Source organism: Burkholderia cenocepacia (genome assembly GCF_900446215.1).
Lineage (GTDB): Bacteria > Pseudomonadota > Gammaproteobacteria > Burkholderiales > Burkholderiaceae > Burkholderia > Burkholderia cenocepacia.
The window spans coordinates 1-57671 of record NZ_UAQZ01000016.1 but is presented as its reverse complement, the minus strand read 5'-3'; the positions used below and the strand labels follow the sequence as shown (position 1 = coordinate 57671).

Below are 57671 nucleotides of genomic sequence, written 5' to 3'. Positions count from 1 at the left end.
AGGGTATCTAATCCTGTTTGCTCCCCACGCTTTCGTGCATGAGCGTCAGTATTGGCCCAGGGGGCTGCCTTCGCCATCGGTATTCCTCCACATCTCTACGCATTTCACTGCTACACGTGGAATTCTACCCCCCTCTGCCATACTCTAGCCTGCCAGTCACCAATGCAGTTCCCAGGTTGAGCCCGGGGATTTCACATCGGTCTTAGCAAACCGCCTGCGCACGCTTTACGCCCAGTAATTCCGATTAACGCTTGCACCCTACGTATTACCGCGGCTGCTGGCACGTAGTTAGCCGGTGCTTATTCTTCCGGTACCGTCATCCCCCGACTGTATTAGAGCCAAGGATTTCTTTCCGGACAAAAGTGCTTTACAACCCGAAGGCCTTCTTCACACACGCGGCATTGCTGGATCAGGCTTTCGCCCATTGTCCAAAATTCCCCACTGCTGCCTCCCGTAGGAGTCTGGGCCGTGTCTCAGTCCCAGTGTGGCTGGTCGTCCTCTCAGACCAGCTACTGATCGTCGCCTTGGTAGGCCTTTACCCCACCAACTAGCTAATCAGCCATCGGCCAACCCTATAGCGCGAGGCCCGAAGGTCCCCCGCTTTCATCCGTGGATCGTATGCGGTATTAATCCGGCTTTCGCCGGGCTATCCCCCACTACAGGACATGTTCCGATGTATTACTCACCCGTTCGCCACTCGCCACCAGGTGCAAGCACCCGTGCTGCCGTTCGACTTGCATGTGTAAGGCATGCCGCCAGCGTTCAATCTGAGCCAGGATCAAACTCTTCAGTTCAAACCTGTTACTGTTTTCGGTTCTTTCGAACCGGTCGCTCACTCAAAGCTGACAGGAATATGAATCACTTCATAAACCTGACTTACTTTAGTGTGAGACTCTTGATACTTTTGCTATCTGATCCGAGGATCAGCTCGCTGCCATCAAGCGCCCACACTTATCGGCTGTTAATTTTTAAAGAGCATGTCTGCGAGGGATCTTGAACCCCTCAGCAGCGCTGCGTTTTCAGCAGCAGAGAAGTGAGATTATGAACCGTGTTTCGCAGCTCGTCAACAACTTTCTGAACGACTTCGTTGCGACTGCGGGGCTCAACTTCCGTACCGCCGAGGCTCGCTACCTCCGAACCCAACGGCACTGCCTCCCTTCCTCCCGCGCCGCGTTTCCGTTGGCGCGAAAGAGGCGTGATTCTAAGCACCTGCCCCCATCCATGCAAGCGGTTTGTGAAGAAAGTTTGAAAAAGCCTCCGTGCGCTCACGCGCACGGAGGCTTTAGGCTCGACGGGCCGGGAAGCGCAACGCGCGCCGCCGTCCAAAGATATGACGAACACGTCTCTTTCCCCCTATATGAGGGGGCGCGGAACGGCCAAGGAACCCGGCGCGGTCGAGTATCATGCCGCGACCGAACCACGCACTCATATTGACGATGGACAGCACGACTCAACCCGGCGACACCGACCTTCGCGACGAATATGCGGCACTGCGCGAGCGCGCGATCCTGCTGGAACAAGAGGTCCCGCCGCTTCTGCAACGCATCTCGGACATGCTGCCGCGCATCAGCGGCGAATCCGAACTCGCGGATACGCATCGCGAGCGACTCGTGGGTGCGCGCAACGCGGCGCTGGTCTCGATCGAAAACTATCAGCAGGCGATTCCATTCCTGCAGACCGCCGACTCGATCATCGAGCAGCTGGACAAGACGCCCGAGCGCGACGAAGACATCGAGTGGCGGGAATCGCTGCTGCAACGGCTGGACGAGTTGATCGATGTCGCGGTCGTGATGATCGACGATGCGGACAGCTACTTCGCGCATGCCCAAGCATGCGACCTGTCCAGCGTGCCGACATCCATCCTCGAGGATTGAACAGGCTCGCCCGGCATCGCGCGGTGCACCGGCCTCACGTCGTGCCCGCCGACAGCCGCTAGCCGCCCGCTGCATCGCCGGGCCTGCGGCATTCTTCCCGCACGAAGCGTTCGCCCTCCGACCGCCATCCCGCGCGGAGCCGCACGTCGCCGCTACGGCGAATCGAGCACGATCGTCTCGCTCATCACCGGCACGCGGATGTACCCGCCCGCCGCATCGCCATACGCATGCGCGTTCCCGTCGATCACGTACTGCGCCGTCAACGCGCACAAGGTGGCGTCTCGCGCATCGACGGTGCGCAGCGTCGATACGTCGATTCCCAGCCGCTCCAGCAATTGCTGCCGCTGATTGCGCTTCTGCTTCGCCGACGCCACGGCCTTGCCCAGCATCGCGCAGGTAATCGCATAAGGATAGGTTTCGAAGCTCGCACGGCCGCCCGCGTAGCGCGCATCCGTCAGCAACGGATAGGCGTCCGAAAGCGCGCGGTAGACGCGCTCTCCCATGAACATCCAGTCGAAGAAGCCCGACGTGCTCGCAATGGCCTGCTCGCGCGACGGCGTCGGGAAGCACGAGATCCGTTCGCGCGCGAGCGCCTGCTCGGCCGCGCGGCGGCCGCTCCCTGTCCACCACAGGCTCGGCGCGTCGACGCCGACGGCCACGACGTCATGGGCGAGACACAGTGCGGGCAACGACTCGGGCGCGATTCGCGCTTCCCGACAGACGACCGTCGAGCCACGCAGGATCACGAGATCGCACAGCTTCCTGTCGCCGCCGACGTCGACACCCGCGACTGCAGCCGGTCGTGGTGCGGCGGATCGGGCCGATCGCATGCGTGCGTCAGTCCGCCGGCCGTGCCGCGTACGCGGTGTCGAAGATCGCCTCGAGACCGGGATGGACGCCGCGCATCGGGTCGACGACCGACTTCGCCCAGTCGAAGTACGCCTGCTTGCGTTCGAGCGGCCAGTCCGCGGGCGGATGCCGGGCGATGTCGCGCAGGTTGCAGATCTTGTCGGCCAGCTTCACCAGCTTCGCGCGCCGGCTGATGGTGGCCGCGTGCTCGACCTGCAGACGCTTGCGCTCCTCCTTCGGCAGCGACTTGTCGTCGGTGACTTCCATCACGATGTCCGCCACATCCTTGCCGAACAGCCGCAGCAACTCCTGCTCGGTCGTCTCCGTATCCTCGACCGTGTCGTGCAACACCGCCGCGACGATCACGCGCTCGTCCTCGACGCCGGCCTCGTTGGCCAGTACGTCGGCGAGCGCGATCGGATGATTGATGTACGGCGACGCTTCTTCGTCCTTGCGCCGTTGATTGCGATGCTTGTCCGCCGCGAACGCAATCGCGGCTACCAGCTTCTTCATATTCACCCCTCGTGTGGCCAGACCGCGGCCGTTGAACCGGCCGCGTGCATTTCGGAACCGCTCATACTACCTGTACGCGATGACCCTTCCCGTGCGCCGGCTTCCCGGCGTGCCCGCATCACGCGCCGACCGGCGCGCGCTGCAACTCGACCACGTTGACCCGCGCGCCGAATACGTCCCTCACGAGCGGCAGCAGGTGGTCGTGGTGCGTCAGGAACAGCACCTGGGTACGCGTCGACAGATCGCGCAGCGCATCGAGCCCCGCCTTCGCACGCGCGTCGTCGAAATTGATGAACAGGTCGTCGGCGACGAACGGCAGCGCCGTGCGGCTGCCGAGCTGCAACTCGAGCGCCGCGATCCGCAGCGCGAGGAACAGCTGATCGCGCGTCCCTTCGCTCAACCCGGCGACCTCGACCGACGTCCCCTTCGTACGCCGTGCATACAGCGCGGGCGGCGTCCGTTCGGTATCGACGGTCAGCTTCGCGAATTCGCCCAGCGTGAGCCCGGCGAAGATCTCGCCCGCGCGCCGCAGCATCGGCCCCTGCTTCTGGTCACGGTAGCGATCCGTCGCCCACTTCAGCAAGCGGCTCGCCGTGGCCGCTTCCAGATACTGTTCGGCCGCGTCGCCCATTGCCGCGAGCGCCTCCTGCCGCTTCGACTCGGCGACCGCCGCGTTCGCCTGGCCGTCGATCGCGCCGAACGCCTGATCGGCCACGACCTGCTGCTGCGACAACGCGTTCAGCCGTTTGCCGACATCGTCCAGCGACTGCTTCACCGCTTCCAGATGCGCCGGCACGTCGGCAATGTCCTGTTCCGCCACCTCGGCCTCGACGGCGGACCGGGACAGCCCGTCGCCGTCGCGCACCAGCGCCTCGTGCGCGGCATCGACCGCCTGACGAAGCTGGCGCTGGCGATCCGAACGCTCGGCCAGCGGCAGCGCCGCATCGATCGACGCGACGCCGGCCCGTTGCAGCAGCGGCTGGATGCGCGCGTCGGCGCCGGCCACCGCGGCCGCCGCGTCCGCGACCTTGCCGTCGGCCTGCCGCACGGCCTCGTCGGCACGATCGATCGCACGCGCGATTTCCCGGGCGGCCGCGAGGCGCATCGTCAGCCGCCGCGCGACGTCCGGCCAGTCGCCGCTCGCCAGCCATTCCGGCGCGAGCGCTTCGGCAAGCCGCCGCGCGCCGGCCTCGAGCGCGTTCAACTTCGCGCGGATCGCGGCGATCCGGTTGCGCGGCGCGTCGGCATCGGCCAGTTCGGCCGTCACCGTATTCGCGAGCCCGAGCGCGCCTTCCGCCGCGGCCAGCGTCGTCGCGCTCGCGGACAGTTTCGCGTCGGCCAGCGCGTCGCGCCATTGCGCTTGCCACGCGTCGTAAGCCGTTTGCGCATGATCGGCCCGCAACTGCGCGGTCGCGCAGCCGCGTTCGGCTTCCCGCGCACGATCGTCGAGGCTGTCCTTCTGCGCGGCCGCTTTCTCGGCCGACTGCACGAACGTCTCGGCGACGGCGACGAGCGCGGCCAATCCGTCCGCCTCGCCGCCCCGCGATACCGGCAGCAGCGCCGCGCGCAGCGCGGCTTCCGCGCTGGCACGGGCAGCACGCATCGCGTCGAATTCGCGACGCTGACGATCGAGCTCGGCCTGCGCGGCGAACACCGCGTCGCGCTTCGCGAGCCAGTCGCCCATCGCCGCCAGCGGCATGCCGGGCACCGCGGCCGTCGTCGCGAGCGCGGCCCAGGCGTCGCGATGTGCGGCGAGCTCGCGCTCGCGTTCGTCCAGCGCGGCTTGCCGGCGCGTCACGCCTGCACGGGCGGATTCGACCTGCTGACGCAGCGATTGCAGCGTCGCCGCGGCCTGGGTCGCGCCGAGCTGCGCATCGACGAGTTCGTCGGCGAGGCGAATCGCGGCGTCGACCGCCGGTGCGCCCGTTGCGAGATCGACGGCCCCGCTGCGGATCTCGCCCCACGCGCCGTCGCGCCGCGCACGCGCCGCCAGCACGTCGGCGGTCGTGACGACCTTGTGGTTCTCCGCGAAATGCTTCTCCTGCAGCACAAGCCGTTCGAGTTCCTCGAGCGCGCCATCCCGCGCGTCGCGCGCGGCAGCGGCCGCGCTGGCGCGTTCGCTGTCTTCCTTGAGCAACGCGCCGAGCCGCGGGGCCGACGGCACGTCGAGCGCGCGCAGCGCGTCGACCGGCATCCGCCATGGGCCGAGCGCATCGAGCGCGCCGGTCAGCGTGCGTTCGGCAGCCGCGATGTCATGCGCCAGCGCCTGCTCGCGCGGGCCGCTGTTGCGAAAACCCTGTGCATCGGCCAGCGCCGCGCGCAATGCTTGCGGCACGTCGACGGTCGACAGGCGCGCCTGTTGTTCGCGGACCTGCGCCAGCTCGCGCGTGCGTTCGTCGAGCGATTCGCGCGCGCCGGCGAGCGCCTGGCGCAACGCGCCATGCTCGCGCAGCAGGTTCGCGACGGTCTGCAGCGACAGCGCCGTCGGCAACGCGGCGCGCAGCGACGCTTCGTCCGTCGGCCAGCCGAGTTGCGCGGCCGCCGACAGCGCGGCGGACAGGTGCCGCTCGACGTCCGCGCCGAGCAGCAGCAGATCCTGCGCGTGATTCATGCATGCGCCGCGCAGCCGGTCGAGCGCCTCGATATCCGCTTCGAGCGCCAGCGTGTCGGCGTCCGCGGCGATCGCATCGCGCGCCTGCCGCTTCGCGAGCAGGTCGGCGCGCCGTTCCTCGAGCACCTTCTGCTCGGCCGCGAGATCGCCTTGCGCCTTCAGCAGATCCGCATACGCGGTCGGCGGCAACTCGACGACCGCGCCGAGTTCCGCCAGCGCCGCGTCCTTGACCGTCAGTTCCTTCAAGTACGGCGCGAGCCGCCGCACGCGTTCGAGCTTCGAGCGCAGCGCTTCGAGCCGGCGCTGTTCCGCGCGCACCTGCTCGATCTGCTGCTCGACCGCTTCGCGCGCGTCCTTGCGATCGACCCAGTCGCGCGTGCGCACCTGGACCGTCTTCAGTTCGGCGACGGCTTCGTTGAACGCCGTTTCGGCCAGCGCAAACGCGCTGCCGCTGCGACGCGGCGCCCACAATTCGAGCGCGCGCGCGTCGAGTTCCTCGCGCACCGGCCCGAGGCTGCCGACGCCGGCCGCCGATTCGAACAGCACCTGGCCGAGCTTGTCCGATGCGTCGAGAATGCTGCGGCCGCCATCGACCAGCCGCCCGTGATCGAGCCCGAACATCTGCTCGAAGAATTCGCGCGTCGCACCGTCGAGGATCGCGGCCAGATAGTCGTCGGGCAGCTTGTCGTCGGCGGGCGTGCGCAACGAACTGCGGCCACGCGCCCGGTGGAACGCGAGTTCACCGGCGCCGCTCTCCAGCACGCCGCCGATTCGCAACTCGGGTGTGCTGTGCAGGAAATCGAGCGGCGTCTGCAGCTTCATCCCGAACAGCAACTCGGACACGGCCGTGCGGATCGTCGACTTGCCCGCCTCGTTCGGCCCGACGATCACGTGAAAATCCTCGCTGGCCGACGGAAAACGCAGCGTCTCGTCGGTGAACTTGCCGTACTTGATCAGATCGAGCTGGCGGATGCGCATCGCTTACTCCCCCCTCGCGAGCCGCGCGAGCAACGCGGGCCCGACCTGCTCGACCAGCGCGGTCAGCTCGCCCGCGCGCACCATCGTCAGCAACGGCACCTCCTCCTTCACGTCGCTGCGGACCTTGCCGACGAACGGCTTCAGGTCGCGTTCGAGCAGCGCGAGGAAATCCGGATCATGCGCGGCGTCGGCCAGGATCTGCTTCAGGTCCTCCAGCGCCTCGAGCGGTTCGCTTTCGCCCGGCTGCCGATCGGCAGCGGACGTCGCGAGCCGGACCTTCTCCAGCCACAGCCGCTCGTTGCCGATGATGCCGATCTGGTTCAGCACTTCCGCACGCAACTGCGGCGCGCGGCCGAAAAAGAGGCCATGCGCGGGCGTGCGCCCGGTGACGGTGACGCGCACCGCGCGCGGCACGTGGCCGTCGACGGTCAACAGCGCCTCCAGCGACTGGCCGATCTTTCGCGACAGATCGGCCACCGACAGGCAATCGGACGCATCGACCGACACGGCTTCCCAGCGCAGCACGTCGAGATACAGTCGCTCGACCTGCGTGTTGCCTTGCTCGACCGTCACGAGCACCGCGCCGCGCCGGCCGGTTTCGCGGATATGGCGCCCTTGCAGGTTGCCGGGAAACACGACGGTGGACGGGCCCGTCCATTGCTGGAATTCGTGCACGTGGCCGAGCGCCCAGTAGTCGTAGCCTTTCGCGTGCAGTTCGGCCAGCGTGCACGGCGCGTAGTTCGCGTGCGCCGCATACCCTTCGAGCGCCGTGTGCAGCACGCCGATGTTGTAGTACCCGGGCACCGGGTCCGGATAGCCGACCGCGAGATTGTCGACGACAGCCTTGTCCTTGAAGCTCTGCCCGTGCAGCGCGACGTCGAATTCCGGCAGCCTGAAGGTTTCCGGCTTGCGATGGCCGAACACCGTGACGTTGTCGGGCAGCGTCAGCTTCTTCGTCATCTCGCTTTCGGCATCGTGGTTGCCGCCGAGGACGAACGCACGGATCCCGGCCTTGCGCAGGCGGCCCATCTGCTGGCCGAAGAAGATGCCCGTGTTGTGATCCTTCCAGTCGCCGTCGTACAGGTCGCCCGCGATCACGAGGAACGCGACTTCCTCCTCGATCGCCCGATCCACGAGTTGCCGCAGCGCCTCGCGCGACGCGTTGCGCAACTGCGCGGCCGGCGCGTCGGGGTACGCGCTCAGGCCGTGCAACGGGCTGTCAAGGTGAATGTCTGCCGCGTGGATGAACTTCACGAAGGTTCCTCTGTTTCATGGCGAAGGGGCGACGCCGCTCGCACGGGCCCGTGCCGTCAGGCGTCACCCTGGTAGCCGCCAGGCCTGCCGCCGCACATGCGACACGCGCCGAGCCGGATCGCGCTGCCCGTTGCAAGCGGGTCGCGATGGTACCTGAAAGCGGGTAACGACATGCGTTCTCCGTCGGTCCGGACGGCGGGGAAGCACGCGATACCGATGCGAACCGCCATTGTGCCGCAGCACGATCGCGTGACAGCGAAACGACGCCGGGAAAGCGTCGAACGGGGAGCAGGAACACACGCGGGATCGCCCCGCGTGCGTCGCGACGCACGCGCCCGGCTACCTGCGCTCACTCGCCGCGCGGAACGGGCGGCGGCGCATAGCCGTTGTCGTTGCCGGGGAATGGATTCGCGTTGCGGCGAAGCGCATCCTCGTCGCTCTCCTTCTGTGCGAACAGCGCCACACCGATCACGCCGACGTTCGCGGCATCGCCGTACCTTGAATTCGCGACATAGCTGTCGGGCACGGCCGCGAAGCGGAACGCGGCGACTTCGTCGCGGCTCTTGCGGAAACCCTCGATCGTCAGCGTGCGGCCCGGATACAGCACGTAGCCGCCGTTCGTATAGCTGCCCGGCCGCCCCGACCGCACGTCGAGTCCATCGACCGTCGACACGACCTCGAACGCGCGGCGCCCCTGGTTACGCAACACGATCATGTAGCGCGAGCCTTCGACGCCGGCCATGTGCCAGCGGCCGTTGCTGCGCGCGAGACGCAGCGGCGCCCCCTTCTCGTCGGTAAACGACAGCGCGATGTCGCCGTTCGCGAGCGCGATGCGGGTCGGCAGCCGGCGCACCTGCGACGGGGGAAGATGGCCGGGCAGCACGTCGTTGTAGTAGACCGACGCGAGGTCCGTCGGCTTCGCCGGATCCGCGCGTTCGAATTCGACCTGCCGGGTTTCGGATCGCACCGACTCGCCCCACGCGGTACCGAGCCCGCGGCGTTCGCTGGCGTCCGGCGCGGCGCTGGGCGCGGCGGTACTGGCGGACGGCGGGGGCGGCGCCGCGCAGGCAGCCAGCCAGAGCGCGCAGGCGAGCGCGAGAAGGCGGAACAGGAGGGTCATGACGTGATGCCTCGGAATGTTATCGGACCGCGCCGGGCTCGCCGGAACGGTGTTTTTGTATCGTCTGTCGTCACGGTGTCGATCGGACATGCTGGCCCATGCCGGCCGGTACGACCATCGCGGCGACCGGCTGTCGGGAGCCCTGCTATTTAAGCATGGCGCGACGGCAATGGGCAGGGGCCGCGCGCCGATAAAAAAACGGCCCGGCCCGCATCGAAGCGGACCGGGCCGTGGCGGGATGCGTGCTGTTTATTACAGCGCGCCGCCTTGCGCCGACGCCGAACCCTTCACGCCGACCGACGCGCCGCCCTGCACCGCGTTCGTCGCGCCTTCGAGCGCCTCGCCGGCCTTCGCCTTCGCGCCGCCCGCGACATCGCCCGCGGTCGACACCGCGCCTTGCGCATGGCTCTTCGTCGAACCTGCGACGTGCTTCACGTGCGACTTCGTCGCATGCACAGCCGATGCCGCCGCATCCTTCGTCGCGCCCGCCGCCGAACCGACCGCCTGCGTCGCGCCGCCCACTGCCGTGCCGGCTGCCGAGCCCACGCCGCCGACCGTCTTGCCGACACCGTTCAGCGCGCCGCCGACGACGTTGCCCGCGCCCGAACCCGAGCCTGCCGCATTCGCGCCGGCGCCCGCCTGCACGCCCACGCCGCCGCCGAGCAGCGGCGTCTGGACCTGGGCGCCGACACCTGCGGAACCCTGGGCGCCGGTCTGGGCGGTCTGTGCAAATGCAGCCGAAGTCGCCATCGCCGTCAGAGCGGCACCCAGCAGAATCGTACGAATCTTGTTCATGGTCATTCTCCCCAAAGACGTTGTTGCTGCGGGCCGCCTTCGTGCGGCTTGTCGCATGCCTCGCCGCGACATGCGGCAGGTGGAGCTAATGTAGCGGCGCCGACGCGCAAAACGATTGAATTGCGGGGACTGTTACTTCCGTTGCAAATGCTGACGATTGACTCACACTGTTTGACAATCGGGAGCTTGCGGCGGGTGAACGCCGTATTTGACGACTGGCGGGTGTGAACCGCGAACCGGGACGACCGGCTGCGTCACGGCAACGACCTGCCCGATCGCCAGGTATCGGGAAAGCCGATCCATGCAACGGCCGGCTGACGAGCCGGCCGCTTTTATCTGCATCCCGAAGGACGGGTGGCGCCCGGTCGTCGATGCGGCCTTGTCATGATGCACGGCCCCGGCCGCCGACAAGCGGACCGGGGCCGTGCGCATCCCACGCGGTTACGGCCGGAACGTATCGCCGAGCACGACGCCTTCGCGACGCGGATCGGTGCCGCCCTGCAACGCCGGCGACTGGCCGACCGTCACGCGCATCACCGTGTTGACGCCGCTCGCCTGCGCGGACGTCGACACCTTGTGCCCGAGCGCGAGCAGCCCCGTGATCAGCGGATCGTTCGCGCCGTTGTTCGCCGCGTTGACGTTCGGATGTTCGCCGCCGACCGTGGTCGTCGGGCTGTTGCTCGCGCCGAAGTCGACGAGGCCCGCCGACTGCTGCGCATCGAGCCCCCAGTCGAGCGCGCCGACCAGCGTCTTGACCACGTATTGCGGAATCGTGCCGCCGCCCGGCGAACCGGTCGCCATCACGAAGTCGCCGCGCGAGCCGTCCGCGGCCTGCCCGAACACGATCGTCGGCGCCATCGAGCTGCGCGGCCGCTTGCCCGGCTGCAGACGGTTGGCCACCGGATTGCCGGACGTGTCGAGCGGGTTCGCGGAGAAATCGGTCAACTGGTTGTTCAGCAGGAAGCCGTTGGTCATGTGGAACGAGCCCATGCTCGACTCGACCGTCGTCGTCGCGCTCAGCACGTTGCCGTCGCCGTCCACGATCGTGAACTGGTTCGTGCCGTGCTCGATCAGCGTCGTGTCGACGCCGAGCGGCACCGCACCGAGCTTGCCGGGCTGCGCGGTGCCCATGCTCTTGGTCGTGTCGATCAGCGCCGCACGCGATTTCAGGTACGGCTTGTTCAGCAGCGTGTCCCACGTGCCGCCCGGCAGCGGCACGAAGTCGGTATCGGCCACGTACTTGTCGCGGTCCGCATAGGCGAGCCGTTCGGCCTCGGTGACGAGGTGGACGCCCGCGACGGTCGGCTTGCCGCCTTCGAGATCGATCGCCGTCGGCTTCAGCGACTTCAGGTCGAAGTTCTCGAGAATGCCGAGCGCCGACGCGACCGCGATGCCGCCCGACGACGGCGGCGGCATCCCGCACACCCAGTAGCTGCGATAGGTCGTGCACACCGGGTCGCGGCGCTTCGCCTGATAGGCGGCGAGATCCGCGACGGTCGTCTTGCCCGGCGTGAGCGTCGAGCCGTCCGCGCCCTTCGTCACCGCGATCTTCGCGACGATGTCCTGCGCGATCTGCCCCGTGTACAGCGCATTCGCGCCCGACTGCGCCATCAGCGACAGCGTGCGCGCATACGCGGGGTTCTTCAGTACGGTGCCGAGCGTCTTCGGCGACCCGTCGGCGTTCAGGAAATACGCGGCGGCTTCGGGATCGCGCTTCAGGTTCGCGGCGTTCGCCGCGATCGCGTCGGCCAGCCGGCCGCCGATCGGGAAACCGTTGGTCGCGAGCGTGATCGCGTCGCCGAACAGGCTCTGCCACGGCAGGCGGCCATGATCCTGTTGCAGCGCCTCGATGAGCCGCGGCACGCCGATCGTGCCGATCGAGCGGCCGCTCGCGCGCGCGTTCGGCAGCGGCGCCGAATGATCGGTGGCGTCGTCGACGTAGCGCAGGTAGTTCTCGGTCGCGGCGGCCGGCGCGGTTTCGCGGCCGTCGTACGCCTGCAGCGTCTTGCCGCGCGCATCGTAGTAGAGCAATACGCCGCCCGAACCGAGGCCCGTCGCCTCGGGCACCGTCAGGCCGAGCACGGCCTGCACGGCGACCGCCGCGTCGGCGGCCGTGCCGCCCTTCTTCAGCACCGCGCAACCGGCCGCGCTCGCGTACGCGTTCGACGTGGCGACCAGGTACGTTTTCGAATGGACGGGCTTCATCCCGGTGCGATAGCCCGACGACGCTTCCGGCAGCGACGGGTCGCCCGGCTGGTTCGAGCCCACCACGACCGTCGCGCCGCTGTTGTCGACCGCGAGGCAGCTCGCATCGGTGGAAGGTGCGGTCGTGCGGCCCGCCTCGTTCTCGACGTCGCCGCCGCAGGCGGTCAACAGGGCGGCCGCGAGCAACGCGGACGCATACGGAAAAATCGCTGTTCTGTTCATTGTCTGCCGATGTTCTCGTCGATCGTTGCGATGGACATCCTGTTGCCTGCAACCCCCTCGGTGCACGGGCAACGCGTTCGATGGTCCCATGAACAAAATTTTTTCCGCAATAAGGAAATGGCGTAGTGCAACCGGACGTTGTGTGCGCAACGTCACCGAACCGGCATGCGGGTTGACCTGTTGCACTGCATCGCGTTTCGATACGCCGATGCGGCTCGCCGCGTGACGTCGCTATCTTTTCGCCCGGCGACGCGTGCCGCTCGACGGGCCGCCGCGCGCGAAGCCGTGCTCCATCGCGTCGATCGCCTCGGAAAAGAACTCGAGAAACATCGTCATCGCGACGGTCGCGCTCATGTCCGCCCGCTGGTAGATGCAACTGAACGAGCGCGCGCCCGCATCGGCCAGCGGCGTCCAGGCGAGCCGGCCGGCGGCCACGTCGTCCGCGACGTTTTCCGCGATCAGGAAGCCGACGCCGGCGCCTTCGGCCGCGAGACGCCGCACCATCGACACCGACCCGGTTTCGACCAGCGGCCGTACGTTGCGCGGCTGCCGCGCATCGATCTGGTCGAACATCGCGCGCAGCTCCGTGTCGGGCGTCATCAGGATCAGCGGATGCGCGAAGCAGTCGCGCATCCGCACCTTGCCACCCGTCGACGCCAGTGGATGACCGGGCGCCGTGACGACACCCAGCGGCTGCGCAAACGCGCGCACCTCGACGACGCCCGGCGCGGTACGCCGGCGCAGCGCATAACCGATGTCGACCTCGCCCGTCTCGACCCAGCGCACGATGCTCTCGCCGTTTCCGGAGCGCACGCTGTACGTGACGCCCGGGTAACGCTGCATCGCGGCAAGGATCGCGTCGGGCACGAGCTTTTCCGCGGTCGACGCGGGCACCGCGAGATTCACGTGGCCGCGCCGCAACGCGCGCAGGTCCTCGACCTGCGTCAGCGCGTTGTCGAAATCGCGCTGGCCGCGCCGCACGGCCGCGATCACGATCTCGCCGGCGAGCGTCAGCTGCATGCCGCGCGGCAGCCGGTCGAACAGCGGCACGCCGACCTGCTCCTCGAGATTGCGGATCTGCTGGTGTACCGCCGCGGCGGTCAGGTGCAGCGCATCGGCTGCCTTGCGAAGCGAGCCGCGCCGCGCGACTTCGTCGAAACAGCGGAATGTCTGCGATATCGAACGCATGTGGAGTCCGTTAGATTTTTCCGAACAGGCCGTCAAGAATAATCCGATTTTACTGACCGGACGAATCGTCTAGATTCCGCTGCATCCCCGTATCCGATTCGAATGGAGACCGCAGTGACGACCGTCGACCAGATCACCCAGCGCCGCCGCGGCGTCGGCCTCATCGCCCACGATCCCGCGCTGTCCGCAGGCGGCTATACGCTCATCGCGCCGCAGACCGCCGACGGCAACGTCTATCTCGTCGGCATCGACGGCGAGGTCGTCCACCAGTGGAAGATGCCCGTGCGCCCCGGCCGCCATGCGGTCATCCTCCCGAACGGCAACCTCGGCTACAACGGCAATCATCCGCACTCCGAATCGCGCTACGCACCGTGGTCGATGTGGCACGGCGGCGACTTCTACGAGGTCACGCCGCAAGGCGAAACGGTGTGGCGCTACGAGGACCCCGCGCATCACCACGACGCGCAGTGGCTGCGGAACGGCAACCTGCTGTATGCGGCGTGCGAACCAGTCGACGCGGCCTTCGCGCGGCGCGTGCCGGGCGGCACCGCGCACGGCGACGACGAGGTGATGTTTGCGGACGTGATCCGGGAAGTGAACCGCGCCGGCCAGATCGTCTGGGAATGGCACGCACGCGACCATCTGCGGCCGGAGGACTTTCCGATCGCGGCAGGCTTCGGCCGCTATCACTGGCCGCTCGTCAACGGTCTCGCGGTCGATGCGGACGGCCGCGTGCTGATGAGCCTGCGCACGACGTCGGGGATCATCGGCGTGAACCGCGCAACCGGCCGCGTCGACCTGCACATCGGTCCCGACGTCGTATCGCACCAGCATGCGCCGGTGCCGCTTCCGAACGGCAACATCCTCGCGTTCGACAACGGCAATTTCCGTCACGGTGCGCACGTCGTGTTCTCGCGCGTCGTGGAAATCGATCCGGCGACGCGGCGCGTCGTGTGGTCGTATGCGGACGACGTCGTGAACCTGTTCTACACGCCGTTCATGGGCAACGCGCAGCGCTTGCCGAACGGCAACACGCACGTCACCGAATCGTCCACGGGCCGGCTGTTCGAAGTGACGCCGGCCGGCGAGGTCGTCTGGGAATACGTGATCCCGTGGTTCGCCGAATACCCGGACGAAGCGGCGCGCAAGACCGGCCCCGGCCAGTTGAACAGCGTGTTCCAGACGTTCCGCTACAGCGCCGCGCAGTTGCCCTGGCTACGGACCTGAGCCTTCGTTCACCGCCGGTTTCCGGCGATCGTCGCCGTTCGTTTTCGAGGGGCCTGCCGTGTCGCACGATCCGATTTCCCCGCCCGTCGATGCCCGGCTGCCCGCGTGGCAGCTCGCGCTGTTCGGGCTGCAGCACGTGCTGTCGATGGCCGCATCGCCGATCACGGCCGTCTTCCTGATCGCGAAAGTGCTCGCGCTGCCGGCCGACCTGACGGTCCAGCTGATCGGCGCGACGTTCTTCGCGTGCGGCATCGGCACGCTGCTGCAATCGCTCGGCGCCGGCCCGATCGGCGCGCGCATGCCGTTCGTGATGGTGCCCGGCGGCGCACCGACGATGCTGTTCGCGGGCATCGCCGCGCAATCCGGCCTGCCGACCGCGGCCGGCGCGGCGCTGCTCGCCAGCGCGTTCTACTGGGTGCTGTTGCCCGTCTTCACGCGCTGCCTGCGGCTCTTTCCGCGCATCGTCGTCGGCGCGATGCTGCTGCTCGTGTCGATCAACCTGATCCGGATCTACGCGACGATCGTCGTCGGGCAGCCCGGTTCGGCCGATTTCGCGCAGCCGCGCGCGCTCGGTCTCGCGCTCGCGACGATCGTCGCCACCGTCGTCGTCGCGGGCGCGTTCCGCGGCACGGCCGGGCGCCTCGCGGTGCTGATCGGGCTGATGGCCGGCGCGACGCTCGGCTGGGCGCTCGGCGCGATGCCCGCGCTCGCCGACGTGTGGCACGGGCCGCTCTTCACGCATCCGGTGTGGCTGCCGTTCGGCATGCCGCGTTTCGACGTGCTGGCCGCGCTGCCGCTGCTGATTTTCACCGCGATCTCGATGGCCGAGGCCACCGCGCAGACGGTCGCCGTCGGCGAAACGTGCGGCAAGCCGATTGCGCTCCGGCGCGACGTGCCGAAGACGATACGCGGCGATGCGCTCGCGTCGCTGGCCGGCGCGCTGTTCGGCACGCCGCTGATCGTGACCAGCGCCGAGAACATCGGCGTCGTGCAGACGACCGGCGTGCGCTCGCGCTACGTGACGGCCGCCGCCGGCGCGATGCTGATCGTCATCGCGCTGTTCGCGCCGCTCGCGCGGCTCGCGTATGCGATTCCGGCCGCCGTGGTCGGCGGCACCGCGCTGGTCGTATTCGCGATGATCGGCGTGATGGGCATCCGGCTGCTCGCGAGCGTCGACCTGCACGCGCGCGCAAACCAGTACACGCTCGCCGCCGCACTGGTGGTCGGCCTCGCACCGATCCTCGTGCCGAACCTGTATCGCCATTTCGGCGCACCCGTGCAGATCGTGCTCGGCAACGGCATGGCGGCCGGCACGCTCGCGGCGATCGCGACGCAACTGGCGTTCGCCGCGCTCGCGCGGCTGAACGGGCAGGCACACGCGGGTGCGGCTGCGGCGCCTTCGCACGACGCATAACGGCAGCGGCACGCACGCGCGGCGCGCCGCTTGACGACGCCCGCGGATCGACCGACAATCGCCGCTCCCTCCTGGCGCGGGCACTCGATCCAGCCGGCGCGTGCGTCTCCTCGACGCCGCACCGGCTTCAGGTTTTCCAGTCCCGATCTCCGCGCCGCCGTGCACGCGCACGCTCTTCGACCGGCTTCGCCGGACACGCTTAACGCAGGTACCGCCCCTGAACGCCAGCACATAGCCGCGCGGTCACGCTCGTGCCTGCCCGTTCACTTCGGAGTCCATGATGATCATTCGTCTTTCCAAGGCAGCCATGGTGCTGGCCATGGCCTTTTTCGCGTCGCTCGTCGCATTCGGTAACATCACCGACTACGCGACGAATTTCGCGTTCGTGCACCACGTCTTCCTGATGGATACCACCTTCCCGGGCAACGGGATCATGTATCGCGCGATCGACACGCCGTGGGTCCATCACGCCGGCTATATCGGCATCATTTCGATGGAAACGCTCACGGCCGTGCTGTGCTGGATCGGCGGCGCACGGCTGCTGCGCGCGCGACGCGCCGGCGATGCGGAATTCCGCGCGGCCAAGGGCCATGCGATCGCCGGCCTGACGCTCGGCTTCCTCACGTGGCAGGTCGCGTTCATGTCGGTCGGCGGCGAATGGTTCGGGATGTGGATGTCGAAGCAATGGAACGGCGTGCCGGACGCGTTCCGGTTCTTCATCACGCTGCTGCTCGTGCTCGTCTACCTGACGATGAACAACGACGGCATCGACGACACGCGTCACGCGCACTGACGCGCCCGTTGCGTCGCGTGCCGGCCGACCGGACATCGGGACGATTGCCGGCGTCACCGCGTCCGGCTATAAAGCGGAGATGGACACGAATCGCTGGATCCACGACCCCGTCGGCGCGTTTCGCGTCTGGCAGGAAACCGCCGCGACCGGCGCCGGCCGCCGGCCGTTCGCGCCGCGCTCGGTCGTGCAGCATGTCGCGATGTTCGAGCGATTCCTGCGCCACCTGAGTGCGCAGCGCGTGTCGCTCGCCACGTTCGGGCCCGACCACGTCGCGGCCTTCCTCGCGGAACTCGACCGTACCTGCGCGCCCGGCACGTCGACGCGCGTGCGCTATGCGAAGCTGATCGACCGGCTCGGCCGGCATCTGGTCGACACCGGTGTGCGGACGGTCCACCCGGCCGGCCGGTCGACGCGCGATCTCGCCTGGCCGGACGGCGAGCCCGAGCCGTGCTACCTGCCGCCCGATGCCGACGCGGCGCTGCAGCGCCATGTGCAGCCTCGAGCGGACGACACGCCGGCCGACTGCCGCAATCGCGCGATCGTCGCGCTGCTGCTCGCGAGCGGCATCACGTCGGCGGAAATTCGTGCGGCGACAGCCGACGCGCCCGAACTCGATGCGCGACCGCCGGTGTTGTCGGTGCCGCGCGATCGTGCGCGGCCGGCGCGCCGGATCGAACTCGCCGCGTTCGCGGTGGCGCCGCTGGCCGCATGGCGCGCGCGCTCGACCGACGCGCCGCCGTCGGCGCTGCTGTTTCCCGCGCCGCGCGGGGGGGCCATGAACGACATGTTCCTGCTGCTCGTCGTACGCGATGCGCTGAACGCGATCGCCTTTCGCGCAGCGGACATGAGCCCGCGCGTGCTGCGCAATACCTATGCGCGCCGCCAGTTGCTCGCCGGTCACGCACATGCCGACGTCACGGCGATGCTCGGCCTCGCCAGCATGCGAACGGTCACGCGTATCCGGCAGACGCTGCCGCCCGATGCGGCCGCGGATCGCGCTGCCCACGAACGCTGATCGCGCGCCGCCGGCGCGAACGTTGTTCCGCCGGCTCGCTATTCGCCCGGCTTCGACTGGACCAGCCGCAGAATTCGCGTGTCGTACGGTGATTGCATCACTTCCGCGATGCGGATGTCGGACGCGGCCGGATGCAGCGGATTCAACAGGAAGTTGTGGGCGTGCGGCACGACGACGCTCGGCACGCGCAGCAGCGCGCTCGGCTGCGTGTGCAGCCACTCGGTGCCGGCGCTACGCGTCCAGTCGACGTTCGTTCGCCAGTCGTCCGGCGCATCGCCTTCGGCGATTTCGGCGACGTCCACCGAATCGGGCACCTCGATCCGCAGCAACTGGTACGCGCTCGGCAATTGCGCGACGGTGGCGATTTCGAAATGAACGAGCGTCTCGAGCAACACGAGCGCCGGATGTTCGGCGAGATACACGACGGGTTGCCCGGCGAAATGCCAGCGGCCGCCGGCCCGCAACCCGCCGATGCCTTTCAGATCGGCGTAATTGCTGATCCGCCACAGCGTCGTCAAGCGAAGTACCCCTCGTCGATCTGCGTGAGGGCCTCTTCGACGAGCCGCGCGCCATGCTCGGTGCTCGCCATGTCGAGCGACGTGCGGCCGCCGAAGCGCTGGAGCCCGTTGCGCAGCCACGCCATCGCCTTGTCCTGATCGCCGAACGTGGCCGTCGCCTGCGCGACGATGCGCGCGAGGCGGATCGCCTTGTCGGACTCTTCCGGCGACAGGCGTTCGTGCGCCTGGCGACGATGGCTCAGCGTGCGGCGCGGAATGATGAACGCCAGCTCGTCCGATTTCAGCCCGCGCTCGGACAGCCGGTCGATCACCGACACGTCGACGCGCGCGCTCGCCAGCTCGGCCAGATCGGCGCCCGAACGGACGCGGATCGCCAGCAGCTGCTCGAGAATCGTGAATTCGGCCTGCCGCGGATGAGCGACGCCCGAAGGATGAAAAGCGATGGTGCTCATGAGCTCTCTCCGGCAATTTGCCCAATCATTATAGGCGTTTTGCCGAATGCTTGCGGATCGTCGAGTGGCGGAGCGGACGACTGCGCTGGCAGGCCGGTATTTCGGGGTATGCGAATCGAAGATTCGCCTCGGTGAGGCGGGGTTCATATTCAGTATATAAAGTCGTCGGTCCATGATGATCTGAAGTTGTCACGTAACAATTTCCCAACGGTGACCGAACGGAATGAAGGAAGCGCGCCGCTTCCCCGGCCGGTGCGTTGTCCTTCCTCGGTGTGACATAGCACTCGGCGAATTACACGTCGACCGCATGCTCCAGCAAGCCGACCGCGGCCCACCAGAGGTCGACGCGACCTAGCCAGATAGTGGCCAGCTATTGGCCGCCGCCGCGAAAGCGAATCACCCGCTGTATCGGTTCCTGTTCCCTCTCCCATCGATATCGATTCGACGCACTCGTGTCGCTGCGCTCTCTCGCCCGGCTCCGGGCAGACAGCACGACTCCCCCCAAACCACCGCCCATTACTTCGCATACCTGATCATAAAGACGGAAAGCAAACGGTAAGACAGCATCCACCACCGAAAGCCAGCTGTAACACACGCCCTCGCCCGAATCGATGCGCAAACCGCCTCATCGCCCCGCGTCGGGTCCCGTGCACTATCGGTGCATGATCGCTTCTCGTAGCGATCCCCGGACCGGTCGTCTCGCCCTCGTCGCACGCTACGAATCGCCCCCGTGCCTGCCCCAACCGCTTCCGTACACTCGAAATCGCGCCATGCGGCGCTGGCGGCGTGCACCCTGCGTACGGCCGCGCCTGACGGGAGCCTTGCATGTTGTCCATCGATGGAATGGGTTTGGGGTTGAACTGGCAGCGTTTCCTGTCGCAAACGCTGGATCCCGACCTCGCCCCGAAACCGCCGCGCAATACGGACGGTACGTCCAACGACGGCCCGAACAACGGCCCGGCCAACCCGGTGAACCCGACCACCGTGCCGCCGATTCCCGTGCAGGCCGACCTCGGCACCGATCCGTCCAAGCCGACCAATGCCGAAATCGCGTCGGCCACCGCGCTGCTCCGGAACATGGCCGACCAGTATCGCGTCGCGCCGCCCGAGATCACCGTCGACAACGACACGACGCAAGCCGTCCAGCGCGTGATCCAGGACGCGCAGACCAGGTACGACGACGCGCAACACACGCTGCAAGGCGCGCAGGGCGTGCTGCGGATGACGAACCGCGACCCCGAAGCGACACCCGACGAGCGCAAGGCCGCGCGCGACAACTACACGAAGGCGCACGACGCGGCCGCCACCGCGCAACGCGAACTCGACGTCACGACCGACGCCGGCTACCGGATCCTGTACGGCGAACAGGCGAAAGCCGACCAGTACAGCGCCGACCCGAGCAACGACAAAATCGAGGGGCCCGCGCAGCAGCAGGCCGATGCGAAGCTCGCCGCGCTGCAGAAACTGTTTCCCGACCAGACCAAGGCGAATCCGAACTTCATCCCGCAGCAGGGCGATTGCAAGACGCCCGCCCAGGTCCAGGCCTACGACGACTGGCAGTCGGCGACGTCGACCGCGGTAACGGCGCAGGCGAAGTACTGGGCGGACGTCAGCAACGCGAATCTCGCCTATACGCAATTCCAGTCGTACATGGCCGACCCTGCCTACAAGGATGCGATCGATACCGGCGTCGGCAAGCTGAACGATGCGCTTGAGCCGCTGCAATTGCAGGTCGACCTGCCCGATCCGCCGCCCGCCGACGCAAACGGCAACGTCGACATGAACGCGGTGCAGGCCAATATCGCGCAGGCCGCGAAGCTCGCCAATTACTCGAACGCGGCCTATGCGGCATCGCTCGACGCGCAGCAGGTCACGACGTTGCAGCAGAAATACGACGCCGACAGCGCGTGCCTGATCGGCTCGACGCCCGGCGCGACGAAAGACGACAAGGCCGCGCTCGATCGCGCGACGACGCAGGCGAACACGAGCGGCAGCTACATGCAGATGCTCGGCGCGCAGTTGACCGTCGACGACTTGCAGACCAAGTACGACACCGCGAAATCGGCATCCGACGACTGGCATATCGCGAATCCGCGCTCGCTGGACCCGCATCCGACCGTCGACGCCGACCTCGCCGCCGCGTCCGATGCGCTCGCACAGGCAAAGCAGAAAGCCAGCCTCGCGCACGACGGATTCGTCGTCGCGTACGGCCAGACGCTCGCGCAGCAGTATGACGACGCCGGCGCGCAGATCGATGCGCAGCTCAAGCCAAAGGTGCCGTTCGTGCTGCAGAACCCGACACCGACGCTGTCGACGAATCCACCGCCGTCCACGACGCCGCCGTCCCCGTCGGCGCAGCCGTCGCCGTCGCTGAGCACGTCGCTGCCGAGCCCATCGAGCACCGCGAGTTCCCCGGCGCCGTCGACGACCCAGACGCCGACACCGTCGTCGTCGTTGAGCACGTCGGCGCCGCCCGCCGCGCTATCGACGTCGCTCCCGCCCACGACGCTGTTCACGAATCCGTCGTTCGTGCTGCAGCCGCCCGGCTCGAACACGTCCGTGCCGACCACCGCGACCGGCCAGACCGCCCTCGACGCGAAAAAGCTCCATGTCGTCGCGGGCGCGCTGCGCGCGGCCGACGGCCGCCTGTCCAACACGTTCAACGACGCGGCCGCGAAATTCCAGCTGGCGAACGCGAAGACGCAGGAAGGCGTGCTGAAGGGCAAGCTCGCGGACATGCAGAAAACCTACGACGACTGGTACGCGAACCACCCGACGCCGGTGCGCATGCGCGAGGTGAACGGCGACGAGATCCCGATGCCCACGCCGCGGCGGCCGAATCCGTACCAGGATCGGCTCGACGAGGCGCGCAACAACCTGCAGCAGGCCGACGCGACCATCAACAAGCTGCAGTTGCTGACCGAGATGTCGCGTCAGCAGGTGCTGCTCGACCAGTTCGATGCGAGCCTCGCCGAGAACCTGCGCAACCCGCAGAGCCAGGACGACAAGGATGCCTATTCGAAGGCGCTCGACGGCTTCTTCCGCGCGCACCAGGGCGAGCTGTCGCAATCGCTGCTCGATCAGGCGGGCGCGAGCACGAACAAGGCCGCGACGATCGATTTCGGCAAGCTGACCGACAACGAGCAGCGCAACCTGATCGGCACCGCGATCGGCCTCCCGCCCGACGTGCAGCCGTCGGCGGACACAGGCACGCCCACCGCGCCGGTCAACGACGACTCGGTGCGCTACACCGACAACGAAAAGCTCGACACGATCAACAAGGTGCGCGGCGAAATCCTCGAGCTCGGCGGAGGCAGCGGCACGCAGGTCAACATCCTGCCGCTGATCTACTCGGACAAGACGGCCGGGATGGTAACGAGCGCGCTCTTCAAGGTCACCGACAGCAAGGGCCACGTCCAGTACGTCGACGACACGTCGGCGAATTACGACAACATCGGCGACTACCTCGACAACAACCAGCTTGCGTCGAGCGGCACGCTCGATCTCGTGACCGGCTACGACGACAACGGGCACGCGCAGTTCCAGCAGAAGAGCGCGCATCACGACGACTGGTTCGACAGCGCGCTGAACACGCTGACCGGCGGCAAGGTGAATCTCGGGATGATGGGCCTCGGGCTGCTGATGGAAGGCGCCGGCGTGCTGCTCGACGCAACCGGCGTCGGCGTGTTCGCCGGCGGCGCGCTGAACTTCGCGGGCGGGCTGATGATGGATACGGCGATCGGCTCGAGCATGACGAAATCCGCGCTCGATATCGGCTCGCGCTGGGAACACAACCAGAGCATCAATCCGTTCACCGACGCCGGCGCGCGCGGCGACTGGCTCAACCTCGTACCGATGGGCGCGGCCGGCGCGGCGAAATTCGCGGGCTCGGAAGTCTTCGCCAAGACGGTCACCGCGCTGCGCTCGGCGAGGGCCGCGCGAATCAGCACCGCGATCGTGCGCGGCACCTCGCTCGCCACCGGCCTCGGCGCCGCCGGCGAAAGCTTCGTCGAAGCCGCTGTCGACTTCGCGCACGGGGACCGCGAGCACGGCTGGGACGCGCTCAAGTCCGGCTTCACGAACGTCGCGCTGATGGGCGCGGGCGGCGTGCGGGACCGCATGGTCAACGCGACGGTGCGCGTCACCGGCCGGCCGGTGGTCGCCCGCTCGGCAGGCGGCGAGCGCATCTCGATCGACGGACAGCAACTGCAGAAGATCCTGAGCAGGAACGAGCCGTCGCAACTCGCGTTCGGCGCGACGCGCGCGTCGCTCGACGGCGTCGACATCAAGGTCGCGAAAGACGGCACGCTGATGGCGGGCGACAAGGTGCTCACCTACGACAACATGCCCGTGCGCGTGCTCGACTCGCTCAACAACAAGGACCTGAACCACCTGCCGCGCGGGACGTCGGTGATCCTCGGCGAGAACGGCGAACTGAGCATCGTCGAGCTGACCGGCAAGACCTGGACCGAAGGCACGAAGATCGATTCGGTCACGGAGACGGGCGACCGGCTGTCGTTCGGCAGCGACGGCGAAATCAACGCGCCGTCGAAGCTCGTCGCGAAAACGCCGGTCCCGTCGCGCAACGCCCCGCGGCAACCGGCAAGCAACGACACGCCGCCGGCCGACAGCGCGCCGCGCACCACGCCCGCCAACGAAGCCGCGGCGCGCGCCACCGCAGCGAACGACACGGCCACCGCGACGACGGCCGCCAGCGCACGCAACGCGCAGCACACGAGCGAAGCGCAAGCCGCGCGCGACGAGAACCAGCAGGAAACGCGCGCGTCCGATTCGCATGTCGCCGCGCAGAATCGCCGCAGCAGCGACCTGCGCGCGGCGCACGATCCGGCCGTCGCGCGGACGCCCGGCGCACCCGGCGCGGGCGCGCTCGAGGAACCGGCCAGCGTCGCGCCGCGCACGCCGGTCCGCGTGATCGACCTGACCGACGCCGAACCGGCCTCCCGGCCCGCGACGCGCGACCCGGCCGGCGTGTCGGTCCCGCGCGGCCCGTCGGTCGAGGCGCTCGACCATGGCGAGCACACGCTCTTGATCGTGCGCAACGGCGAGGACCCGGCGGCCGCCCGGCCCGACGCCGCGCGGCCGCGCGCGGCGGGCGAGCTGCCCGCCGACGTCGCGGAACCGATCGTCGTCATCGCCGATGCCGCGGACGCGCACGTCGCCCCCGAACTCGCGAACCGCTGGCAGCGGCCGGTATTCGCGGCCGCGCCGGATGCCCTGCACGCCGACGGCACCCTGCGCGCCGATGCGCCGCTGACGCGCTACCTGCCCGCCCCCGACGCCGCGGCGGCCGGCGGCCGCGTCGTCGGCACGAACGCGCAGGCGGCCCACGCCGACGCGGCGGGCGTCGTCGAAGCCGACCCGCCTGAGGCGAATCCGGACGCGCCCGCCGCGCGCCGCGCGCCACGCCCCGTGAACGACGACACCGTCGTCGTGCTCGCGTCGACCCGGCGCAACGTCGCCGACCCCGACACGCATGCCGCCGTGCCGCAGCCGCCCGCGCGCGCGGCGCGTGCGCTGGACGGCGCATTCAGCGCGCCCAACCGCATCCTCGTGCTCGTCAAGCCGGCCGAACGCGCCCCCACGCAAGCGGCGAACGATGCACGCGAGGCAGCCGCGCCCAAGCCGGCCCGGGACGCACGAACCCAGGACCACGCGCTCTCGGCCGCCGCCCACCCGGACACCACCGAAGCGCCGGCGGACCCGTCGCTTGCCGGCCCGGGCCTGTTCACGCGGCTGCAGATGCGGTTCGGCGGCGCGCCGCTGCCGGACGCGGTCCACGCGCTCGCGCAGCAATCGGGCACGCTCACGCAGCAGTTGCGGATGCTGAGCGACGCCGGCTGGCGCGTGAGCCTCGGCAAGCGCGGCGGCGGCAGCCGGATCGATCCGAAGCGGCGCCGCGTGACGATCGACGGCGCGCTGCACGATTCGGGCAGCATCACCTATACGCTCGCGCACGAGGCGAAGCATGCGGTCGAGGCGATCGACGGCACACTGGATTCGCTCGACTACAGCGGCCGCAGCCGCTTCACGCGCAAGGCGCTCGAAGCCGAAGCGCGCGCCCAGATCAACGCGTTCGAAGCGCGCTACGAGATCGATCTCGCGGGCGGCGGCGACATCGCGGCGAACACGACGCTGCCCGATGCGCTGCAGCACGAGGCCGACCGCTGGTCGCCGTCGAGCGACTATGCGGGCACGGTCGAGCGGCTCGCCGACGCGTTCGCCGATGCGCCGGTGTCGGGCCGCCGCGGCGAGACGTACCAGGCCTTTTACGACGGCATCTGGGACAAGCAGAAGCGCCACGGCGGCGCCCCGCGCCGGATGCCGGCGCCGCACACGACCGAAGGGACCGGTGGCGCGCACCTGCCGCGCACGCTCGAGGAACAGGTGCGGTGGAGCTTCTCGCATGCGGAAACGATCTCGCCGTTCGCCGAACGCGGGCGTCACGAGCCGCGGCAGATGACGCTGCGGATGCTGGACGAACGCACGTCGTCGGGAACCGAGGAACCGGTGACGATCATTCGCGGCCGAACCGACGCCACGGGCCAACTGCTCGACGCACACGGCCGCCCCGCGCAGCACGTGCCGTTTTCGATCGCGCACTTCCTCGCCGGCACGTCGACGAGCGCCGGCACCGGCCGCGCGCTGGTCCTCGCGGCCGACGACGGACACGCGGCCGCGGCATGGCTCACGAACACCTGGCAACGGCCGGTCTACGTGCCGGACGGCGGCACGATCCGCGCGTTCGACGCGGCCATGCGCAACCCGGGGAGCCAGCGGCCCGAGGCGCGATTCGACCACGCCCCCACGTGGACCCGCTATGCGCCGTCGCCGCGCGAGCGGATCGACTACGGCGAACTGGCCGTCGACGCGCACGGCCTCTACGTCGCGGGCGATCCGTCACGGCGACTGGACCCGCAAGCGCTGATCGGCCCGTTCCTCGGCGCCGGCATCGAAAAGAGCGTGTTCGAACTCGGCAAGCGCAACGCGATCGGCCTGTACGACGTCGATCCATCGAGGCCGCGCGACGGCCAGCTCGCGAATCATTACGACGCGCTCGACACCGAACGCACCGGGCTCGACCTGCTGCGCCGCTACGGCATGCGCACGCTGACCATCGACGGCCCGTTCTCGGTCGGCAACCGGATCGGGATCCTCTACCATCCGCTCGCCGAACTCAGCAGCCGTGCCATCTCGCTCGGCGCGTTGCCGTCACGTATCACGCACGACTCGATGCAACAGCTTGCCGCGATGCGCGAGATCGTCGAGCGCGATGGCCTGGTGTTCGATTTTCAGGGGGTGGTCGACGCGCGCGGCGAGTTCTACTTCAGCGACCCGGCCACGATATTCCGCACCGATGACCGCGAGGAAATCGACGCCACGCTCGAGGAAATCGACACCGTGATCGCGCCGCTCGAACGCGGCATCCGCACCGGCAGCATCGCACTCGCGCATCCGGCGATCAGCGAATCGCTGCCGGACGGCGCGTTCGTCCAGAAGCCGTCGCGCTTCACGCGGATCCGGATGTGGTTCGGCGGCGCGCCGCTGCCCGACGCCGCCTATGCGCTCGCCGGCCGGTCGAGCCTCCTCGCCGACCAGTTGCGCCTGCTGAAATCGGATGGCTGGCAGGTCGTGTGGGGCCGCGCGGGACGCGGCAGCCGCACCGACGTCGAGCAGCGCCGGATCGTGGTCGACGGCGGCCTGCGCGGCACCGGCACGCTCGTCTACACGCTCGCGCACGAAGCCGGCCACGCGGCCGACGTGTCGAACGACCGGCTCGGCCTCGATACCAGCAGCCCGGAAGCGTACGTGCAAAGCACGCTGCTCGCCGAAGCGCGCGCGCAGGCCAACGCGTTCGCGGTGCGCAAGCAGATCCTCGAATCGACCGGCGTCGACATCGCCGAGCACGCGGTGCTGCCCGATGCGATCGCGCGCGAAGCCGACCACGTGATGCCGGGCGACGACGCCGGCCTCGCGCGCCTCGCCGACGCATTCGGCAATGCCCCCGTATCCGGCCGCGACGGCGAACACTACCGTGCGTTCTACGGCAGCACACGGGACCGCCAGCAGCAGCCGGGCAACGCAGCGCTGCGCATGCCCGCGCCGCACACGGCCGAATCGTCCGGCGGCAGCGGCGGCGCACGGCTGCCGCGCACGCTCGACGAACAGGCGCAGTGGAGCCACGCGCACGCGGACCGTGCATCGCCGTTTCCGCGCCGCTGGTTCGGCGGAGGCTCGCCGACACTGTCCTTCTCGCGCCACGGTCCGGTGTCCTATGCGAACGGCGAACCGCTGACGCTCGTCCATGCGCGAACCGACGCAGCCGGCGGCCTGCTGGACGCACGTGGCAACCCCGCCACGCCGGTCGACTATTCGATCGACCATCGCCATGCGTTCACGCCCGCCCGAGCCGGCGCCCCCATCGTGCTCGCGGGCGAAGGCGGGGCCGCACACGCCGCGTGGCTCGCGAACCTGTGGCAACGCACGATCTACGTGCCCGACAGCGGCACGGTCCGCACGCTCGGCGAACCGCGCGGCGACGGCACGCAGCGCATGCGGTTCGGCGGCCCGCGCGCATGGACGCGCTACACGCCGTCGCCGCGCGAACGGATCGACGCGGGCGCGCTCGCCGTCGACGAACACGGGCTGCACGTCGCCGGCGATCCGTCGCGGCGCGTCGATCCCGATGCGCTGCTCGGCCCGTTCCTCGGCGCGGGCACCGCGAAGGCGGTATTCGAACTCGGCAAGCGCAACGCGATCGGCGTGTTCGACGCCAGCGGCGACAAGGCCCGCACGATGCTCGCCCACGAAAAGCGCGGGCTCGAGCAGTTGACGCAGCTCGGCATGCGCACGGTCACGGTCGACGGGCCGTTCACGTACCACGGGCGCGTCGCGGTGCTGTACAGCCCGCTGGCCGAACTCGGCAGCCTCGACGTGATGCACGGCATCCTGCCGAAGCGCGTGACGCGCGAATCGATGCGCCAGCTCGCCGCGATGCGCGAGCTGGCCGCGCGGCACGGCCTGTCGTTCGATTTCGAGGGCCTGTTCGATGCGAACGGCGAGTTCCACTTCAGCGACCCGTCCGTCCTGATCCCGCATCCGGACCCGGCAACCAACCGCACGCCCGGGATGATCGACGCCGTCATCCAGCCGCTCGAACGCGGCATCGCCAGCGGCCACGTCGAACTCGCGCACCCGCTGATCAGCGAATCGCTGCCGGACGGCGCGTTCGTGCAGAAACCGTCGCGCTTCACGCGGATCCGGACGTGGTTCGGCGGCGCGCCGCTACCCGACGCCGCGTACGCGCTGGCCGACCAGTCGAGCCTGCTCGCCGCGCAACTGCGGCTGCTGAACCCCGGCCGCTGGGAGATCGTGCAGGGCCGCGCGGGCGCCGGCAGCAAGGTCGATGCCGAACAGCGCCGGATCGTGATCGACGGCGGCCTGCGCAACGCCGGCACGATCGTCTACGTGCTCGCCCACGAGGTCGGTCATGCGGTCGACGTGGCAACGAACCGGCTCGACCTCGACACCAGCAGCCCCGACGCGTACGCGGAAAGCGCGCTGCGCGCCGAGGCGCGCGCGCAGGCCAACGCGTTCGCGGTGCGCAAGCAGATCCTCGAATCGACCGGCATCGACATCGCCGCGCACGCGGTACTGCCCGACGCGATCGCGCGCGAAGCCGACCATGTGATGCCGGGCGACGCGGCCGGCCTCGCGCGCCTCGCCGACGCGTTCGGCAACGTGCAGACGTCGCTGCCCGGCAACCCCGTCTATCGGGCGCTGTACCGCACGCAGGCCGATCAGGCGCGGCGCGACGGCGAGGCCGGGCGAGCCGGCGCCATGCCGCGGACGATGCCGTCGATGATGATGTGGCCGATGGACCCGTCGTCGTTCCTGCCGGCCGCCCCCGTGCTTGCGCCCGAGGCCCGCGCGGCCGACTGGCTCGACGCGCACGGCAAGCGCGATCTGAAGCGCATCGACGGCACGCAACTGGCCGACATCCGCGACCTCGCGCAATACGCGGGCCCCAACGCCCACGTGCTGATCGCGAAGCACGCCGACCGGCCGGCGGACGACGGCACGCATCCGCAACCCGAATTCGTCGCGAGCCTGACGACCGATGCGCACGGCCAGCCCGGTCAGGTCGAATCGACCGATCCGGGCGGCGCGCCGTCGCACGACTTGCGCGACGCGCTCTATCCGGGCACGCGTCCGCGCAAGCGCAGCGGCAGCGCGACGCCGCATGAAGCGCGTGCGCAATTCGACTTCTACCTGTCGCCGGTGTCGCTCGACGAGCTGCGGCAATTCGGCGGCGCGGCGAAGGTCGAAGCCGTCGACTCGAAACGCGTATGGAATGCCGAGCCTTCCGGCGACGCGCCTGCGCAGGAGGTCGTCGAGCAGATCGGCAAACTCGCCGGCGCGCCGCAATTCAAGCGGCCCAAGGCGGCCGCGAAGGTCGCCGACGACAGCACGACGATCTTCGCGGTCGACCGGAAAACCGGCAAGGTGCTCGGCTACGCCGTGCCCAAGCAAGGCGGCAGCGGCTGGGCGTATCACGAGAAAACCTCGGTCGGCGATGCATCGATCGCCGAACAGGATCTTGGCGCCGCATTCCGCCGCCGCGCCCGCGGCCTGCCCGACGGACGGCGCGGCGTCGTGTTCGTCCCGTCGTCGCTGCCGGAATCGGCGGTGTCCCGCTATGGCGGCTTCGCGCCGGCCGAGCGGGCGTTGCCGATCGCCGAGCAAAAGCCGCCGTCGATGAAAACGAGCGACCGCGTGCAGCGCCGGCTCGGCAAGCTTCAGTCGAGAGGCAAGCCGCCGGCCGGCGCGACGTCGCTCGCCAACCCGTGGGTCGCGCCGAACCTGCTGCCGAAATCGGCCGACGACGTGCACGATTTCAACGGCGCGAACACGCTGCACCTGCGGCGCGTGATCGATCTCGGCCAGGTCGGCCCGGAATACTTCATCTACGTCTACGGCACGGAAGGCGCGCTGATCGACACGCTGCATCAGCCTGACGGCCTCCTCGCGACCCGCGACGGCACGTTGCAATGGTTCGACGATGCCGCGCATTTCGCCGACGAGCGCAAGCCCGGCGTCGATCTCGACAGGACGAAGATCGGCGGCGGTCCGGACGGCTCGGACCGGCACTTTCTCGTGACGCGGCTCGACCCGGCGGAATTCGATGCACGCACGAAGCCGACGCAGGTCGCGGCCTATGCGCTGAAACAAGCGGAACTCGACAAACAGTTGCAGAAGGCCGCCGCGGAATCGTCCACGCCGTTCGGCGAACTGCGGCGCCGCATCGCGGCCGAACTGGCGGCCGCGAAGCACCAGCAGGCCACACTTGCCGGCGATCCCGCGTCCGGCACGGCGTCCGCCAATCCGCCCGCGAAACCGAACAAGGCTGCGCGCGGCAAGGGCACGAAAGGCAGCCGGAACGCGCCGGCGGCGCCCGCACCGGCCGCGTCACCGGCGCCGCACGCCGCGCCGGCCGGCAAGCCGTTCAGCATCAAGACCTATCAGCCGGGCCTGACGAGCGCGACGGTCGCCGAATGGATCCTCCGCTTCGGCAAGGCGAAGCTCGACGACTGGTTCCCGGAGCACGAGCGCGTGAAGGCGTTCGCGGGCCGCACCGGCGAGCCGCTCGACCTCGGCGCGACACGCCAGGTCATGATGGCCGACAGCGTGATGATGAAGGCGCTCGGCATCCCGTTGCGGCTCGCGCGCGATGTGTCGAGCATGCCGTGGCGCGGCCCGCTGTCGCGGCCCGACCACGCGGCGAACCTGGTGTCGCGCCATGCGAAGCGCGCGATCACCTATCTGTCGATCGCACGCGCCGCGGACCGGCACGCGTTGCAGGCCTATGCCCGCGCGAAGGCCGAGCTCCAGGATCGCCTCGCGCTGATGGCGCGCGGCTTCACGTTGCGCGACGACCCCGCCGAAATGCTCGCGCTCGTGAAGCGCTATGGCGGGGCGATGCCGGTCGTATCGGTCGCGGTTGATCCGTATTCGCTGGCCGCCGCGCTCGGCCGGAAACACGACCCCGCGTTCATCCGCCGCGTGCGCGAACTCGGCAAGCTCGACAACGCGCAGTTCGACGAAGCGAACGCGCGGATCGACATCGTCGGCACGGGCCGCCATCTCGAACTCGACGACCTCGACCATCTGTTCAAATGGCTCGATGCGGCGTCCGAAGGCGGCTTCGTGCTGCGCCTCGAAACCGCGCCGTCGCGCGCGCTCGTGTCGGCCGAGGACCAGCGCACGCTGGCTGGCACCAACGATGCGTACCACGACTACGTGCGCACGTTCGACGCGCTCGAAACGTGGGCGCGGCAGCACACCGGCAAAACCGCGCCGCATGTGATGGTGACGTTCCACGGCTGGGACGCCGTGCTCGAACCGGCGCCCGGCGACGGCCACCTGAAGCTCGTCGAGGCCGTGCTCGACCGCAAGGAACTCGACTGGGTTCATCTCGGGCTGTCGTATGCGACGCATGGCTCGGACTTCGTCGCGAATCAGGATCTGACCGCCGCCCTCGCCCGCACGCTCGTCGACTACAAGCTGCATGCACCCGACAAACTCGCGCGCCTGCACGGCGCCGATGCGCTCACGCGCGTGTTCGAACGGGTCGGCGCGCAAACGCTCGCGAACCAGCATCAGGTGCTGTTCGCCGAAGTCGAACGCGTCGGCCTCGCGAACAAGATGACACCCGACGAGCTCGCGCAATTGCGCGCCGGCCTGTACGAAGGCCATACGACCGCGCTGATGGACCGCGCACGGCAGGCGACGATCACTTATGCGCAGGAGAACTACTGGAACAGCACCGCACCCGCCAACCGGGCCGAGCTGCGCGCGCGCGATGCCGGCAAGCGCTGGCTGAACCAGTACGGCCAGCCCGCTACCGAACGCAAGATCGGTGCGCATGCGAACCCGAATGCATCGAGCACCGCGTTCTGGCGCGCGGTGGCCGCCGATCCGAAGCTCGCGATCGACGAGACCAAGCCCGTCCTCGTGAACCGCGACATCGCCGCACAGCCGAGCCACCAGCTCGGCAACCCGCAGGAAGCCGCGCTCGCGCAGCTCAATGCGCTGCGCGTCCACCGCCCGTCGTTCGGCAAGCGCGACTGGGCGTGGTCGCTCGGCTTCGGCGGCACGGTGGCCGGCGCCAGCTCGCTCGTCGCGCTGAACGTGTTCAACGGCATGACCGTGATGAGTTCGGATGCGCTGACCCACGCGAACACCGCACTGTTCGTCGGCGCGCGTGCGGGCCGCGTGTTCGGCGCGATGCACCAGGGCGCGGTGCAGAGCCTGCAGAGCGGCGATCCGCGCGCGGTGCACGACGTGCTCGACCGCCTGCAGCGCTCGCTTGCGCAGCAGCTGACCGCGCCGGTACACGGCTACAACCCGGCGCGGCTCCAACAGCTCGACCTGCTGACGAACGAAACCCGCGTGAAGGCGACCCACCTGGTCGACATGCATCGCCAGGGGCTCATCGGCTTCGACGATGCGGCCGCGCAGATCAAGGAACTGTCGGTCGACCTGCTCGCGAACATGCAGGGCATGGTCGGCGGCACGTCGCTCGCGCAACTGCATCACGGCAATTCCCGCCGGCTGCTCGGCCTCGTCGGACGCGGCAGCGCGATCGTCGGCTATTCGGGGACGATCGCCGTCGGCGTGCACGGGCTGATGACCACGCCGACCGTCGCGGGCGCGCTGACGACCGCGAGCGCGGCGCTCGCCGCGACGTATTCGGGCCTCGTCTATGCGGTGAGCGCGCACCGCGTGAACGCGGACAAGCGCAGCCGCGTCGTGCGCCTGATCGACTCGACGTCGGATTTCGTCGGCGTCGCGAGCGGCGTCGCGGGCTCGATCGCGCAATACGACAAAGGTCACTACGGGCTCGCGGCAACGGCCGCGACGTCGACGTTGATGCTGCTCGGCGCGCGGCTGAACACGCATTTCCCGAACGCGACGCGCTGGGTCAGGAAATACCCGACCGCGCTGATCCTCGTGCCGATCGGAATCTGGGGCTTCACGCAATTGCAGAACCTGTTCTTCGGCCCGCCGTCGGGCGGCTCGGGCTCGTCGCCGCACAAGCCGCAGTCGACGCCGGCATCGCCGTCGCCATCACATCAGCCGCCGCAACCGACCGCCGGCGCGCCGACGGCCGGCCTCGCGCCGGGCACTACCGCAACGCAACCACCCGGGACCGGCACGACGGCGCCCGCTCAGCCCGCCGCGCCGCCGTCGTCGGCCGCGCAGCCGACCATCGTCGTGGCCGGCGATTCGCTGTGGGTGATCGCCGACGCGCATCGCCAGTCGCTGCTCGACGCCGCGCACGTGTCGCAGCACGACCGCAACGCGATGACGCGCGACCAGCAGGATGCGCGCGCGCTGAACGAGATCCTGCAGCTGAATCCGGGCCTGGCGTCGGCGCCGAACGTGCTGCATGTCGGGCAGTCGATCAACGTCGGCTGACGCGCAGTCGCCCGTGCGCGCTCAGCCGGCCCACGCGGACGAGCGGATCACGCTGCAGAAGTTGCCCGCACGGAAATGCGGATCCTCGTCCGCGAGCACGTCGGCCTTCACGTTGCCGAACGTCGTGCCGGGCTTGTGCTTGATGCCGTCGTAGAACGCCTGAATGATGTCCTCCTTGAAATGCGGCGTGCGCGGATGCGCGCGCACGACCGCTTCCCGCTCGGTATCGCTGTATTCCGGGTAAGTGAGGCCCAGTACGTCCATCTCGACGCCCGCCGTGACCAGCGCGACAACCGGATGCATGTGCTGCGGGATGCCGGGCGTGGTGTGCAGCGCGATCGAGGTCCACACGACATCGATGTCCTGTTGAGAAATCCCGTTGCCCTTCAGGAAATCGCGCGCGGCGTTCGCGCCGTCCACTTCGAAGCGCTCGCATGCACTGCTGTGCCGGTGCGTGAGTCCCATGTCATGAAACATGCAGCCGCAATAGAGCAGCTCGGGGTCGTACTCGAGCCCGCGCCGCCGGCCCGCCAGCGCCGCGAAATAGAACACGCGGCTCGAGTGGTGGAACAGCAGCTCGGATTCGGTATCGCGCACGAGCTCGGTGATCTCGCGCGTCAAACGCGTATCGGGAAGGGTGATGCCGGCGACGCTCACAGTCATGATCGACCTCCATGGAAGACACCTTCGATTTTCCGGAGTCCGACGGGTGTCTCCAATGGACGTATCACGCCGAATCCTGCCATTTCGCGCGACGAACGGACATGGTGCCTGCGCGGCGAAGAAAGCGCTCCTATACTGCTGCGCATCACGTTCGATACGACACGCAATCGATCATGCCGAAGGTCGTGGGTATTTTCGCCGTTCCGGGCGTTCAACTGCTCGACGTCTCCGCGCCGCTCGACGTGTTCGCGCAAGCGAACGCCGAGTGCGGCAAGCCGTTCTACACGTTGCGGATCATCGCGAGCGGGCCCGGGCCGATCCGCAGTGCGTCCGGCGCACGGCTGCTGCCCGACTGGATCGCGCCCGACATTCCGGAGCGCGTCGACACGCTGCTGGTCGCCGGCGCGCCGCGCGCCGGCCAGATCGTGCTGCGCACCGACGTCCTCGCGTGGCTGCGCTCGGCGGCCGTGCAAAGCAGGCGCTACGGCTCGATCTGCACCGGCGCGTTCATCCTCGCGGCCACCGGCCTGCTGAAAGGGCGCCACCTGACCACGCACTGGGCCGCCGCCGATGCATTCGCGCAGGCGTATCCGTCCGTCACCGTCGACGCCGACGCGCTGTACGTGCGCGACGGCAAGCTGCGCACCGGCGCCGGCGTCACGGCCGGGCTCGATCTCGCGCTCGCGCTGGTCGAGGAGGATCTGGGCCGCGAGATCGCGCGGCGCGTCGCCGCGCAGCTGGTGATGTTCTTCAAGCGCCCGGGCGGGCAGCTCCAGTTCAGCCGCACGGGCGAGGCGCGCCCCGCCGGGCGTTCGGTACTGCAGGAAGTCCAGCGCTGGATCGCCGCCCATCCGGAACTCGAGCATTCGGTGGCCGGGATGGCGAAGCATGCGGGCATGAGCCCGCGCCATTTCGCGCGACTGTTCCGCGCGGAAGTCGGCATGACGCCGGCCGCATGGGTCGAGGCGACCCGCATCTCGGCCGCCCGTCGGTTACTCGAGAACGGCCACGACACGCCGAAGCAGGTCGCCGCGAAATGCGGCTTCGCAAACGTCGATACGCTCAGGCGAGCGTTCACCCGGCATGTCGGCATCACGCCGGCCGAATACCGGAAACGGCAGGCGACCCTCGCTGCGTGATGCGAAGCGTGCGACGCTGACGGCCCCGGCAAAATAATTCGGAATACGATTCACCCGATCATTCCGTTGCTGCGCCCATCGACCCTATCGCGCTCCGCAGGCCAAGCCGCGCCTCGCCGACATGCCCTCAATCGTCAGACGAAATCGCATGCCGCGCGAATCGTTTACCCAGTTGCAATAATGATTCGCTGCAACACGTATTTCCGACCGGTAACGCGATCGTTACGATGCAATCAACCGCTGAACGCCACGAGCGAAGCGCGAAATCAACAGAACCGGAGGTCACCATGAAGTCGTTCATCACTGCTGTCGTCGCCGCAACTGCCCTGTCCGCATCGTACGGCGCATTCGCCCAATCGAACCCGTCGGGCCAGCTGACGCGGGCCCAGGTGCGTGCGGAACTCGTCCAGCTCGAACAGGCCGGCTACAAGCCCGAAGTGTCCGATCAGTATTACCCGCGGGCGCTGCAGACCGCCCAGGCTCGCGTGACGAACGCCGATGAAACCGGCTACGGCGCGCAAGCAGCCGCCGGTGCACGCGCCGGCCGCGCGATCGCGGTCAAGCAGGAAGGCCGCGACTCGATCTATTTCGGCCAGTAAGCCGGATACGCGCTGGCGTATTCGCGACGTATTTCGATACGCAGGTCGTACGCGCCACACCCCGCTCCCGTTCATCGGGGCGGGGTGTTTGCTTTTCGGTCTCCGCTCCCGCCGCCGGTCATGCGCCGCGCTGCGCCGTTCACGCAAGCGTCCGGTGTTTGCGCATAGAATGGCCGCGTGGTCGGCGTCGGCCAGAACGCATGCGAGCGGTGTCACGACGCCCGCTGGCCGGCCCGATGTCGCACTCGGCGCATTTTTCGAAAAGGAGCGGTTTCATGTCTCAAACATCCGGTTCCATGATCACGTTTCGCCGTCCGGACGGCCAGGAACTGCAGGGCTATCTCGCCACGCCGGCACAAACCGAAGGCGCGCCCGCGGTCGTCGTCATCCAGGAATGGTGGGGGCTGAACGACCAGATCCGCGGCGTCGCGGATCGCCTCGCGCGCTGCGGCTACTTCGCGCTCGTGCCCGACCTGTATCGCGGCAAGTCGACGGTCGAGGAAGAAGAAGCGCACCACCTGATGACCGGCCTCGATTTCGGCGACGCCGCGTCGCAGGACATTCCCGGCGCGGTCGCGCACCTGAAAACGCTGGCGCCGCGTGTCGCGGTGACGGGCTTCTGCATGGGCGGCGCCCTGACGCTGCTGTCGCTGCAGTACGCCGACGCGGACGCCGGCGTCATGTGGTACGGCCTTCCGCCGCTCGACTACATCGATCCGGCCAAGCTGAAGGTGCCGCTGATGGGTCACTGGGGGACGCAGGATGCGTTCTTTACGATCGACCAGGTCGACGCACTGGAAAAGAAGCTGACCGACGCGAAGGTCGGTTTCGAATTCCATCGCTATCTCGCGCACCATGCGTTCGCGAACGAAACGGCGGTCGGTCCCGGCCGCATCGCCGGCACGCAGTTCGATCCGGTGTGGTCGGAAATGGCGTGGGATCGCACGCTCACGTTCTTCGGCCGGACGCTGTGGACCAAGCAAGCGTAACGTAACGCTGCTCACCGCACGCACGACGGTATGAAGGAAAACGCCACGGACTTGCGTCCGTGGCGTTTTCGTTTTCACAACCGGTCGGGTCGGCGGACAGACTTGGCCTGGAAGCTCCCGCCGTGCCGTCGCGCCTATCCGTTCGTCGCTGTCTGGTAATCGACCGGCGCATCCGGCGCGCGCGGCGTCTCGCCGGCGCGCTGAATCCAGCCGCCGCCCAGTGCGCGGTACAGGTCGACCAGGTTCGTCCAGCGTGCCAGACGTGCGCTGATCAGCGACTGCTGCGCGGCGTACAGATCCGTCTGCGCGGTCAGCACCGACAGGTAGCTGTCGACACCGTTCTTGTAGCGCAGGTCCGACAGATCGAAGCGTCGCTGCTGCGCGTGCTCGTTGCGCTCGAGCGCCGCGATCTGCTGGTCGTACGTGCCGCGTGCGGCCAGACCATCCGACACTTCGCGGAACGCCGACTGGATCGCCTTCTCGTAGTTCGCGATCTCGATGCGCTTCTGCACGTTCGCGAGATCGAGGTTCGCGATATTCTGCCCGCCTTCGAAGATCGGCAGCGCGATGCTCGGCGCGAACGACCACGCCGCCGTGCCGGCCTTGAACAGGCCGCCCAGCGTCGGGCTCGCGGTGCCGAACGCGCCCGTCAGCGAAATCTTCGGGAAGAACGCCGCGCGCGCCGCGCCGATATTGGCGTTCGCGGCCAGCAGCGTCTGCTCGGCCTGCATCACGTCAGGACGACGCGTCAGCAGATCCGACGGCAACCCGGCCGGCACGTCCGTCAGCAGGTTCTGCGCATCGAGCGGCATGCCCGCCGGCAGATCGTCCGGCAGCGGCTCGCCGATCAGCAGCACCAGCGCGTTCAGCGCCTGCGCGCGGGCTCGCGCCTGCGCCTGCTGGTTCGCGAGCGCCGTCTCGACCACCGTCTGCGCCTGACGCAGCTCGAGCTCGGAGCCCGTGCCGTTGTCGAACTGCAGCTTGGTCAGGTCGTACGATGCCTGCGCGGTCTTCAGCGTGTCCTCCGTGACCTTCAGCAGGTCATCGGTCGACAGCAGCGTCAGATATTGATCCGCGACCTGCGACACCAGCGAGATCTCGGACGCCTGTCGCGCGTACGACGTCGACAGGTATTGCGCGAGCGCCTGGTCCTTCAGGCTCTGCACGCGGCCGAACAGGTCGAGTTCCCATGACGCGGACAGCCCGACGTTGTAGGTCGTCGTGATGTTCCGGCCCGGCACGGCCGTCAGCGAATTCGGCAAACGCTGACGGTTGCCCGTACCCGTACCGTCGAGCGTCGGGAACAGCCCCGCACGCGTGATCTGGTACTGCGCACGCGCGGCCTCGATATTGAGCACCGACACGCGCAGGTCGCGGTTGTTTTTCAGCGCGATCTCGATCAGCCGCTGCAGGCGCGGATCGACGAAGAACTCGCGCCAGCCGATGGCAGTCGCCGCCTGGCCATTCGCGCTGCGCGCGCCGGCCGCGCCCGGCTGCGTCGCGTAGACGCCGCCGGCCGGGTACGCCTGCGCGACGGGTGCGTCGGGCCGCTTGTAGTGCGGCGCCATCGTGCAGCCCGTGGCGAACAGCGCGGCAGCCAGTGCGACCGCGGCTGCAGTCAAAGCATGTTTTTGCATCGTTACTGCCCCTTCGAATCGTTTGCGTCGTCGTGACCGCCCTGCAGGTCGCCCTGCACGAGACGCCATGCGTCGTCGACGTTTTCCGTCTCGCCGCTGAAGATCGCGCGAACCCGCACGAAGAACATCGGGATCATGAAAATGGCGAGGAACGTCGCCGTGATCATCCCGCCGATCACGCCGGTGCCGATCGCGTGCTGGCTCGCCGACCCCGCGCCGTTGCTGATCGCCAGCGGCAGCACGCCCAGCATGAACGCGAGCGACGTCATCAGGATCGGACGCAGCCGCAGGCGCGCCGCCTCGATCGCCGCGCGCACCGGCCCCATGTTCCCGCCCGCCTGCAGCTCGCGCGCGAACTCGACGATCAGGATCGCGTTCTTCGCGGACAAGCCCACGGTGGTCAGCAGGCCGACCTGGAAGAACACGTCGTTCTCGAGGCCGCGCAGCATCGTCGCGAGCAGCGCGCCGACCACGCCGAGCGGCACGACCATGATCACCGAGAACGGGATCGACCAGCTTTCATACAGCGCCGCGAGACACAGGAACACGACGAGGATCGAGATCGCGTACAGGATCGGCGCCTGCGAGCCGGACTGGATTTCCTGGAACGACAGGCCCGTCCACGAGTAGCCGATGCCTTCCGGCAGCTTGCTCGCGAGCGCTTCCATCGCGGCCATCGCCTGGCCGGTCGATTTGCCTTCCGCGGCCTGCCCCTGGATTTCGATCGATGACACGCCGTTGTAACGCTCGAGCTTCGGCGAACCGTAGATCCAGTGGCCGGTCGAGAATGCGCTGAACGGCACCATCCCGCCCGCGCTGTTGCGCACGTACCAGATGTTCATGTCTTCCGGCGTCATCCGGAACGGCGCGTCCGACTGTACGTACACCTTCTTGATCCGGCCGTCGGTGTCGAGGAAGTTGTTCACGTACTGCGACGCCCATGCGATCGAGAACGTCTGGTCGATCGCCGCGGCCGTCACGCCGAGCGCATTCGCCTTCTCGCGGTCGATGTCGACCTTGTACTGCGGCGTATCGTTCAGGCCGTTCGGGCGCACCAGCGCGAGCGCCGGATCCTTCGCGGCCATCCCGAGCAACTGGCCGCGCGCGGCCATCAGCGCATCGTGGCCGAGACCGGCGTTGTCCGTCAGCTCGAAGTCGAAGCCGGCGGCCGTGCCGAGTTCCGGAATCGACGGCGGGTTGAACGGAATCACCATCGCGTCCTTGTACGTCGAATAGTGCGCGAAGGTCCGGCCGATCAGCGCCTGCACCTTCTGGTCCGAACGCTGGCGATGCTCGTACGGTTTCAGCTTCACGAACACGAGGCCCGCGTTCTGGCCGCGGCCCGCGAAGCTGAAGCCGTTGACCGTGAACACCGAGTCGACCACGTCCTTCTCGGCGGTGGTCAGGTACGTGTTGATGTTGTCGAGCGTCTTGCCGGTCGTTTCCTGCGTGGAGCCGGACGGCGTCTGCACGATCATGAACATGTAGCCCTGATCCTCGTCGGGCAGGAACGACTTCGGCAGACGCGCGAACATCACGCCGACCGCGAGGAACACGGCGAGGTAGATCACGAGCCAGCGGCCCGAGCGCCGGATCACGTGGTTCACGCCGCTCGTGTAGCGATCGCGGCTGCGATCGAAAGTCCGGTTGAACCAGCCGAAGAAACCCTTCTTCTCTTCGTGATGCCCCTGCGGGATCGGCTTGAGGATCGTCGCGCACAGCGCCGGCGTCAGGACCAATGCGACCAGCACGGACAGCACCATCGCCGACACGATCGTCAGCGAGAACTGCCGATAGATCGCGCCGACCGAGCCGCCGGAGAACGCCACCGGCACGAACACCGCCGACAGCACGAGCGCCACGCCGACGAGTGCGCCGGTGATCTGGCTCATCGCCTTGCGAGTCGCCTCCTTCGGTGACAGCCCTTCTTCCGCCATCACGCGCTCGACGTTCTCGACCACCACGATCGCATCGTCGACCAGCAGGCCGATCGCGAGCACGAGGCCGAACATCGACAGCGTGTTGATCGAGAAACCGGCGAGGCCCATGATCGCGAACGTACCGAGCAGCACGACCGGCACCGCGATCGTCGGGATGATCGTCGCCCGCAGGTTCTGCAGGAACAGGTACATCACGAGGAACACCAGCACGATGCCCTCGATCAGCGTCTTGACCACTTCCTCGATCGACAGGCGCACGAACGGCGTCGTGTCGTACGGGTAGTGCACGACGAGACCGTGCGGGAAGTACTTCGACAGCTCGTCGATCTTGGCCCGCAGCGCGTTCGCGGTCGCCAGCGCGTTCGCGCCGGTCGCGAGCTGGATGCCGAGGCCGGCCGTCGGCTGCCCCATGTACTTCGTGTCGAACGTGTAGTTCTCCGAACCCAGCGCCGCGCGGCCGACGTCCTTCAGGCGGACCTGCGAGCCGTCCTGGTTGACCTTCAGCAGGATGTTGCCGAACTGCTCGGGCGTGCGCAGCAGCGTCGATTCGGTGATCGTCGCCTGCAGCACGGTGCCCGGCTTCGCCGGCGTGCCGCCGATCTGGCCGCCCGCGATCTGCACGTTCTGCTGCGTGATCGCGGCCGTCACGTCGGTCGGCGTGAGGCTGTAGTTGGTCAGCTTGACGGGGTCGAGCCAGATCCGCATCGAGAACTGCGAACCGAGCAGCAGCGTCTGGCCGACGCCGTTCACGCGGCTCAGCGGATCGAGCACGTGCGAAGCCACGTAGTTCGTCAGGTCCTCCTTCGACATCCGGCCGTCCTCGGAGTTGAACGCGAACCACATCAGCCAGTTGCTGCTCGACTTCGTGACCTGCATGCCGAGCTGCTGCACGACCTGCGGCAGGTTCGGCGTCGCGAGCGACAGCTTGTTCTGCACCTGCACCTGTGCGACGTCCGGATTCGTGCCCGGCGAGAACGTCAGCGTGATCGTCGCGTTGCCCGAATCGTCGCTCGTCGACGACATGTACAGGAAGTTGTCGAGCCCGCTCATCTGCTGCTCGATCACCTGCGTCACCGTGTCTTCCACCGTCTTCGCGGAAGCGCCCGGATAGTTCGCCTGGATCTGGATCGTCGGCGGTGCGATCGTCGGGTACTGCGCGATCGGCATCTTGAAGATCGAAGCGACGCCGGCCAGCATCAGCACGATCGCGATCACCCACGCGAAGATCGGGCGATCGATAAAGAACTTGGCCATGAAACGGACTCCCTGTTATTGCGCGCTCGACGCGGCGGCCGAACTCGCTGCGGCGCTGGCCGCGGTAGTCGCCGGCGCGGCGCTTGCCGATGTGGCGGTGGCGGCGTCCGGCGCCGGGGCGAGCTGCGCGGGGACGGTCTTCACGGTCGCGCCCGGGCGCACCTTGTCGACGCCTTGCACGATCACGTGATCGCCCGCCTGCAGACCGCCTTCGACGATCCAGTTCTGGCCGTACGTGCCGGTCGTCGTCAACGGACGCATCTCGACCTTGTTGGCCGCGGTCACGACGAGTGCGATCGCCTGCCCCTTCTGGTCGTGCGTGACGCCGATCTGCGGCACGAGGAACGCGTTCTCGTTCACGCCTTCCTCGATCCGTGCACGCACGAACATGCCCGGCAGCAGCACGCGGCCCGGGTTCGGGAAGATCGCGCGGATCGTCACCGAGCCGGTGGTCTGGTCGACCGTCACGTCCGAGAACTGCAGCTTGCCCGGCTCCGAATAGGTCTTGCCGTCTTCGAGAATCAACGACACCTTCGCCGCGCCCGGACCGGTCGTCTTCAGACGGCCGCTCTGCACGTCCTGACGCAGCTTCAGCCCTTCGAGGCTCGACTGCGTGAGGTCGACGTACACCGGATCGAGCTGCTGCACGGTCGACATCAGCGTCGCCTGGCTCGCCTGCACGTAGGCGCCCGGCGTCACTTGCGAGATGCCGACGCGGCCGGTGATCGGCGACACGACATCCGTGTAGCCGAGGTTGATCTGCGCGGTGTCGACCGCCGCCTTGCCGGCCGCGACGTCCGCCGCGGCCTGCCCTTGCGTGGCGACCGCGTTGTCGTAGTCCTGCTTGCTGACCGCGTTCGCGGCGACCAGCACCTTGTAGCGCGCGACCAGCGCGTTCTGCGTGACGAGGTTCGCCTGCGCCTTCGCGAGCGTCGCCTTCGCGCTGTTCAGGGCCGCGACGTACGGCGCCGGATCGATCTTGTACAGACGCTGGCCGGCCTTGACGTCGGTGCCTTCGGTGAATTCACGACGCAGCACGATGCCGTCGACCCGCGCACGCACCTGCGCGACGAGGAATGCACTGGTGCGGCCCGGCAGTTCGGTCACCGCCGGCACGGCTTGCGGCTGCACGGTGACGACGCCGACTTCCGGCGTTTGCGGCGGCGGTGCCGATTCTTTTTTCCCGCACGCGGCCAGGAAAACGGCAGCCGTTGCGGCAGTGATTAAGCGGTATGGAACCCGTTCGACGCGCATGGAGCGACCTCTCACAATTAGACGACCTTCAATGGGAATCACCAGATCTCCTCATGGCCCTGACACGCGGCGGACCTGCAGCTTCCGGCCCACCGCGGATGCGGACGCGTGTTGCGGGTGTGCGTTGCACCCTGCGGAGCGTTCGTGCGCCGAACTGCTTCCGAAAAAGAACGGCGAGCCCGCGGCCCCGGCGGGCTCGCGTTGCCGTGGGATCAGCCGGCCCGCTAGCGCGTGGGCCGGAATGCGGCGCCTGCGAATTCGACGAACGCGCGCGCGGCGGCCGGCAGACGCGCGGCACGCGCATGCGCGAGCTTCAGCGTGACGGGCGCGAGCGGGCGGACCGGGGCCACGCGCACGAGCGTGCCGGCCGCCAGATCCGCATCGACGAGATACGCGGGCAGCACCGCCGCGCCCATGCCGGCGACGGCCAGCCGCCGCGCCATCTCGAGATGGCCGACGCCCGTATTGCCGGACGCCGCACCGGATCGAATCGCGGCCGCCGGGTCGTCGTCGGCCGCGGGCAACTCCAGCCGCACGGCCGCGAGTTCCGGCCAGTCGCCCGACGCAGCGGCGCCGCCGTGCGCGGCGACGTAGCCCGGCGCCGCGACGCGCACGGTTTCGTATGCAGCCAGCGTATGCAGCGCGTGCGCGCCGGACACCGGCATGCCATCCGTCAGGAACGCGACGTCGATGTCCTCGGCAGTCAGGTCGACATGGGCATCGGTCAGCGTCACGGTCGGCCGCACGTCCGGAAACCGGTGCACGAAGCGATCGAGCAGCGCGCTCAACTGGCTGAGCCCGAACGCGACCGGCGCGGCCACGCGCAATACGCCTTCCGGCTTGCTGCCCATCGCGACGAAACGACCGTCGATCTCGTCGATCGCACCGAGAATCCGCTCGACGCGCGCGAGATACAGCTCGCCGATCTCCGTCAGCGACTGGTGGCTCGTGCTGCGTTGAAGCAGGCGCGCACCGAGGCGCGTCTCGAGCGCATCGACCAGCCGGCTCGCCATCGCCGTCGACACGCGCAGCCGCGTCGCGGCCCGGCGAAATCCGCCTTCCCTTGCCACCGTCACGAATGCCCGAATCGATTGAAGTTGGTCCATTTGTCCGGATTCCCCTGCGCGAACGACTGCCCGTCTGCCTGCACCCCGACGCCGCACCGCCACCCGCCCGCATCGGCCCGGCCAATGCGGCGGCGCCGACGCCGGCTCCGCCGGGTCGGTCGGCACGCTCGCGACGGGCACGAGCCAGCTTGCAACGGCCGCAAACCAGCCTCGGCAAGCCCGATGCACGATCATTCAGTAGCAGTCCTGATTCTTTTCCCGCGATGCGCGGCGATGACGCGCGCGGCAAGGCCGGCGGCGGCCGCGCATCACGCGGACGGTGTTGCCCGCATCATCCGGGCACGCTGAAACCGCATTTCCTTCAGCAGGTGCAATGGTAGGGAAACCGCCGGAAAATGGCTTGCCCGATCCTGCGATTGTTTTGCCTTAATTTCCGAATTTGTGCGCTGCACACGATGCCACGACGGGCGATGCGTCCGCCGCCATGCAGGTCCGGATGATCGGGCTAATTTCGGACAGGTTTAGGCAATCCGGCGCACGCAACTGGCCGTACGATGTGACCGCCGTGCGTGCAGCTCGACAGGGAATCGCCGCCGCGCGCATGGCATCGCTCACTCCGCCAACCGCTCACGCAACATGGAAATCGACGCTCGAACGCCACTGCAACCGCGCACCCCGCCGGATCACGACGCGCGATCGCGAGCCGGCGCGCCCGCCGCGGCCCGGCTGGCGACGCTGATCGCCGCCTATGCACCGCACGACGGCATGTTCGACCTTCCGCTGCGCGGCATGCGCATCGCGCGCGCTTCCGTGCCGCCGCCGCAATGGAACCACGGCGTGCACCACGCGTGCCTGAGCATCGTCGGGCAAGGCGCGAAGTCGATGCGGGTCGGCGACGATACCTACACGATCGACGAATCGCGGATGCTGGTCGCAACGGCCGACCTGCCGGTGACCGGCCGCGTGACGCGCGCGAGCCCGGCCGAGCCGTTCCTGTACGCACAACTCGAACTCGATCCTGCGCGCATCGCGGCGCTCACGCCGGTCGTCTTCCCGCGCGGACTGCCGAAAGCCGTCGACTGCCGCGCACTCGACACGCACGACGCGACGCCGGAAATCGTCGACGCCATCGCGCGGTTGATGCAACTGATGGCGCAACCGGACGACCTCGACCTGATCGCGCCGCTGATCGTCGACGAAATCCTCATCCGGCTGCTGCGCGGCCCGTCGGGCGCGCGCGTCGCGCAGATCGGCGACGCCGGTTCGACGACCCAGCGCATCTCGCGCGCCGTCGCATGGATTCGCGATCACTACCTCGACCCGATGGTGGTCGACTCGCTCGCGCGGCAGGTGGAGATGAGCCCGTCGACGTTCCACCATCACTTCCGGGCGGTCACGTCGATGAGCCCGTTGCAATGCCAGAAGGTGCTGCGACTGCAGGAGGCGCGCCATCTGATGTGCCTGTCGGCGATGGATGCGCGGCAGGCGTGTCGCAGCGTCGGCTATGTGAGCGCGTCGCAGTTCAGCCGCGAATACGCACGGCTGTTCGGCGACGCGCCGGGCCGCGACGTCGCGAGGCTGCGCGGGGAAGCGGTGCCGCTGTCGCGCATTGCACCATGAAGGAATATCGGGGGGCGACAAAGCGACTCGTCACCCACCCGATCGCAGGGGCGGTTAGACCCTCACGCGAGCGACGGCGGCGCTGCCACGCTGACGTCGACGCGTTTCGGCAGGATACCGGCCTGGTAGAACACATCCGCGATGCGCTGCTGGTACGCGAGCGTGTCGCGGGTGACGGGCTCGACACCGAAGCGGGCGCGGCGAAACGCGAGCGCCACGGCCGGCTCCGGAATCCCCCAGAGCTTCGAGAATTCGGCCGCGCCCTGCGCGCGGTTCGCATCGAGCCAGCGCTGGACCGTCGTCAGTTCCGACACGACCGCGTCGAGCACGTCGGCATTGCGCTGCGCGTACGTGCGCGACGCGAAGTAGTAGCTGCGGTTCTCGACCAGCCCCGTGCCATCCGCGACGATGCGCGCGCCGAATGCCTGCTGGACCACCGCGAGAAACGGATCCCAGATGATCCACGCATCGACCGAGCGGTTCTCGAATGCCGCCCGCGCATCGGACGGCGACAGCCACACCGGCGTGACGTCGGCATAGCCGAGCTTCGCGGCCTGCAGCAGCCGGACCAGCAGGAAGTGCGTATTCGATCCCTTCACCAGCGCGATGCGCTTGCCGCGCAGGTCGGCAAAGGTCTTGACCGGCGAGTCCTTCGCGACGACCACCGCTTCGGTTGTCGGACCGGCCGGCGTCTGCGCGTAGTAGACAAGCGGCGCACCGGCCGCGAGCGCGAAGATCGGCGGCGCTTCGCCGACATCGCCGAAATCGATCGATCCCGCGTTCAGCGCCTCGAGTTGCGGTGGCCCCGACGGGAACTCGGTCCACGTGACGTTCACGCCGAGTGTCGCGAGCTTGCCTTGCAGCGTGCCGCGCGCCTTCAGCAGGCTGAGCGGCCCTTTCTGATAACCGATGCGCAACGTACGCGTGCCGGCCGCGCCGGCCAGCGCAAGACCCGGGTGGGCGGCGGCGCCTGCCGCGAGTGCCAGGCCGGCATGAAGCAGCCGGCGGCGGATACTGGAGTGTCGATCTGCCATGTCGTTTCGGGTTCGATGAAGGAGGCGCGGCCGGAGCGCGCGCATGCGATGAAGCAGGTCGAACCGATTCTAAAAGGGGGCCGCTGCGCGCCGAACCAACGATGTTCGATATCGAAAGCAAGCGTTTTCATAAGGGCAATGCCGATGGCACGGGCATCGTTGTCAGGAACGATCGGCGCACATGCGTTCGTCACCCGCCTTTAATGCAGGACTACCAATTATTTTCATCGAACAGAGAGACAGTGCGCGGTACTCACGTACCGACCATGCGTGAATCAGTTCAGGAATGACGGGCGGCGCAACAGGCGTTCAACGCGGCCTCGTCGGCGGCCAGCATCTCCGGCACGCATTCCCGCAGGAAATCGACGAACGTGCGGATCTTCGCATCGAGATACTGACGCGACGCATACAACGTATAGACCGTCAGCTTCTGCAACCGGTAATCGGGCAGCACGCGCACCAGCGCACCGCTCGCGAGCGCGGGCAGCGCAGCCGACATCGGCAGCGAGCCGATCCCGAGCCCCGCGCGCAGCGCGGCGCCGAGCGCATCGGCGATGTTGACCTGGAAATCCGGCAGCGGCAGCTCGAACGTTTCTCGACCGTTCGGACCGTCGAGATGCCAGCGATCGCGCGGAAAGAGCGGCGTGACGATCTGCAGGCACGCGTGCCCGGCGAGGTCGCTCACCGTGCGCGGCGTACCGCGCGCCTTCAGATACGCAGGCGACGCGCACAGCACGCTGCCCACGTCGCCGAGCCGCTGCGATACCAGCCCGGAATCGGGCAGCTCCGTCGTGCTCAATTGGAGCGATACGTCGTAGCCTTCGTCGATGATGTCGGGCACGTGCTGCGACAGCGTCAGCTCGACCGCGACCGACGGATAGCGTTCGCGGTAGCGCACGACCGCGGGCACCACGTAGGACTGGCCGAAACTCGTCGTCGCGTGCACGTGCAGCCGCCCGGACGGCTTCGCCTGTGCATCGGCGGCCTCGGCTTCCGCTTCGTCGATATAGCCGAGGATGCGCTGGCAGCGGTCGAGATAGCGCTGCCCGGCGTCGGTCAGCGCGATGCGGCGCGTGCTGCGGTTGAGCAGGCGCGTGCGCAGATGCGTTTCGAGTTGCGCGACCGAGCGCGATGCGTAGGCCGTCGTGATGTCCAGACGTTGGGCCGCGCTCGTGAAGCTGCCCTCCTCCGCGACCCGGACGAAAATGCGCATCATCTGTAACGTATCCATCGACCTGTCCCCGGGATTGTCACGTCGCGCCGCCGTGCCGACAGGGTGCCGGCGGCGCCGGCACACGCCGGTCTGGCGCGAATTGTGCGGAACAGTACAGCAGCGTTGCAGACGTGTCCAGTTCGCCGTACGCGGCGTGATCCGGATGCCGAATCGTGCTGCCGAGCAGCCCGCCGCGCGGGATCCGGGCCGGGCGCACATACGTATCGAACGTACCGACAGGCCGACAGCATCGGGCCGGCAAAAACTACCCGTCGACCGGCATGCCGCCGGCCCGTCGATCGACGCCCTTCGCGCCTCGCGCGTTACGCGGCGCCCGCTGCATCGAACGGATTGCGCAACACGATCGTGTCGTCGCGCTCCGCGCCGGTCGTGATCATCGAAACCGGCGCGCCCGCCACGGTTTCGATGCGCGCGATGAAATCTCGCGCCGCGCGCGGCAGCGCCGCACGCTCGCGTACGCCCTTCACGGAGCCTTGCCAGCCTTCGAATCGTTCGTAGACCGGCTTCGCGCGCGACTGCGCATCGAGGCTCGCGGGCAAATGGTCGACGCGCGCGCCGTCGAATTCGTATCCGACGCACAGGTCGATCGACTCGAAGCCGTCGAGCACGTCGAGCTTGGTGAGCGCGAACGAATCGATGCCCGAGATCCTGACGGCCTGGCGCAGTTGCGCGGCATCGAGCCATCCACAGCGCCGCGGCCGGCCGGTGTTGACGCCGAATTCCTGTCCACGCGCGCGCAGCGTTTCGCCGGTGGCGTCGGTCAATTCGGTGAGGAACGGGCCACCGCCGACCCGCGTCGCATACGCCTTCGTGACACCCAGCACGTGGCCGAGCTTCGCCGCACCGAGCCCGGTGCCGGCCGCCGCGGCCGATGCCACGGTGCCAGACGACGTCACGAACGGGTACGTGCCCCAGTCGATGTCCAGCATCACGGCCTGCGAGCCTTCGAACAGAATGCGCTCGCCGCGATCGGTCGCGTCGTTGAGGTCGGCCCAGACCGGACGCACGAACGGCAGGATCTTCGGTGCGAGCGCAACCAGCGTCGCCAGCATCGCGTCGCGATCGTACGCGTCGAGCCCCAGGCCGCGGAACCATGCATTGTGATGGTCGACGAGCACGTCGAGCTTGGCCGCGAGCCCGCCCGGTTCCGCGAGATCGCCGACACGCAGCCCGCGACGGCCGACCTTGTCCTCGTAGGCCGGCCCGATGCCGCGCAGCGTGGTGCCGATGGGCTCGCGGCGCAACCGCTCCTGCGCCTCGTCGATCGCGCGGTGAATCGGCAGTACCAGCGTCGCGTTCTCCGCGATCGACAGGTTGTCCGGCGTCACCGACAACCCGAGCTCGGCCATCCGCCCGATTTCCGCGAGCAGCGCTTCGGGGTCGAGCGCCACCCCGTTGCCGATCACGCCGCGCTTGCCGCGCACGATGCCGCTCGGCAGCAGCGCGAGCTTGTACGTGTTGCCGCCGACGACCAGCGTGTGGCCCGCGTTGTGCCCGCCGTTGTAGCGTGCGACGAGATCGGCCTGTGCCGCCAGCCAGTCCACGACGCGCCCCTTGCCTTCGTCACCCCATTGGGCGCCCACGACCACCACGTTCGGCATGCTCCGTACTCCATGTGAGAAATTCAGACACTCGTTCGGCCGCATGGGCCGTTTGTATGCCATATTGACGGAGCCGGATCACCCGATCAAACGATTAAACCTGAACCATCGTGTGATGAAATCTCACACGAAACGATGCCATGGCCCGACGTCTCCCTCCGTTGAATTCGCTGCGCGCGTTCGAAGCCGCCGCGCGCCTCGGCAGCTTCACGCTGGCCGCCGACGAGCTGTGCGTGACGCACGGCGCGATCAGCCGGCACGTGCAGCAACTGGAAGCGTGGCTCGGGCGACCGCTGTTCGAACGCCACAACCGGCGCGTGGAACTGACCGCGGCCGGGCGCGCGTACCTCGCCGAGGTCGGCGCCTCGTTCGACCGGATCGCGCTCGCCACCGCGCAGCACTTCGGCCACGCGCAGCAGCGCGTGTTGCGCGTCAGCGCGCCCGCGACGTTCTCGCTGCGCTGGCTCGTCCCGAAGCTGTCGTCGTTCCAGGTCGCGCATCCGGCCATCGAGGTGCGGCTGTCGACGTCGAACGAGCCGATCGAAAAGCTGCGCGACAAGGTCGACCTGATCGTGCGCGGCGGCCCGCAGGCCATCGACGGGTACGTCGCGGAGGAATTCCTGTCCGAAGTCCGGCTGCCGGTGTGTGCGCCGAAGTTGCTGGAGGGCCGGTCGCTGGATACGCCTGCCGATCTCGCCCGCTTCACGTTGCTGCACGCGGCGACCTATCCGGGCATGTGGCCGGAATGGCTCGCAGCGGCCGGGCATCCGAATCTCGTCCCGCGACACTCGCTCACGCTCGAGCATTTCTACCTGACGCTGCAAGGCGCGCTCGACGGGCTCGGCGTCGCGATGGGGCCGATCGCGCTCGTCGCCGACGACATCGCCGAAGGCCGGCTCGTGCAGCCGTTCAGCGAACCGGCGCTGCCGCCGTGGCGCTACTTCACGTATGTGGCATCCGCGCGGGCGGACGACGACGCCGTACGTGCGTTCAAGGACTGGTTGAAGGTGACGGGAAGCGCGACTGCGTCGGGCGGGCGGGATTGACGCTTCGGCATGCCGGCCACGCGCCTTCAAACCATGAAGGATTCCAAATCAAATGAGGTAAATGTCCGGAACGTGTTCGCCTGTGCGCATCGCTTGATCGCAATGCAAACGGCAAGCCGCGGATCGAACCGTGGCTTGCCGCCGGACCTCGCTTACTGGCTTGCTGCGGCGCCGGCCTTCTTCTCCGCGTTCTGCAGGTTCTGCGGATAGTTCGGATCATTGGCCGCCGGCTTGTAACCGGCGTCTTCGAGTTTCTTCAGCTCGGCGGTGTTCTTCGCACGCGCGGCCTTGCGTTCGGCTTTGCGTTTGGCCCGGGCCGCCTTGCGCGCTTCGCTCTTCGCGGCCTTTGCGTCCTGTGCAGCCGCCGCAGCCGGTGCGCTGGCGGCGTCGGTCTGCGCGAACGCCGGAACGGCCGAGCCGAACAGGAAAGCGGCTGCCGTAGCAGCCAGCGTGAGTTTTCTGATCTGGATTCGCATCGCTGAACTCTCTTTTTTGATGACCATCACGGTTTGAAAAACCATCGAGATACCGCCCCTGCCCTGACCGGTCGTCATGTCGCGATCAGGACCTGTGCATCATAACCGTGTCGCAAAAAATATGGCGCCATCGTGCAACGGCATTGGGGATACACGTATGGGAGACGACGTGGCTCGTGCGTTCGATGACGGGCGCAGTCGTACCGGACACGACGCGCGGCGTCGATGGCTGTTTCATGGGTGGTGATATCGATACGCTCATGCGCGACGTGATGATCGTCGCGCTCGCACGATCACCGCAGCAACAGTCGGTCCGTGCGTTACGTCGTCGTTCGATGTAGCTCGAGCGACGGTTCCTCCCATAAACGACCACGATTCGGTTCTTCGGCGATCGAGACGGTTACGTTGCGCCGTTGCGGTGTTCGGTCATTGATTCGGCAGGTTTCGCGACACTGTGATGCCGAAGGTTACCCGTGGACGACCGGCAGGTCTGACGAAAAAGGTGAGTGCCGTGCGAGCGGTGAAAACGCCGGCCTGGTCGGTCTCACGGATGTGCTGAACCCGGCATGAGGAGCAACGCTCGTCTGATGGATGCGCACATCACCGTGGTCACATGCTCGTCCCCGTGACGATACTTGCCGACGCACCAGCCATCACACATGGACGCCACCCGTTGTTGTTTGCTCCCATCGACGGTTCCCTATCTGAACGAAGCTGCTACCTGCACAGCTTGCTTATACCTGTGCTCCACCTGATCGGTGAGCCTTTACGGGATTCGGCGTTTTTGAAAAGGTGAGGGATGTTCGGGAGCATCGGCAGAATCGGGTGCGGTGAGCGTCGGATCCGGCGACATCTTCACGTTGCCTCGTAGCGATGTCGATGAATGCCTGAATGCCGTCAAGATCGGCGCGGCGGTCCGGCCCTCTGTGCGGTGGCCTTTCGGCGTGAGGTTGCTTTCGGGCCGTTGTACGAATTTCTCGTTGCCAGTGACGGGCACAGGCATGACGACTCTCGATCGTGGCTCCAAAGGTAGAAAAACGGACGGGACGTGGGGATGGAAAACAGCCCGGCGCGGATAACCTGCTTGCACAGTCCACAGGCTAAATTTGGCGAGCAGCGTCACCGGCGATCGGCAAAAACTTGTCCACAGACGAAGCGGCGCGAGTACAAAAAACCACTCGCCGGCAGCCCGGGATGATTTCGAACTGCTGTGGAGGAAACCGACCGGATCCGTTCCGCTGGTCAATCACAGGTGTCGCTGGAGCCACGAGGCACGTTTTTCCGTCCCATAAACGGGAACCTCTACGCCGAATCCGGGGATTTCCTCCCATAAGTTTCTACGTTTCGGTATGTGTGAGTGGGCACTCACCTCTTCGGGATGCCTTGTCAGGCTTGGAGCCATCAGAAAACCGGTGCGGCAGACAGGGCGGAGTCGGCATGAATCGAGGGGTCCGGGGCTTCGTCTCCCACAGACGACTCCCATTGGTAGCGGTTTATGGGGTTCGTCTTTCTGTGCAAGCACACGTGTGTTTACATCTTTGGTAAAACCACGTTTACTTCTTTAACTACTTTTAGACGGCTCACAGCCTTATCTGGCAAGGCTTTGAGCGGTATTCGGTACCCATTTATGGGAGCACAGGTGGACGGGTTTGGGGTTTCAGGTCTGTGGATTTGGGGTTTGGGGTACCACGCTGTGGGGAATCAGGGTTGTGGATATGGGGCGAACGTATCCGGTTATGGGAAATCGGCCGGAAATTGCGTTAGGTAGTCGTCTATGGGAACGCATGAAGGTAGCCTTTTATGGGCGACTTTTCTCGATCGGAAGTTCGTTGCGTGCACAGTGATTTTCTTTGGGTAGCCGGTTATGGGGAATCAAGAAGGTAGCCGGTTATGGGAGCCGGACTGAATCGATTCGTTGTCCTTTCCCTCGCGCACCCCGTAGCGCTTTCCCATAGACAGGACCGGTGTCATCGACAGGTTACCTTTTATGGGGAAAGCGAATGGTTGCCGTTTATGGGCACGATTTCTACGCTCGGGACGGCAAGCAATACGTTTGACGGTGCTGACAGGTACCCTCCTATGGGAATCGACGAAGGTAGCAGGTTATGGGAGAAAACGGCGGTTGTGCTGCAAGGGCACCACGAATCCTCCCGACCATCCCGATTCCGCGCGTTTGCCCCCATGGATGGGTACCTTCGTGGTGGCAAATCTTGTGCCGGGTTTGCGTGGTCGCCCAGGAAAGGTAGCGGCTTTTGGGAGGCCTTTTTGGCAAAAGGTAGACGGATATGGGGCCTCGCACAAATCGATGAACCAGAATTTTTCCTTTCATATCTGATGGTTAGCGCAGATAGTGAAAGTGATGCTGGAGCACGGACGTTGCTCCGCCGCGCGAAAAGGTATAAAGTCCGCTCTCAATAAGGCAACCTTACCCGGACACCACGATGCCGCGCAAGCCGGCAAGCAAAGGCTCAGACAAACAGGTTTCGCTGTTTCAGACACCCGAGCCTCCCGACCTGTTGCGCAAGGCGGTCCAGGCGATTCATATCGCACCGAAGTCCGGAAAGATCGGTCTGCAGCAGCGCAAGATGTTCAGCTCGCTGATCAAGAACGCGCTTCGGCAGGAGGCGTTCGAACCCGCCGGACGAGCTTCTCGATCTCGATCGCGTCGCTGTCGCACGAGAGCGGGTTGAACAGCAACAACACGAAGTACGTGAAGGACACGGTCAACTCGTTGATCAGTACCGTCGTCAACTGGGACTACCTGGCCGCGGACCGTTCGACGGTCTGGAAGGCGTCGGGCCTGCTCGCCGGCGCGGAGCTCGAACAATCGGTGCTGAAGTACAGCTTCTCCGACCAGATTCGCAGCGAACTGCTCAATCCCGAAATCTACGCGCTGATCGATATGCGGATCGCTCGCGAGTTCCGGCGATCGCATTCGCTCGCGCTGTGGGAAAACACGGTGCGCTACGAAGGAATCGGCATCACCGCGAAGATTCCGTTGCCGAAATTCCGTGACCTCATCCTCGGCCAGGACAAGGCGTCGCAGTCGTACAAGGAATACAAGCTGTTCAAGAGCAAGGTGCTGGTGCCGTGCATCCAGGAGGTGAACGAAGTATCGACCACACGCTCGAGCTGATCGAACACAAATCCGGCCGCAGCGTGGAAGCCGTGCAGTTCAAGGTGACGCGCAAGCAGAGCACCGATACGGTCGAGGACGGCGACGTCAAGAACGAAGCGCTGGTCGAGGAAGTCGCGAAGTTCGGCATTCCGCGCTCGGAAGCGCGCCGGTTGATCACGCAATACGGCGTGCAGCGCATCAAGGCGGCGATTGCCTATACGCTCAATCGGACTACGAAGAAGAATGCGACGCCGGTCGACAACGTCGCCGCGTATTTCCGCAAGGCGCTGACGCACGGCTACACGCTGGCCGACGGTCAGGGCACCGAAACGGCCGCACCGGCGAAGGAATCCGCGCAGAGCAAGGCAGGAGCAGATCCGCGACAAGTATCTGGCGGCGAAGGTCGAGGAAGCCGGCGCGTATTTCCGCGAGCTGGGAGATCGACGACCAGACCAAGCTGATCGAGCGCTACAACGAGACGGTGGCGGGGTCGAAGGACCTGACGCTGTCGCGAAGAAGAAGGCGAGCAAGCTCGCGCAGACGAGCTTCTTCCGATGGCTGGCGCTCGATACCTGGGCGAGCCGACCTCGGACGACTGCTGGAATTCCTGCTGAAAAGCAGCCTCGCAGGCAACTGAACGCGGCCTCGCCGTCGTGCGCGCCGTGCGCCGAACCGTGTTGCGGTCCGGGTTCGCGGCGCAGTGCGAAGACGAGGCCTTTCGTCGGTGGCGCGTTACTTTGACGTGGCCGTCGCCAGATCCGCCACGTACGCGTCGATGACGGTCTTGAGCTTGTCGGCAAGCGCTTCCTGGTGGGATGCGTCGACGCCCTTGAGTTGCAGATCCAGACGCCCGTCCGGATACGTCTTCAACTGGCCGATCGCGCGCGATTCGAGCGCGAAGTCGTGACGAACGCTGTAGCGCGTGCGTCCGGCCTTCTTGGTGCCGTCGCTCTGCGCACGCAGGAAATTCTCGAGATCGCGGACGGATTTTTTCCGGTCGATCACGGCCGTCAGCAGCCGGTCGGCCGTCGGCTCGCCCAGGCGTTCATAGATCAGTTTGAGGAAGTACGCCGCCTGCAGACCGACGACGTCGTTCGCACTGGCCATCCGCTCCAGCAGCGTGTTCGGCAGCGCGTTGAGCGACAGCGTCTTGCTGATCGAGGCCTTGTCCTTGCCGATTTTTTTCCGCCAGGTGTTCTGGTCGGAAAAGACCTTCTCGTCGAGAGACGTTTCCACGCACCGCATCGTCGAAGATCGTCTGGCGTTCGTGGTCGTGGTTCGCGCGATACGCGATCGTATAGAGCTGCTCGGGCGTGTGATCCGTGCGGAACGTCGCATTGATCGTCTCGTCGCCGTTGATGCTCGTCGCACGCAGCCGGCGTTGCCCGTCGATCACGACGAGCTTGCCGGGAAACTCGGGGAGTCGCGTGACCTTGATCGGCTCGATCTGCCCTTCCCGTTTCAACGTCAGTGCGAGCTCGTGCAGGCTCGATTCCGAGTAGAACACACGCGGATTGAACGGGTTCGGGATGCAGTCCTTGACCAGCACCTTCTGCGGCGCGCCAAGATCGGCCGTACCGGCGGGCGTGGCGGCGGCCGGAGCACTGGCGGGCGTCGCTTCGACGACCGCAGCCGGTGCGGCCGTCGGCTCGGGCAGCCGCGTTTCGAGCGCCGCATTTTCCTGCGCGAGTCCGCGCAACAGGCCGGCCGCGAGATGCAGGTTGCCGGTCGGTTTCTTGTCTTTCGAGGTGTCCTTAGCCATGGGCGGCTCCGGTAGCGCGCGTCGACGCGATGTATTGGGCCATTTCCGTGACCAGCCTTTCGATTTCCGCGCGGGCTCCTTCAGGCCCTTCAGGGTATCGATTGTGGTGATGGATCGTGGTGCCGAGCGCGAACGTCTGACGATAGACCTCGCGTTGCGCGATCTGGCTGTCGAGCAGATGCTCCCCTATTTCTTCAGCCCTTAGAATTTTTAAAATTTCTTCACGCATTTTAGTTTTTCCATTGACGCTATTCAGCATCAATGCGAAGAAAGTTGAGGATTTCGAACGGCGCGCATCGACTCGATCATGCGGATCATCGCGACGTGCTGTACAAGTCGGCCGGCGAAGGCGAAAGCGGCACTAGCAGAAGTCGGCTACTTCGAGGACGGATGCAATACGCGGATCTTCCAGGTTGCCGGGGCAGTCGACGACGATCACGTCGAAGTTCGCGTCCTGCTTCTTGATCTCACCGCCGATACCGCGGCCCGCGGGAGCCAGCGAAAGGACCGTCATCGGCAGCGTGTTCTCGCCGCTCGTGACCCAACGGACGGAAGTGCCTTGAGGGTCGGCATCGATCAACGCGACCTTGTTACCGCCGGCTCGAAGGCAGCCGCGATGTTGACGGAGATGGTGTCTTTCCAGTCCCACCTTTTTGATTACTGACGGCGATCTTGAAAGCCATTAAATTCCTCCACGGATTTTTCGTAATATATGCAGTTATTAACGGAATGTCCAGAAAAGCGTTCGAAGCAGAGGATATTTTGTTGATCGTTGTGGTCGTTACGTGACAAGTGGGCCGAATGGCTAAGGCGTTACTCGTACTTATTGATCCAAGAAAACAAGTCAGTCGCTCATGTTTGTAAAATCGAACGACAAGCACGAGCCAGTTCGCCGTCTTCGGCAACGATCGCGAAACCTTTTCTCAGAGAGTTGATGTCTCGTCGTGCTTCAGTCTGAGACGAAATTCGATACAAATCCGGGGCGCTGAGACCCCGGTAACGAGGAAGAGCCGGTTGTCACGTGACAAGTCGCCGGATATCGATTTCTCCGAGTGCTACGTCGAGCGAAAGTTTTCGATTGCGACCTGGAGCGCGGGGTAATCGCTTCACTCTAATTATCGATACACGGGCGCTAAATCGCGGACGTCTACCTGGGAAGATGAGTTGTCACGTGACAAACAATCCCAAGGTGCTGTCTCGGATAGGGGATTTGTGGTCAGTTAAGAATAGTTGTTGCTGGTCGACGCTCGCGGCGTGGAGGCATATTGTCGGGGAAACGCACGAAGTTGATAGTTTTCGCCGAGGTGGTTTGTCCGTGTGTCCATCGGTGAGTTGTCACGTGACAACAGGACGCGATGCCGGGAAGTTCAAGCGATGGCGACTCTATGGCGAGGAGCGCCCCGTTGCTGTCGCAAAGAAACGGCTTGGGGCTGCGAGGCCTTGGCACGATCGGTTGCGCGGCCAAATTCCTGCCGGCGTGCGGACCCTCAAGGGCGGACGCAATGCTGCCGAGCTCTGTCGCAAAGGCTGCATGGGGCTGTCATGATATGTCCCCATTTATAGGAGCGCGACCCTGCGTTTCCACGCGTGCCGGCCGATAGGGTAGGTTGCTTCGTGGCCGCCAGCCGGTGCCTGCGCTGGTGGACTGTTGATGCCGGAGATAGCCGCAGGTATGAACTGCTACTGGCGCTGAATCCATACGTCAGAGGCA

The 57671-nt window shown here is 67.2% G+C and carries 32 protein-coding genes, 1 rRNA gene and 3 pseudogenes (1 of these 36 running past the window's edge); 14 read left to right on the top strand and 22 right to left on the bottom strand.

Annotated features, from left to right (window positions below):
• Window positions 1–794 (bottom strand): 16S ribosomal RNA (locus tag DTA15_RS32320) (it extends 739 nt beyond the left edge of the window).
• 642 nt (window positions 795–1436) lie between these two features.
• Here DTA15_RS32320 and DTA15_RS32310 point away from each other — a divergent pair.
• On the top strand, window positions 1437–1874 hold the full coding sequence (locus DTA15_RS32310; RefSeq protein WP_006493901.1) for a hypothetical protein: 438 nt from the start codon (window positions 1437–1439) through the stop codon (window positions 1872–1874).
• A gap of 152 nt (window positions 1875–2026) precedes the next feature.
• On the opposite strand, the gene DTA15_RS32305 is transcribed toward DTA15_RS32310, so the two are convergent.
• The 8 genes from DTA15_RS32305 to DTA15_RS32270 all read right to left on the bottom strand — a co-directional run bounded on the left by DTA15_RS32305 (window position 2027) and on the right by DTA15_RS32270 (window position 13609).
• Complete coding sequence (locus DTA15_RS32305) at window positions 2027–2704, bottom strand: DUF429 domain-containing protein (RefSeq protein WP_006489840.1); 678 nt, start codon at window positions 2702–2704, stop codon at window positions 2027–2029.
• Between the two features lie 7 nt (window positions 2705–2711).
• Window positions 2712–3236 carry an HD domain-containing protein gene (locus tag DTA15_RS32300; protein ID WP_006489846.1) on the bottom strand — a complete coding sequence of 175 codons (525 nt, stop codon included), beginning with the start codon at window positions 3234–3236 and terminating at the stop codon, window positions 2712–2714.
• Between the two features lie 118 nt (window positions 3237–3354).
• Entirely contained in the window at window positions 3355–6825 is a 3471-nt protein-coding gene (locus DTA15_RS32295) for an ATP-binding protein (protein ID WP_012493819.1), read from the bottom strand.
• 3 nt (window positions 6826–6828) lie between these two features.
• On the bottom strand, window positions 6829–8079 hold the full coding sequence (locus DTA15_RS32290; protein WP_006487938.1) for a metallophosphoesterase family protein: 1251 nt from the start codon (window positions 8077–8079) through the stop codon (window positions 6829–6831).
• A gap of 349 nt (window positions 8080–8428) precedes the next feature.
• Window positions 8429–9199, bottom strand: coding sequence for a hypothetical protein (locus DTA15_RS32285; protein ID WP_006487941.1), 771 nt, complete (start codon window positions 9197–9199; stop codon window positions 8429–8431).
• A gap of 252 nt (window positions 9200–9451) precedes the next feature.
• Window positions 9452–9994, bottom strand: a complete 543-nt coding sequence (locus tag DTA15_RS32280; protein ID WP_006497816.1) for a hypothetical protein — start codon at window positions 9992–9994, stop codon at window positions 9452–9454.
• A gap of 441 nt (window positions 9995–10435) precedes the next feature.
• Window positions 10436–12421, bottom strand: a complete 1986-nt coding sequence (locus DTA15_RS32275; RefSeq protein WP_006483690.1) for a gamma-glutamyltransferase family protein — start codon at window positions 12419–12421, stop codon at window positions 10436–10438.
• Between the two features lie 231 nt (window positions 12422–12652).
• The gene (locus DTA15_RS32270; RefSeq protein WP_006483694.1) at window positions 12653–13609 is read right to left on the bottom strand and encodes a LysR family transcriptional regulator; all 957 of its coding nucleotides are present in this window, start codon (window positions 13607–13609) and stop codon (window positions 12653–12655) included.
• Window positions 13610–13711: 102 nt separating this feature from the next.
• Here DTA15_RS32270 and DTA15_RS32265 point away from each other — a divergent pair, with 102 nt between their 5' ends.
• The 4 genes from DTA15_RS32265 (at window position 13712) to DTA15_RS32250 (ending at window position 18058) form a co-directional block, all read left to right on the top strand.
• A complete protein-coding gene (locus DTA15_RS32265; protein ID WP_012493820.1) occupies window positions 13712–14836 on the top strand; it encodes an aryl-sulfate sulfotransferase in 1125 nt (374 codons plus the stop codon).
• A gap of 58 nt (window positions 14837–14894) precedes the next feature.
• Window positions 14895–16250, top strand: coding sequence for a uracil-xanthine permease family protein (locus DTA15_RS32260; RefSeq protein WP_006483692.1), 1356 nt, complete (start codon window positions 14895–14897; stop codon window positions 16248–16250).
• A gap of 280 nt (window positions 16251–16530) precedes the next feature.
• Window positions 16531–17043 (top strand): DUF2165 family protein, encoded by a 513-nt coding sequence (locus DTA15_RS32255; RefSeq protein ID WP_006483693.1) that lies wholly within the window; start codon window positions 16531–16533, stop codon window positions 17041–17043.
• A gap of 79 nt (window positions 17044–17122) precedes the next feature.
• The gene (locus DTA15_RS32250; protein WP_012493821.1) at window positions 17123–18058 is read left to right on the top strand and encodes a site-specific integrase; all 936 of its coding nucleotides are present in this window, start codon (window positions 17123–17125) and stop codon (window positions 18056–18058) included.
• A 38-nt stretch (window positions 18059–18096) separates the two neighbouring features.
• On the opposite strand, the gene DTA15_RS32245 is transcribed toward DTA15_RS32250, so the two are convergent.
• Together DTA15_RS32245 and DTA15_RS32240 are read right to left on the bottom strand one after the other, a co-directional pair.
• Window positions 18097–18576, bottom strand: a complete 480-nt coding sequence (locus DTA15_RS32245; RefSeq protein ID WP_006485623.1) for an RES family NAD+ phosphorylase — start codon at window positions 18574–18576, stop codon at window positions 18097–18099.
• Entirely contained in the window at window positions 18573–19028 is a 456-nt protein-coding gene (locus DTA15_RS32240) for an Xre family toxin-antitoxin system antitoxin (protein ID WP_006480981.1), read from the bottom strand. The genes DTA15_RS32245 and DTA15_RS32240 overlap by 4 nt, the downstream gene beginning before the upstream one ends.
• Window positions 19029–19853: 825 nt before the next feature.
• Here DTA15_RS32240 and DTA15_RS32230 point away from each other — a divergent pair.
• Window positions 19854–33527 carry an LWXIA domain-containing protein gene (locus DTA15_RS32230; protein ID WP_012493822.1) on the top strand — a complete coding sequence of 4558 codons (13674 nt, stop codon included), beginning with the start codon at window positions 19854–19856 and terminating at the stop codon, window positions 33525–33527.
• Window positions 33528–33548: 21 nt separating this feature from the next.
• Here DTA15_RS32230 and DTA15_RS32225 read toward each other — a convergent pair whose 3' ends face one another.
• Window positions 33549–34190 (bottom strand): HD domain-containing protein, encoded by a 642-nt coding sequence (locus DTA15_RS32225; RefSeq protein ID WP_006483509.1) that lies wholly within the window; start codon window positions 34188–34190, stop codon window positions 33549–33551.
• A gap of 173 nt (window positions 34191–34363) precedes the next feature.
• Between DTA15_RS32225 and DTA15_RS32220 the strand changes: the two genes are divergently transcribed.
• The 3 genes from DTA15_RS32220 to DTA15_RS32210 all read left to right on the top strand — a co-directional run bounded on the left by DTA15_RS32220 (window position 34364) and on the right by DTA15_RS32210 (window position 36917).
• Complete coding sequence (locus DTA15_RS32220; RefSeq protein ID WP_012493824.1) at window positions 34364–35329, top strand: GlxA family transcriptional regulator; 966 nt, start codon at window positions 34364–34366, stop codon at window positions 35327–35329.
• 287 nt (window positions 35330–35616) lie between these two features.
• Window positions 35617–35928 carry a DUF4148 domain-containing protein gene (locus DTA15_RS32215; protein ID WP_006483511.1) on the top strand — a complete coding sequence of 104 codons (312 nt, stop codon included), beginning with the start codon at window positions 35617–35619 and terminating at the stop codon, window positions 35926–35928.
• A gap of 275 nt (window positions 35929–36203) precedes the next feature.
• Complete coding sequence (locus tag DTA15_RS32210) at window positions 36204–36917, top strand: dienelactone hydrolase family protein (RefSeq protein ID WP_006483507.1); 714 nt, start codon at window positions 36204–36206, stop codon at window positions 36915–36917.
• 134 nt (window positions 36918–37051) lie between these two features.
• On the opposite strand, the gene DTA15_RS32205 is transcribed toward DTA15_RS32210, so the two are convergent.
• The 4 genes from DTA15_RS32205 to DTA15_RS32190 form a co-directional block, all read right to left on the bottom strand.
• A complete protein-coding gene (locus DTA15_RS32205; protein ID WP_006483503.1) occupies window positions 37052–38554 on the bottom strand; it encodes an efflux transporter outer membrane subunit in 1503 nt (500 codons plus the stop codon).
• Between the two features lie 2 nt (window positions 38555–38556).
• Entirely contained in the window at window positions 38557–41748 is a 3192-nt protein-coding gene (locus tag DTA15_RS32200; protein WP_006483510.1) for an efflux RND transporter permease subunit, read from the bottom strand.
• A 15-nt stretch (window positions 41749–41763) separates the two neighbouring features.
• Window positions 41764–43002 (bottom strand): efflux RND transporter periplasmic adaptor subunit, encoded by a 1239-nt coding sequence (locus tag DTA15_RS32195; protein WP_006483505.1) that lies wholly within the window; start codon window positions 43000–43002, stop codon window positions 41764–41766.
• Between the two features lie 224 nt (window positions 43003–43226).
• On the bottom strand, window positions 43227–44108 hold the full coding sequence (locus DTA15_RS32190) for a LysR family transcriptional regulator (RefSeq protein WP_012493825.1): 882 nt from the start codon (window positions 44106–44108) through the stop codon (window positions 43227–43229).
• 597 nt (window positions 44109–44705) lie between these two features.
• Here DTA15_RS32190 and DTA15_RS32180 point away from each other — a divergent pair.
• Complete coding sequence (locus DTA15_RS32180; RefSeq protein WP_006489075.1) at window positions 44706–45689, top strand: AraC family transcriptional regulator; 984 nt, start codon at window positions 44706–44708, stop codon at window positions 45687–45689.
• Between the two features lie 62 nt (window positions 45690–45751).
• Here DTA15_RS32180 and DTA15_RS32175 read toward each other — a convergent pair whose 3' ends face one another.
• The gene (locus tag DTA15_RS32175; protein ID WP_006489094.1) at window positions 45752–46723 is read right to left on the bottom strand and encodes a sulfonate ABC transporter substrate-binding protein; all 972 of its coding nucleotides are present in this window, start codon (window positions 46721–46723) and stop codon (window positions 45752–45754) included.
• Window positions 46724–46824: 101 nt separating this feature from the next.
• Between DTA15_RS32175 and DTA15_RS38775 the strand changes: the two genes are divergently transcribed.
• Window positions 46825–47013: a hypothetical protein gene (locus DTA15_RS38775; protein ID WP_154317705.1), complete on the top strand. Its 189-nt coding sequence runs from the start codon at window positions 46825–46827 to the stop codon at window positions 47011–47013.
• Here the strand turns inward: DTA15_RS38775 and DTA15_RS32165 are convergent.
• Together DTA15_RS32165 and DTA15_RS32155 are read right to left on the bottom strand one after the other, a co-directional pair.
• On the bottom strand, window positions 47004–47954 hold the full coding sequence (locus DTA15_RS32165) for a LysR family transcriptional regulator (RefSeq protein ID WP_012493826.1): 951 nt from the start codon (window positions 47952–47954) through the stop codon (window positions 47004–47006). The two genes, DTA15_RS38775 and DTA15_RS32165, sit on opposite strands and share 10 nt — an antisense overlap.
• A gap of 305 nt (window positions 47955–48259) precedes the next feature.
• A complete protein-coding gene (locus DTA15_RS32155) occupies window positions 48260–49558 on the bottom strand; it encodes an adenylosuccinate synthase (RefSeq protein ID WP_012493827.1) in 1299 nt (432 codons plus the stop codon).
• A 140-nt stretch (window positions 49559–49698) separates the two neighbouring features.
• Between DTA15_RS32155 and gcvA the strand changes: the two genes are divergently transcribed.
• On the top strand, window positions 49699–50604 hold the full coding sequence (gene gcvA, locus DTA15_RS32150; protein WP_006489079.1) for a transcriptional regulator GcvA: 906 nt from the start codon (window positions 49699–49701) through the stop codon (window positions 50602–50604).
• A gap of 152 nt (window positions 50605–50756) precedes the next feature.
• Here the strand turns inward: gcvA and DTA15_RS32145 are convergent, their stop codons facing one another.
• Entirely contained in the window at window positions 50757–51125 is a 369-nt protein-coding gene (locus DTA15_RS32145) for a hypothetical protein (RefSeq protein ID WP_006489073.1), read from the bottom strand.
• Window positions 51126–51265: 140 nt separating this feature from the next.
• On the opposite strand from DTA15_RS32145, the gene DTA15_RS38770 reads away from it, so the two are divergent.
• On the top strand, window positions 51266–51421 hold the full coding sequence (locus tag DTA15_RS38770; protein ID WP_162470861.1) for a hypothetical protein: 156 nt from the start codon (window positions 51266–51268) through the stop codon (window positions 51419–51421).
• 2100 nt (window positions 51422–53521) lie between these two features.
• Window positions 53522–54835: pseudogene (locus DTA15_RS32135) on the top strand (replication initiation protein).
• Between the two features lie 95 nt (window positions 54836–54930).
• On the opposite strand, the pseudogene DTA15_RS32130 reads toward DTA15_RS32135, so the two are convergent.
• Window positions 54931–55960: pseudogene (locus DTA15_RS32130) on the bottom strand (ParB/RepB/Spo0J family partition protein).
• Window positions 55953–56643: pseudogene (locus DTA15_RS32125) on the bottom strand (AAA family ATPase). The pseudogenes DTA15_RS32130 and DTA15_RS32125 overlap by 8 nt, the downstream one beginning before the upstream one ends.
• Window positions 56644–57671 lie beyond the last annotated feature (1028 nt).

Coding starts and splice junctions, on each gene's coding strand:
- gcvA (WP_006489079.1), top strand. CDS start 49,699: ATGGCCCGACGTCTCCCTCCGTTGAATTCGCTGCGCGCGTTCGAAGCC.
- DTA15_RS32205 (WP_006483503.1), bottom strand. CDS start 38,554: ATGCAAAAACATGCTTTGACTGCAGCCGCGGTCGCACTGGCTGCCGCG.
- DTA15_RS32305 (WP_006489840.1), bottom strand. CDS start 2,704: ATGCGATCGGCCCGATCCGCCGCACCACGACCGGCTGCAGTCGCGGGT.
- DTA15_RS32310 (WP_006493901.1), top strand. CDS start 1,437: ATGGACAGCACGACTCAACCCGGCGACACCGACCTTCGCGACGAATAT.
- DTA15_RS32175 (WP_006489094.1), bottom strand. CDS start 46,723: ATGGCAGATCGACACTCCAGTATCCGCCGCCGGCTGCTTCATGCCGGC.
- DTA15_RS32200 (WP_006483510.1), bottom strand. CDS start 41,748: ATGGCCAAGTTCTTTATCGATCGCCCGATCTTCGCGTGGGTGATCGCG.
- DTA15_RS32250 (WP_012493821.1), top strand. CDS start 17,123: ATGGACACGAATCGCTGGATCCACGACCCCGTCGGCGCGTTTCGCGTC.
- DTA15_RS32300 (WP_006489846.1), bottom strand. CDS start 3,236: ATGAAGAAGCTGGTAGCCGCGATTGCGTTCGCGGCGGACAAGCATCGC.
- DTA15_RS32285 (WP_006487941.1), bottom strand. CDS start 9,199: ATGACCCTCCTGTTCCGCCTTCTCGCGCTCGCCTGCGCGCTCTGGCTG.
- DTA15_RS32180 (WP_006489075.1), top strand. CDS start 44,706: ATGGAAATCGACGCTCGAACGCCACTGCAACCGCGCACCCCGCCGGAT.
- DTA15_RS32265 (WP_012493820.1), top strand. CDS start 13,712: ATGGAGACCGCAGTGACGACCGTCGACCAGATCACCCAGCGCCGCCGC.
- DTA15_RS32220 (WP_012493824.1), top strand. CDS start 34,364: ATGCCGAAGGTCGTGGGTATTTTCGCCGTTCCGGGCGTTCAACTGCTC.
- DTA15_RS32215 (WP_006483511.1), top strand. CDS start 35,617: ATGAAGTCGTTCATCACTGCTGTCGTCGCCGCAACTGCCCTGTCCGCA.
- DTA15_RS38770 (WP_162470861.1), top strand. CDS start 51,266: ATGACGGGCGCAGTCGTACCGGACACGACGCGCGGCGTCGATGGCTGT.
- DTA15_RS32225 (WP_006483509.1), bottom strand. CDS start 34,190: ATGACTGTGAGCGTCGCCGGCATCACCCTTCCCGATACGCGTTTGACG.
- DTA15_RS32145 (WP_006489073.1), bottom strand. CDS start 51,125: ATGGTTTTTCAAACCGTGATGGTCATCAAAAAAGAGAGTTCAGCGATG.
- DTA15_RS32165 (WP_012493826.1), bottom strand. CDS start 47,954: ATGGATACGTTACAGATGATGCGCATTTTCGTCCGGGTCGCGGAGGAG.
- DTA15_RS32280 (WP_006497816.1), bottom strand. CDS start 9,994: ATGAACAAGATTCGTACGATTCTGCTGGGTGCCGCTCTGACGGCGATG.
- DTA15_RS32210 (WP_006483507.1), top strand. CDS start 36,204: ATGTCTCAAACATCCGGTTCCATGATCACGTTTCGCCGTCCGGACGGC.
- DTA15_RS32270 (WP_006483694.1), bottom strand. CDS start 13,609: ATGCGTTCGATATCGCAGACATTCCGCTGTTTCGACGAAGTCGCGCGG.
- DTA15_RS32195 (WP_006483505.1), bottom strand. CDS start 43,002: ATGCGCGTCGAACGGGTTCCATACCGCTTAATCACTGCCGCAACGGCT.
- DTA15_RS32155 (WP_012493827.1), bottom strand. CDS start 49,558: ATGCCGAACGTGGTGGTCGTGGGCGCCCAATGGGGTGACGAAGGCAAG.
- DTA15_RS32190 (WP_012493825.1), bottom strand. CDS start 44,108: ATGGACCAACTTCAATCGATTCGGGCATTCGTGACGGTGGCAAGGGAA.
- DTA15_RS32255 (WP_006483693.1), top strand. CDS start 16,531: ATGATCATTCGTCTTTCCAAGGCAGCCATGGTGCTGGCCATGGCCTTT.
- DTA15_RS32275 (WP_006483690.1), bottom strand. CDS start 12,421: ATGAACAGAACAGCGATTTTTCCGTATGCGTCCGCGTTGCTCGCGGCC.
- DTA15_RS32240 (WP_006480981.1), bottom strand. CDS start 19,028: ATGAGCACCATCGCTTTTCATCCTTCGGGCGTCGCTCATCCGCGGCAG.
- DTA15_RS32295 (WP_012493819.1), bottom strand. CDS start 6,825: ATGCGCATCCGCCAGCTCGATCTGATCAAGTACGGCAAGTTCACCGAC.
- DTA15_RS38775 (WP_154317705.1), top strand. CDS start 46,825: ATGTTCGATATCGAAAGCAAGCGTTTTCATAAGGGCAATGCCGATGGC.
- DTA15_RS32230 (WP_012493822.1), top strand. CDS start 19,854: ATGTTGTCCATCGATGGAATGGGTTTGGGGTTGAACTGGCAGCGTTTC.